Source organism: Aeromonas mytilicola subsp. aquatica, from assembly GCF_044336385.1.
In the GTDB taxonomy this organism is placed as follows: domain Bacteria; phylum Pseudomonadota; class Gammaproteobacteria; order Enterobacterales; family Aeromonadaceae; genus Aeromonas; species Aeromonas rivipollensis.
Genome location: NZ_CP172298.1, coordinates 3,817,501 through 3,874,543 on the forward strand (window position 1 = coordinate 3,817,501; position 57,043 = coordinate 3,874,543).

General features: G+C 63.2%; 49 protein-coding genes (2 of these 49 running past the window's edge). 24 read left to right on the top strand and 25 right to left on the bottom strand.

Translation table 11 applies throughout. The features are described from left to right. On the bottom strand, positions 1-171 hold the 5' portion of the coding sequence (locus ACFWHB_RS17380) for a Pathogenicity locus (RefSeq protein WP_106884869.1). Its footprint begins 111 nt before the window's first position; the window shows 171 of its 282 coding nt (coding positions 1-171); it begins with the start codon at positions 169-171; its stop codon lies off the left edge, out of view. Positions 172-242: 71 nt separating this feature from the next. Then, positions 243-884 carry a ribonuclease T2 family protein gene (locus tag ACFWHB_RS17385; RefSeq protein ID WP_395948935.1) on the bottom strand — a complete coding sequence of 214 codons (642 nt, stop codon included), beginning with the start codon at positions 882-884 and terminating at the stop codon, positions 243-245. A gap of 233 nt (positions 885-1,117) precedes the next feature. Between ACFWHB_RS17385 and ACFWHB_RS17390 the strand changes: the two genes are divergently transcribed. After that, a complete protein-coding gene (locus tag ACFWHB_RS17390; RefSeq protein ID WP_005330618.1) occupies positions 1,118-1,678 on the top strand; it encodes a gamma carbonic anhydrase family protein in 561 nt (186 codons plus the stop codon). Positions 1,679-1,744: 66 nt separating this feature from the next. On the opposite strand, the gene ACFWHB_RS17395 is transcribed toward ACFWHB_RS17390, so the two are convergent. From ACFWHB_RS17395 to ACFWHB_RS17405, 3 genes are all read right to left on the bottom strand, one after another. Further along, positions 1,745-4,819 carry a cytochrome c peroxidase gene (locus ACFWHB_RS17395; RefSeq protein ID WP_395948936.1) on the bottom strand — a complete coding sequence of 1,025 codons (3,075 nt, stop codon included), beginning with the start codon at positions 4,817-4,819 and terminating at the stop codon, positions 1,745-1,747. A gap of 223 nt (positions 4,820-5,042) precedes the next feature. Then, positions 5,043-6,938: a PhoX family protein gene (locus ACFWHB_RS17400; protein ID WP_395948937.1), complete on the bottom strand. Its 1,896-nt coding sequence runs from the start codon at positions 6,936-6,938 to the stop codon at positions 5,043-5,045. Between the two features lie 199 nt (positions 6,939-7,137). Continuing rightward, on the bottom strand, positions 7,138-8,043 hold the full coding sequence (locus tag ACFWHB_RS17405; RefSeq protein WP_262113744.1) for an SAM hydrolase/SAM-dependent halogenase family protein: 906 nt from the start codon (positions 8,041-8,043) through the stop codon (positions 7,138-7,140). A gap of 172 nt (positions 8,044-8,215) precedes the next feature. Between ACFWHB_RS17405 and ACFWHB_RS17410 the strand changes: the two genes are divergently transcribed. Then, a complete protein-coding gene (locus ACFWHB_RS17410; RefSeq protein ID WP_395948938.1) occupies positions 8,216-8,725 on the top strand; it encodes a hypothetical protein in 510 nt (169 codons plus the stop codon). Positions 8,726-8,734: 9 nt separating this feature from the next. Here the strand turns inward: ACFWHB_RS17410 and ACFWHB_RS17415 are convergent, their stop codons facing one another. Further along, entirely contained in the window at positions 8,735-9,970 is a 1,236-nt protein-coding gene (locus ACFWHB_RS17415; RefSeq protein WP_395948939.1) for an MFS transporter, read from the bottom strand. A gap of 232 nt (positions 9,971-10,202) precedes the next feature. Between ACFWHB_RS17415 and ACFWHB_RS17420 the strand changes: the two genes are divergently transcribed. The 7 genes from ACFWHB_RS17420 (at position 10,203) to ACFWHB_RS17450 (ending at position 17,493) form a co-directional block, all read left to right on the top strand. After that, positions 10,203-11,120, top strand: coding sequence for a LysR family transcriptional regulator (locus ACFWHB_RS17420; RefSeq protein ID WP_395948940.1), 918 nt, complete (start codon positions 10,203-10,205; stop codon positions 11,118-11,120). Between the two features lie 137 nt (positions 11,121-11,257). After that, positions 11,258-11,881, top strand: coding sequence for a CsgG/HfaB family protein (locus ACFWHB_RS17425; RefSeq protein WP_395948941.1), 624 nt, complete (start codon positions 11,258-11,260; stop codon positions 11,879-11,881). Between the two features lie 11 nt (positions 11,882-11,892). After that, positions 11,893-12,252: a DUF4810 domain-containing protein gene (locus ACFWHB_RS17430; protein ID WP_395948942.1), complete on the top strand. Its 360-nt coding sequence runs from the start codon at positions 11,893-11,895 to the stop codon at positions 12,250-12,252. Continuing rightward, on the top strand, positions 12,249-12,902 hold the full coding sequence (locus tag ACFWHB_RS17435; RefSeq protein ID WP_204356827.1) for a DUF799 domain-containing protein: 654 nt from the start codon (positions 12,249-12,251) through the stop codon (positions 12,900-12,902). Before ACFWHB_RS17430 ends, ACFWHB_RS17435 begins: the two co-directional genes overlap by 4 nt. 264 nt (positions 12,903-13,166) lie before the next feature. Continuing rightward, a complete protein-coding gene (locus ACFWHB_RS17440) occupies positions 13,167-14,600 on the top strand; it encodes a GGDEF domain-containing protein (RefSeq protein WP_395948943.1) in 1,434 nt (477 codons plus the stop codon). 101 nt (positions 14,601-14,701) lie between these two features. After that, positions 14,702-15,946, top strand: coding sequence for a DEAD/DEAH box helicase (locus tag ACFWHB_RS17445; RefSeq protein WP_395948944.1), 1,245 nt, complete (start codon positions 14,702-14,704; stop codon positions 15,944-15,946). Between the two features lie 209 nt (positions 15,947-16,155). Further along, on the top strand, positions 16,156-17,493 hold the full coding sequence (locus ACFWHB_RS17450; RefSeq protein WP_395948945.1) for a ferredoxin reductase family protein: 1,338 nt from the start codon (positions 16,156-16,158) through the stop codon (positions 17,491-17,493). A gap of 79 nt (positions 17,494-17,572) precedes the next feature. Here the strand turns inward: ACFWHB_RS17450 and ACFWHB_RS17455 are convergent, their stop codons facing one another. Next, positions 17,573-19,030: a DUF2235 domain-containing protein gene (locus ACFWHB_RS17455; RefSeq protein WP_395948946.1), complete on the bottom strand. Its 1,458-nt coding sequence runs from the start codon at positions 19,028-19,030 to the stop codon at positions 17,573-17,575. Between the two features lie 244 nt (positions 19,031-19,274). Between ACFWHB_RS17455 and ACFWHB_RS17460 the strand changes: the two genes are divergently transcribed. The 4 genes from ACFWHB_RS17460 (at position 19,275) to ACFWHB_RS17475 (ending at position 23,361) form a co-directional block, all read left to right on the top strand. Next, the gene (locus tag ACFWHB_RS17460) at positions 19,275-19,784 is read left to right on the top strand and encodes a hypothetical protein (protein WP_395948947.1); all 510 of its coding nucleotides are present in this window, start codon (positions 19,275-19,277) and stop codon (positions 19,782-19,784) included. A gap of 237 nt (positions 19,785-20,021) precedes the next feature. Then, positions 20,022-20,417 carry a hypothetical protein gene (locus tag ACFWHB_RS17465; RefSeq protein ID WP_395948948.1) on the top strand — a complete coding sequence of 132 codons (396 nt, stop codon included), beginning with the start codon at positions 20,022-20,024 and terminating at the stop codon, positions 20,415-20,417. A gap of 349 nt (positions 20,418-20,766) precedes the next feature. Next, a complete protein-coding gene (locus tag ACFWHB_RS17470) occupies positions 20,767-21,222 on the top strand; it encodes a GNAT family N-acetyltransferase (protein WP_395948949.1) in 456 nt (151 codons plus the stop codon). Between the two features lie 840 nt (positions 21,223-22,062). After that, positions 22,063-23,361, top strand: a complete 1,299-nt coding sequence (locus tag ACFWHB_RS17475; RefSeq protein WP_394294789.1) for a patatin-like phospholipase family protein — start codon at positions 22,063-22,065, stop codon at positions 23,359-23,361. 135 nt (positions 23,362-23,496) lie between these two features. Here ACFWHB_RS17475 and ACFWHB_RS17480 read toward each other — a convergent pair whose 3' ends face one another. Both ACFWHB_RS17480 and aguA read right to left on the bottom strand, forming a co-directional pair. Then, positions 23,497-25,200: an amidase gene (locus tag ACFWHB_RS17480; protein ID WP_395948950.1), complete on the bottom strand. Its 1,704-nt coding sequence runs from the start codon at positions 25,198-25,200 to the stop codon at positions 23,497-23,499. 270 nt (positions 25,201-25,470) lie between these two features. After that, positions 25,471-26,568 carry an agmatine deiminase gene (gene aguA / locus ACFWHB_RS17485; protein ID WP_395948951.1) on the bottom strand — a complete coding sequence of 366 codons (1,098 nt, stop codon included), beginning with the start codon at positions 26,566-26,568 and terminating at the stop codon, positions 25,471-25,473. A gap of 146 nt (positions 26,569-26,714) precedes the next feature. Between aguA and ACFWHB_RS17490 the strand changes: the two genes are divergently transcribed. Then, positions 26,715-27,626 carry a LysR family transcriptional regulator gene (locus ACFWHB_RS17490; RefSeq protein WP_395948952.1) on the top strand — a complete coding sequence of 304 codons (912 nt, stop codon included), beginning with the start codon at positions 26,715-26,717 and terminating at the stop codon, positions 27,624-27,626. A 271-nt stretch (positions 27,627-27,897) separates the two neighbouring features. Here ACFWHB_RS17490 and ACFWHB_RS17495 read toward each other — a convergent pair whose 3' ends face one another. Then, a complete protein-coding gene (locus ACFWHB_RS17495; protein ID WP_395948953.1) occupies positions 27,898-29,310 on the bottom strand; it encodes a DUF2252 domain-containing protein in 1,413 nt (470 codons plus the stop codon). Between the two features lie 99 nt (positions 29,311-29,409). After that, on the bottom strand, positions 29,410-29,982 hold the full coding sequence (locus tag ACFWHB_RS17500; RefSeq protein ID WP_163137761.1) for a TetR/AcrR family transcriptional regulator: 573 nt from the start codon (positions 29,980-29,982) through the stop codon (positions 29,410-29,412). Positions 29,983-30,151: 169 nt separating this feature from the next. Here ACFWHB_RS17500 and ACFWHB_RS17505 point away from each other — a divergent pair, with 169 nt between their 5' ends. The 3 genes from ACFWHB_RS17505 to ung all read left to right on the top strand — a co-directional run bounded on the left by ACFWHB_RS17505 (position 30,152) and on the right by ung (position 33,127). Next, on the top strand, positions 30,152-31,189 hold the full coding sequence (locus tag ACFWHB_RS17505) for an alkene reductase (RefSeq protein ID WP_290030416.1): 1,038 nt from the start codon (positions 30,152-30,154) through the stop codon (positions 31,187-31,189). 276 nt (positions 31,190-31,465) lie between these two features. Beyond that, entirely contained in the window at positions 31,466-32,374 is a 909-nt protein-coding gene (locus ACFWHB_RS17510; protein WP_395948954.1) for a GNAT family N-acetyltransferase, read from the top strand. An 84-nt stretch (positions 32,375-32,458) separates the two neighbouring features. Beyond that, positions 32,459-33,127: a uracil-DNA glycosylase gene (gene ung / locus ACFWHB_RS17515; protein WP_395948955.1), complete on the top strand. Its 669-nt coding sequence runs from the start codon at positions 32,459-32,461 to the stop codon at positions 33,125-33,127. A gap of 71 nt (positions 33,128-33,198) precedes the next feature. Here the strand turns inward: ung and prfC are convergent, their stop codons facing one another. Both prfC and ACFWHB_RS17525 read right to left on the bottom strand, forming a co-directional pair. Beyond that, positions 33,199-34,788, bottom strand: a complete 1,590-nt coding sequence (gene prfC / locus ACFWHB_RS17520; protein ID WP_106887777.1) for a peptide chain release factor 3 — start codon at positions 34,786-34,788, stop codon at positions 33,199-33,201. A 250-nt stretch (positions 34,789-35,038) separates the two neighbouring features. Next, the gene (locus ACFWHB_RS17525) at positions 35,039-36,913 is read right to left on the bottom strand and encodes a diguanylate cyclase (RefSeq protein WP_393937309.1); all 1,875 of its coding nucleotides are present in this window, start codon (positions 36,911-36,913) and stop codon (positions 35,039-35,041) included. A 188-nt stretch (positions 36,914-37,101) separates the two neighbouring features. On the opposite strand from ACFWHB_RS17525, the gene ACFWHB_RS17530 reads away from it, so the two are divergent. After that, positions 37,102-38,106 (top strand): sensor domain-containing diguanylate cyclase, encoded by a 1,005-nt coding sequence (locus ACFWHB_RS17530; RefSeq protein ID WP_163157719.1) that lies wholly within the window; start codon positions 37,102-37,104, stop codon positions 38,104-38,106. A 13-nt stretch (positions 38,107-38,119) separates the two neighbouring features. On the opposite strand, the gene viaA is transcribed toward ACFWHB_RS17530, so the two are convergent. Together viaA and ACFWHB_RS17540 are read right to left on the bottom strand one after the other, a co-directional pair. Then, positions 38,120-39,574 carry an ATPase RavA stimulator ViaA gene (gene viaA, locus ACFWHB_RS17535; protein ID WP_234677796.1) on the bottom strand — a complete coding sequence of 485 codons (1,455 nt, stop codon included), beginning with the start codon at positions 39,572-39,574 and terminating at the stop codon, positions 38,120-38,122. Between the two features lie 88 nt (positions 39,575-39,662). Next, entirely contained in the window at positions 39,663-41,270 is a 1,608-nt protein-coding gene (locus tag ACFWHB_RS17540; RefSeq protein ID WP_111913110.1) for an ATPase RavA domain-containing protein, read from the bottom strand. A gap of 227 nt (positions 41,271-41,497) precedes the next feature. On the opposite strand from ACFWHB_RS17540, the gene ACFWHB_RS17545 reads away from it, so the two are divergent. Next, the gene (locus tag ACFWHB_RS17545) at positions 41,498-41,932 is read left to right on the top strand and encodes a hypothetical protein (RefSeq protein WP_395948956.1); all 435 of its coding nucleotides are present in this window, start codon (positions 41,498-41,500) and stop codon (positions 41,930-41,932) included. Between the two features lie 98 nt (positions 41,933-42,030). Continuing rightward, positions 42,031-42,480, top strand: a complete 450-nt coding sequence (rimI, locus tag ACFWHB_RS17550) for a ribosomal protein S18-alanine N-acetyltransferase (protein ID WP_395950218.1) — start codon at positions 42,031-42,033, stop codon at positions 42,478-42,480. 92 nt (positions 42,481-42,572) lie between these two features. Here rimI and ACFWHB_RS17555 read toward each other — a convergent pair whose 3' ends face one another. Continuing rightward, positions 42,573-43,115, bottom strand: a complete 543-nt coding sequence (locus ACFWHB_RS17555) for a hypothetical protein (protein ID WP_395948957.1) — start codon at positions 43,113-43,115, stop codon at positions 42,573-42,575. A 180-nt stretch (positions 43,116-43,295) separates the two neighbouring features. Here ACFWHB_RS17555 and ACFWHB_RS17560 point away from each other — a divergent pair, with 180 nt between their 5' ends. Then, a complete protein-coding gene (locus tag ACFWHB_RS17560) occupies positions 43,296-45,086 on the top strand; it encodes an AMP-dependent synthetase/ligase (RefSeq protein ID WP_395948958.1) in 1,791 nt (596 codons plus the stop codon). 75 nt (positions 45,087-45,161) lie between these two features. Here the strand turns inward: ACFWHB_RS17560 and ACFWHB_RS17565 are convergent, their stop codons facing one another. The 4 genes from ACFWHB_RS17565 to ACFWHB_RS17580 all read right to left on the bottom strand — a co-directional run bounded on the left by ACFWHB_RS17565 (position 45,162) and on the right by ACFWHB_RS17580 (position 48,696). After that, positions 45,162-46,376, bottom strand: coding sequence for an aldose 1-epimerase family protein (locus ACFWHB_RS17565; RefSeq protein ID WP_163149183.1), 1,215 nt, complete (start codon positions 46,374-46,376; stop codon positions 45,162-45,164). A gap of 250 nt (positions 46,377-46,626) precedes the next feature. Then, complete coding sequence (locus ACFWHB_RS17570) at positions 46,627-47,319, bottom strand: aspartate/glutamate racemase family protein (protein WP_163149184.1); 693 nt, start codon at positions 47,317-47,319, stop codon at positions 46,627-46,629. A gap of 87 nt (positions 47,320-47,406) precedes the next feature. Beyond that, on the bottom strand, positions 47,407-47,997 hold the full coding sequence (locus tag ACFWHB_RS17575; RefSeq protein ID WP_139743762.1) for a LysE family translocator: 591 nt from the start codon (positions 47,995-47,997) through the stop codon (positions 47,407-47,409). A gap of 102 nt (positions 47,998-48,099) precedes the next feature. Continuing rightward, positions 48,100-48,696, bottom strand: coding sequence for a LysE family translocator (locus tag ACFWHB_RS17580; RefSeq protein WP_163149185.1), 597 nt, complete (start codon positions 48,694-48,696; stop codon positions 48,100-48,102). Positions 48,697-48,812: 116 nt separating this feature from the next. Between ACFWHB_RS17580 and ACFWHB_RS17585 the strand changes: the two genes are divergently transcribed. Both ACFWHB_RS17585 and ACFWHB_RS17590 read left to right on the top strand, forming a co-directional pair. Further along, complete coding sequence (locus ACFWHB_RS17585) at positions 48,813-50,186, top strand: aminotransferase-like domain-containing protein (RefSeq protein WP_163149186.1); 1,374 nt, start codon at positions 48,813-48,815, stop codon at positions 50,184-50,186. Between the two features lie 29 nt (positions 50,187-50,215). Continuing rightward, the gene (locus tag ACFWHB_RS17590) at positions 50,216-50,680 is read left to right on the top strand and encodes a hypothetical protein (protein ID WP_395948959.1); all 465 of its coding nucleotides are present in this window, start codon (positions 50,216-50,218) and stop codon (positions 50,678-50,680) included. Positions 50,681-50,778: 98 nt separating this feature from the next. On the opposite strand, the gene ACFWHB_RS17595 is transcribed toward ACFWHB_RS17590, so the two are convergent. The 3 genes from ACFWHB_RS17595 to ACFWHB_RS17605 form a co-directional block, all read right to left on the bottom strand. Further along, positions 50,779-52,092 (bottom strand): sodium-dependent transporter, encoded by a 1,314-nt coding sequence (locus ACFWHB_RS17595; protein WP_395948960.1) that lies wholly within the window; start codon positions 52,090-52,092, stop codon positions 50,779-50,781. A 420-nt stretch (positions 52,093-52,512) separates the two neighbouring features. After that, complete coding sequence (locus tag ACFWHB_RS17600; RefSeq protein ID WP_395948961.1) at positions 52,513-53,826, bottom strand: sodium-dependent transporter; 1,314 nt, start codon at positions 53,824-53,826, stop codon at positions 52,513-52,515. A gap of 212 nt (positions 53,827-54,038) precedes the next feature. Further along, a complete protein-coding gene (locus ACFWHB_RS17605) occupies positions 54,039-54,878 on the bottom strand; it encodes an isopenicillin N synthase family dioxygenase (protein WP_234569206.1) in 840 nt (279 codons plus the stop codon). 198 nt (positions 54,879-55,076) lie between these two features. Between ACFWHB_RS17605 and ACFWHB_RS17610 the strand changes: the two genes are divergently transcribed. Next, entirely contained in the window at positions 55,077-55,640 is a 564-nt protein-coding gene (locus ACFWHB_RS17610) for a DUF2799 domain-containing protein (protein WP_106884903.1), read from the top strand. 37 nt (positions 55,641-55,677) lie between these two features. Here ACFWHB_RS17610 and ACFWHB_RS17615 read toward each other — a convergent pair whose 3' ends face one another. Together ACFWHB_RS17615 and ACFWHB_RS17620 are read right to left on the bottom strand one after the other, a co-directional pair. Beyond that, entirely contained in the window at positions 55,678-56,499 is an 822-nt protein-coding gene (locus ACFWHB_RS17615; RefSeq protein WP_395948962.1) for a Cof-type HAD-IIB family hydrolase, read from the bottom strand. 167 nt (positions 56,500-56,666) lie between these two features. Further along, positions 56,667-57,043, bottom strand: the 3' portion of a protein-coding gene (locus tag ACFWHB_RS17620) for an MFS transporter (protein WP_111913092.1). It continues 862 nt past the right edge of the window; only the last 377 of its 1,239 coding nucleotides appear in the window; its start codon lies beyond the right edge, outside the window; the stop codon is at positions 56,667-56,669.

Sequence of the window (57,043 nt, forward strand, 5' to 3'; positions counted from 1 at the left end):
GCCCAGCATGCTGGCCACCAGCCGGACTATGTGGCCAGTATCCGCCTCGGCCAGCTCACTCAGGGTGTGGTACCCCAGCTGTTCGAGCCGCCCGATGACGGTGGGACCCACCCCTTTCACCCCGAGCAGCAAGCTGCGTTCCCGTGCCGAAAACTGTTTCACGTCGCTCATTGCGGAGCTCCTTTCCGATGGCTGTAGTTGCAGATCAGGCCCGCAAGGGGCCTGATGAAGATAAAGAGGGGTCAACGCACGCTGCGCAGCAGGAAATCCGGCTGGCCGCAGGAACGACGCTCCCGCTTTTGCATCTCGTCCGAGCAGGGGACGGCATCAGTCCCTTCCTTGTTTATGCAGATGTAGATCTCCCGCAGGAAACGCCCTCCGTCGGCGCAGGCCACAGTGATGTTGTCAGGAGCCAGCCAGTCGTTGGCACCGGCCAGATCCGCCTTGAGCTGGAAGGTACGCTTGCGCAGCGGCTCGACCAGGGATTGGTAGGCCGCCGGGATCCGCACCTTCTGGCGCAGATCCCTGGCCAGTTGATGGAATGCCTGCTGACTCAGGCCGGAGCAGGTGCCGTGCTTCTCCCACTCATGGCCATAGAGAAAACGGCTGGGATAGAGCCCGGCAAAATTCTGCTCCATGGCGGGATCCAGTCGCTCGCGGGTACAGTTGCCGGGGTAGCCGCGCTGGTATTGGGGCCAGAGCCCGTGCAGCACGAAGCCCAACTGCCGGCTGCACTGCTCTCGATCGGCCGGTTTGATGGCGCAGTGCTCAGGTGACCAGGAGAGCGCCAGGGCGTAGTAGTCAAACTCACCGGGCCGTCCCTTGGCCTGCACGGCCTGGGCACACAGCAAGAAAGCCGCGAGGAGCAGCATCATCTTCTTCATGTCATCGTCTCCGTCATCCCAATCAGGCCCGCTTCAGGCGAGGAACAGGGCCTGTCGTCAGGCCCCATGCTCCCATACAAGGGAGTCAAAGAACAACCATGTGAAATACCCTTACCAAGAGTGGGTCAGACCAGTAAAGGGTTCCCCCTCCCGGATCAGAGGCGTAAGCTGACTCTCCGGCGAGCCTTTGCGTCCCGCCATTTTCCCCGATTTCATCAGCAACAGGACATGACATGATCCGCAAGAATCCCTCCGGTCACCTTCCCGTCATCCACGAGTCCGCCTACATCGACAAGACCGCCATCATCTGCGGCAAGGTGATCATCAAGGAGAATGTGTTTGTCGGCCCCTACGCCGTGATCCGTGCCGACGAGGTGGATGAGAGCGGCGACATGGAGCCCATCGTCATCGGAGCCAACTCCAACATTCAAGACGGCGTGGTGATCCACTCCAAGTCCGGCGCCGCCGTCACCATAGGCGAATACAGCTCCATCGCCCACCGCAGCATAGTGCACGGCCCCTGCGAAGTGGGTAACCGGGTCTTCATCGGCTTCAACAGCGTGCTGTTCAACTGCCACATAGGCGAAGGCTCAGTGGTGCGTCACAACTCGGTGATCGACGGCTGCGATCTGCCCCCCGGCTTCTATGTGCCCTCCACCACCCGCATCAACCAGCAGAGCGATCTGGCCCAGATCCCCCGCGTCACCGTCGATGCCACCGAGTTCTCCGAAGACGTGGCCCACACCAACATCGACCTGGTCAAGGGCTACAAGGCACTCTCCAACGAGTTCTGAGTCCTGGTATGACAATCAACAACGGGCGCCGCGGCGCCCGTTGTTCGTCATCCTGACATGCCGGGGTTAGCGGGCCCGCACGCAGACGGCCCCGTGAGCCTCCTCTGGCAGATCGCTCATCACCTCGCCGTAACCCAGATCGAGCAAGGGTGCCTCCCCCTCGTCATTGGGTGCGTCACTGCTCCAGACCCGGCTGTAGAGCGGCCAGCCATGCTCCGTCAGCAGCGTCATCTCTTCGCTGGCCTGATGATAAGTGGCAAACAGGCTCGCCAGCTCATCGGCTCCCGGCAGACGCCAGTCATCGTGACCGCGGGCCACCAGTTGCTGGCAGTACTCTCGCGCCCGCCCCTGGCTCATCACCACATAGTCGATGGCAAAGGGGTTGTAGTCCCCATCCTCATCCCTGGCGCTGCCATCGTAGTCGATGCCGATCCGGTCGGCCTCGGCACGGGTCAGCGGGCAGAGGAAGGAGAGCGCCCCCGCCGCCAGTTCGGGTTGATGGCAACCCAGGCCAAAATCGGGCTGGGCATCCACCACCTGCACCGCCCCCCTGAGGGTGCGACTCCCCGCGCTTAGCTGCACGCCGGCAGACCCCACGGCCAGGGCTGTGATGACGCCACTATCATCGACCCTCAGCAGTTCGGGTTGATCGCTGCGCCATTGCACGGCCTCGTACACCGGAGTCTCGCTGCCGTCACTCAGCCGCAGGCCAGGTTGCAGGGAGAGGCTCTGCCCCACCTCCAGCCGGGGCTGGGCGGGCGTCACCACCAGCTCGACCGGGATGGCGCCGACGGCCTTATCATCATCCACCTGGCTCAGTCCCAGCTCGGCCACTGTGGCCGGGGTGCGCCTTGGCTCAGCGGAGGCACTGCGCAGGAATTCGCCGATGGCCTCCAGCTCGTCGTTGGAGAGCCCCAGGGCATGAAGGCGATCCGAGGCCTTGGGGAAGAAGGGATCGTGCACGTCCGCCCCGGTCGGGAAGCCGACCCCGCTGCTCCACTTGGTGACGCCGAAGTTGTACATGGCCACCACCCCCTGCACAGAGCCACCGAGCCGCTGGGCCAGGATGGGGAAGACCCCGTTGTGCATATAGGGGCCAGTGAAGGCCACGTCTCTCAGGCTGGGGGTCTTGAACAGCCCCATGTCAGCCTTCAGCCTGGTCTGCAGGAAGCGGCCCCTGTCCTCGAGGTTGCGGCCGTAATAGGTCAGCCCCAGGCTCTCGAACTTGTGCTGGCTCAGCAGGGGGCCCGAGTGGCAGTTCATGCAGCGCCCCTCGGTGCGAAACAGGTGCATGCCCCACAGCGCCTTGTCGCTCATAGCCTGCTCATCCCCCTTGACGAAGCGCTCCAGCGGACTCTCGCTGCTGATGATGGTGCGCTCGAAGGTGGCGATGGCCTTGGCGACCCGATCCAGGGTGATGGTCTCGTCGCCGAAGGCGGCGGCAAAGGCGGCCGGGTAGTCGCTGCTGGCCCGCAGCCGCGCCAGCAGCTCATCGTGATCGAGGGCCATCTCCACCGGGTTGCTGATGGGATGGAGCGACTGCTCCTCCAGGGTGGCGACCCGTCCGTCCCAGAACTGGCTGCTGCTGTAACCGGCATTGAGGATGGTCGGTGCATTGCGGGTCCCCTTCTGCCCCATATGGCCGACCGAGACGCTCAGACCATCGCTCCAGCCTTTTTGCGGATCGTGACAGCTGGCGCAGCTGATGTCGCGGGCCTGGGATAGCTGCTTGTCGAAGAAGAGTTGCTGGCCCAGCACCACCTTGGCCCGTCGGTAGGGGTTGTCGGCCGGGAAGGGCATGGCGGGCAGGGGGCCCAGCTCCTGCCACTCCACCCCTTCGTCCACCATGGCCGCCGGCCACTGACCCGGGTCGCCAGCATATTGGGCCCGCAGGGAGGTAAGATCCGGCATATCGCTTCTGCGATCCACCGAGGGGCGTAGCGGATAGGGGGATAGCGCGAACCAGAGCAGACTGGCCTCCCCCTCATCGCGCCACACCTTGGTCTGCGGCTGGTAGAGCCGCGCCAGCCCGGTGCCATCTTGCAACCAGATCCACTCGGGCAAGGGGGTGGGGAAGGTGTTGGGATAGCGCCACATCAGCTTGTCGCTGCCAAGCAGGCGCTCGAATTCGGCCAGGGTCGGCAGACGCCATGACTGCTGGCCGCAGCTGCTCGGCGGCACCAGCGCCGTTCTCGTGACGCGGGCCGAGGCGGCAAAGCCCTCCCCCGGCAGCCAGAATTGGCTGCCCTTGACCCCGGTGGCGGCACGGGCATCGTGCAGACAGTGCCAGGCCCCCCGGGTCAGCAGGCGGCCTTGCTCATCCAGTCGCAGCAGCTCGGCGGTCTCCGGCTCCTCCGGCATCACGGGACTGGCCGGATAGAGCTGCAACCGGGCGGCCTGGATGGCCTCCCCGTTGCTGCGGCTATACCAGTTGCGGGCGGCGCTGTCGTCCCGCAGGGCCAGCAGCATCTGCCAACTGTCGGGATAGTTGAGCTCGGCCCCCAGCCGCTGGGCTCGCAGCAGGGCCGCATACTCCTGCATCTCGGCCTGCTGTTGCAGGCGGATCTCGCCGGTCAGCCCCCACTCAGCCATCTCCAGCACGGCGTCCCCGTTGCGATCCGCCAGCAGGAAGAGCGCCGTCTCCTCCTCGTCGAGCCGCAGGGAGGGGGCGGCGGCGCGCCGGGCCAGGGACTCACCGGCCGCGAGATCCGCCACCCGGGCCGTGCTGGCCCTCAGTATGTATCCCTCCTGCTCCCCGACAAGCTCAAGGGGCGCCGCCAGCAGCAGGCCCGCAGGCAGCGTCAGGGTCGGGTTGCCCTGACCGCTCAGGATTGCACTCGTCTCCATGCCGGTGGCGCGCTGGCGCAGGCTCAGGGTAGCCCCGGATGCCAGCCGCTCGCCGATATCAATGGTCAGGGTCAGCTCGGCCCGGGTATGGGTCTGCTCCGGGGGCGTCACCGGCGGGGTGACAGGCGGCGGGATGACAGGCGGCGGGATGACGGGCGGTGTCACCGGAGGCGTGACCACGGGAGGGGTGACAACAGGAGGCGTGACCGGCACGTCGGGATCCTGGCCCTCGCTGCGGTTGTCATGGCAGGCACTCAGGACCAGCAGGCTGGCCAGCAGGAATATGGGTTTCATCGTGTTGATTGGAGTGGTCGGACAAGCCGGCGATTATCGAGTCAAATGCCAATCATTATCAATCGCTTCTTGGCGATATTTTTTTAGTCTGGCGCCAGGCAGGGTGATGGTCACCAGCAAGCCCCCCTGCTGGGTCACCGCCCTTGCAGCCCGTTGCGCCCGTCAACGACAGAGCCGCCCGCAGGCGGCTCTTTTCATCACAGGCAGGGCGAGTTGGCGGCCATCAGGCCCCTATGATGCCACCATCGTCCCGGGTGATGCGCAGCACGGCGGAGCGGGGAATGCTGGTGCCGCCGTCCGGGAAGTGGGAAGGTGCCAGCTCTTCACCCGGGTGCTGCACCCCGACGAACAGGGTGCGCCAGTCCGGGCTGAAGGTGAGCCCCGTGATCTCGCAAGCAATGGGGCCGGTCAGGAAGCGGCGCACCTCGCCGCTCGCCGGATCGGCGCACAGCATCTGGTTGTTGCCCATGCCGGCAAACTGCTTCTCGTTGGAGTAGTCGCCGTCGGTCTGGATCCAGAGCCGCCCCGCCTCGTCGAAGCCGATGCCGTCCGGGCTGTTGAACATGTTGTCCGGATGGATGTTGGCACTGCCCGCCATCAGCCCCTCTTTATGAACGCCGGGGTTGCCCGCCAGCAGGAAGAGATCCCACTCGAAGCTGTCACTGCCGTGATCGCCAGCGGTCGGGCGCCAGCGGATGATCTGGCCATAGGGGTTCTCGGCCCTGGGGTTGGCGCCATCCAGAGGTTGGTTCTCCTTGAGGCCGCGGTTCTTGTTGTTGGTCAGGGTGCAGTAAGCCTCGGCCCTGTGGGGATGCACGGCCACCCATTCCGGCCTGTCCATGGTGGTGGCGCCGAGCCGGGTCGCGGCCTCCCGGGCGAAGATGAGCACCTCCCCCTGATCGGCGAAGCCGTTCTCCCGGGTCAAACCGTTCTGGCCGTGCACCAGGGGTAGCCACTGGCCTGTGCCCTTGAGCTCCCCCTCCCTGGCGTCGAAGCGGGCCACATAGAGGGTGCCCTCATCCAGCAGATCCCGGTTGGCAGGGTCATTGCCCGGCGCCACCTTGTTCTTCGAGACGAAGCGATAGATGTGCTCCCCCCGCTCGTCATCGCCGAGGTAGACCACGGCGCGGCCATCCTGGTTGACGGTAAAGGCCGCGTTCTCATGCTTGAAGCGGCCAAGGGCGGTGCGCTTCTTCGGGGTGGAGGCGGGATCGCGCGGGTCTATCTCCACCACCCAGCCGAAGCGGTTCGGCTCCTGGGGGTGTTTGGCGAGATCGAAGCGCTCGTCGAACCTGTGCCAGCCAAAGCCCGCATCCTCGGCGGCCAGGCCGTAGCGGGTGGCACGCTGGTCCAGCACCGGCTTGCCCGCGCTGCCGAAGTAGCCGTTGAAGTTCTCCTCGCAGGTGAGGTAGGTGCCCCAGGGAGTCTGGCCGTTGGAACAGTTGTTGAAAGTGCCGAGGGCGGTGCGCCCCTCGGGATCGGCCTGGGTCTTGAGCAGGGCATGACCCGCCGCCGGGCCGCTCAGTGTCATGGGGGTGGTGGCCGTGATGCGGCGATTGAGGGCCCCCTTGGGGTTCGCCTGCCACTTGCCATCGGTGCGCGTCAGCTCCACCAGAGAAACCCCGTGGGCCGCCTGGGCCTTGGCGACGGCGCCGGCATCGAGCGCCTTGCCGCCATCCGCAAACAGGTATTCGTAGTTGGTGTATTCGTTGTTGACGGCGAGCAGGGCGCGATCCGGGCCCAGGGGGAAGAAGCTCATGCCGTCGTTGTTGTCGCCAAACTGGCGCGCCTGGGCCTTGGCGTCATTGCTCTGGGCGAAGGCGGGGGCATCGGCGAACAGGGCATCCCCCCAGGCGATCAGCACCTCGGCCTTGTAGCCGGGCGGCACCACTATGGCGTCGGCCACAGAGGCGGGCACGGCCTGGAAGCCCAGCAAAGGCTGGGTCGCGGCGGCCACGGCGCGGGCCACCGGGCTCGCGGCGAAGAAGGCCACCATGCTGGCGGCGCCGACTCCCTTCAAGAAGCCCCGGCGGCTGAGGCCAGCCTCGATCAGGCGGTTGAACTCAGGCTCCTGCTCCCTGGGATGGTTGGCACTGTCTCTCTCGTCAAAACGGCTCATCGGCTTTTCCTTGTTCTCTCTGCTGGCATCATGGCTCACGAATTTGCTCCGGCCACAGCATGGCGAGCATGTATTAAGCAATGATGACAATTGACACCCATTAGCGGCACACGCAGTCAGGAGGCCGGGCAGGCAGAGGGCTCAATGCAAGAGGGAGGCATTGCGCCTCCCTCTTGCCATCGATGTTGCCGCTAGCCTGTCAGCACTTCTTCAGGCTGACGTGCCAGTTGGCACCGGATTGCACCTGGTGCTTGGCGGCGAAGCTGTCCATGTTCAGCGCCACCGAGACCTGCAGCAGGCTGTTGAGGTAGATAAGCGGCTGCCCTTCCGGCACATCGCCGAAGCTGCTGACGTAGGGGGCCTTGCCCTCGTATTTGAGCGCATCCCCCTCGCTTATCCTGAAGCAGGCCTGGTCCCCCTTGTTGATCCCCGCCTTGGTCAGCAGGGCATCGTCGATATTGGTCCAGACGTTGCCGTACTGCACATCCAGGATGGGGATGGTGCCCTTCAGGGTGCCATCTTGCTCGGCCACCGCCGGCTGGTAGGGAATGGTCACCACCTCGGCGGGCAGCAGGGGCCCCACCTGCTCAAAACCGATGGCGCCGGAGGCGAGCCGCGCCCCCGTGTAGGCGTAGACGTCGCGACCGTGGAAGGTGTAGGACTTCTCGGAGCCCTTGAGCCGGTTGCGCTTCTCGTCTATCTGGCGCACCGCCTCTATGCCGAAGTGCTCGGCCACCAGGGTCAGGGTGCCGTTGTCAGGGGAGACTATGTAGTGGCCGCTCTTGGTCTTGAGCACCACAGACTTGCGATCCGTGCCGACACCCGGATCCACCACGCTCACGAAGACGGTGCCCTTGGGCCAGTAGTTGAGGGTCTGATAGAGGCGGTAGGACGCCTCCCAGATGTTGTAGGCCGGGATCTCGTGGGTCAGATCCTGCAGCGGCAGTGTCCTGTCCACCCCGAAGGCGACCCCCTTCATGGCGGAGACGGCGCCATCCTTGAGGCCGAAGTCGGTCTGGAACACCAGAGCCTCGCTTGCGAAGGCGCCAGCCCCCACCAGGGAGAGGGCGAGGACCAGGGCGCGGGGAAGGGTACGAATATCCATATCAGAACTCCTTGTGAGGATGCGACAGAGAAACAGAAATCTAGACGTCCAGAATGCCATTTCATATCTCCTTTGCAACCCCTGATGCCCGAATGGGGGGAAAAGAGTCGCCAATCCGGCCCGTGGGGGTGTATCCATGGTGCTGGCCAGGCAGAGTCACGGAGGCAGTGAGATGACGAAGACGGGAAGCAGCACACTTTTGCTGAGTCTGGGTGACAGGGAGAGCCGGGTAAGGCTCACCGGAGAGGATGGCGTCAGCCGGGAGTTCGTCCTGGCCCTGGGCCTGGATGCCATGACCCCGGGCTCCTTTCGCCGGGATCCACCGACGCCCCTCGAGCTGGAGCAGGCCATCCTGGTAGCGGAGGAACTGCTGACGCCCCTCGAGCTGGAGCAAGCCATCATGGTGGTGGAAGATGTGCTGATGCCCCTCGCGGCACATGTCCCGCCTCACCCTCTGGTAGAGCTGCACAGCCCAGTGCCCCTGGCAGAGGGACTCGGCAGCCATGAGTTGAGCCGGGAGAGCATAGAGAGGCTGTTCGGCCAGCTGGTCGCCATGGTGGAAGGGGATCCCCTGGCATCGGCCCAGTTGCCCAGAGATCGCCGTTTCGCCGCCGCCCTGCTGATCCTGCGGGAGTGGATGCACCATCTGGATGCCGGGAGCGTCGCTCTGGTCGACCAATGACGACGCCAGTCAGGAGGCGGGCTCGAAGCGCCTGCGCGAGAGAGCCCAGGCCAGCCCCAGGCTGATCAGCGTGCTGCCGACGGCGAGCAGATCCAGCGCCGCCAGCAAGCCGGCACCATCGCTCACCCAGCCCAGCAACACGGGCACCCAGTTCGCCACATAGGCGATCACATAGAAGAGGGAGACCAGTCGCGCATGGCTGGCGGGGGGCGCGATGCGATTGATCAGGGTCGCGCTGCCCACAAACACGGCCCCCTGGGCGTAACCGGCCACCAGCAGCCCGAGCCCCGCCAGCCAGCCCGGCAAACCGTGCACGGCACCGGCAAACAGCAGCACGCAGAGCGCCAGGGCCAGACAACCGCTTTGCAGGGTGTGGCGGGCATCGAGGCGACGCGCCCACAACTGGCAGAGCCCGGAGAACACCAGATAGGCCGCGATGAGATAGCCAAACAGCCCCAGATCCCTCATCCCCAGCAACTGGCTCACCACCTTGGGGCCTATTGCCAGCAGGCTGGCCGCCACCGCCCAGGCGGTGAAGAGCGCCAGGGCGCAGAGCAAGAACCCGGTCCCCGTGGCCCTGAGCCCCTCCCCCAGGGAGCCCCCGCCCTGCCCGCTCGCGGCGGGTGCCGCCATCCTGGCGCCCCTGGGCCAGCTCAGCACCAGCCCCGCGATGGCGCAGCCCGCCATCCCCAGGATCAGCACAAATGGCACCCGGGTCGGGTAGAAGTCCAGTTGCAGCGCCAGGCCGCTGAACACTGGCCCCAGCGCCAGCCCGGCGGTGAAGGAGAGGGTGGCGCTCAGGGCCGCCCGCTTGCCGCCGTCCTTGGGGCCAAAGCGCAGCAGCGCCACATTGGCGGCGCCGGTCAGGGCCCCAGTGCCTATCCCGGCCAGGACCCGCGCCAGCAGCAGCGACCAGAAGCTGTCGGCCAGGGAGAAGAGCAGGGCGCCCCCCGCGACCGCCAGCAGGGCGGGCAGTATCAGGGTGCGCAGATCCGCCACCCGTCCCGCCAGGTTGCCCACCCCGAACAGGGCGATCAGCACGCCCCCCGCATAGCCGCCATAGATGAGGCTGAGGCCGAGATCGCTCAGGGCCAGCGCCGCCTGGTAATGGGGATAGAGCGGGGTGGGCACGCTGCTGTTGAGCAGGGCCGACATCAGGGCCAGGGACAAAAACCAGAGCAGGCGGGGGCGAACATCGACCTCGCTGCCGTGAGCAGCAGTTGGGGCGCAGGGGGATGACATCAAGACTCCAATCACAGACAGGGGAACCGCTATCGGGAGCGACATCATAGCGATCCCGCTCGGCTCGGGCTGCGGCAGTTCTGCATCATGGCGATTCAAACTTGCATCACAGGGGCGCTTGCCCCGTACCGCCTTGAGTGCTCAGGTGCGGACGGGCGGCCTCTTGTGCTGCCGCCCCCGCTGACATCTAATACCCCGGCGCCAATCGGGCGTCCTGCTTGAGCGAGGAGCAAGCATGATCAACTGGGATGACGCCCGCTTCTTTCTGGCCCTGGCACGGCGGGGCAGCCTGCGCCGGGCCGGCCTCGAACTCGGGGTCGATCAGGCCACCGTTGGGCGGCGGGTCGGCCTCTTCGAGCAGCAGCTGGGGGCCAAGCTGTTTATCCGCACCCCCAGGCACTATCGGCTCAGCCCCCTTGGGGAGACGCTCCTGCCCCAGGCAGAGGCCATGGCACAGGCGGCCCTGGCCATGGATCGCGCGGCCAGCCAGGGGGAGCTGGAAGGAGAGATCTGCATCGCCACCACGGATACCCTGGCCCAGGGCTTCGTGCTGCCCGCCTTCAGCCTGCTGCGCCAGCGCCACCCCGGCATCCGCCTCAAGCTGCTGACCGCGGTCAGCGTGAGCGACATCCCCAATCAGGAGGCGGATCTGGCCATTCGCAGCCTGCGCCCCGAGCAGGGGGATCTGGTGGTCAAACGGCTCGCCACCATCAAGATGGGGCTCTACGCCTCCCCCGACTACCTGGCCCGCCGTGGCACGCCCCGCTCGGGCCAGGCGCTGCAACAGCACGACCTGCTGCTCTTTCCCAGGGAGCTGGTGGCCCGCCACTGGCTGAGCCTGTGCGGCGAACCTCTCCATGAGCCCAATGTGGTGTTGCAGAGCAATGCCCAGCTGGTGCTGATGGGGGCCGCCCGCCAGGGCCTCGGCATAGCGCTGCTCTCCACCTTCCTCGCCGAGGAGGACCCAGGCCTGGTGCGCCTGCTGCCTGACCAGCACGACCCCATCGACATCTGGATGGTGCTGCACCCGGATGTGCAGAAGACGGGACGGATGCGTGCCCTGGTGGCAGCACTGGAGGAGGTGTTCCAGCGCCATCAGGAGACCCAGCCCCCTGCCCTCCCCGCCACGCCGGCCCAAACGCACACTGATTGAGCGGTTATGCCCCCCATACGGGGCACTTTCTTCGCAGCGAACCATGCTAGAGTCCGCCGTTGTTTTTTCCTTAAATAACGGGACGTTACATGAAGAAGTTTGTTGTTTCATCTGGTGTCATTTTGATGGCGGGCTTGTTGACAGCTTGTGCAAGCGAGTCATCGCGCTCCCTGGAAGTGCCCAAGGTCGCCTCTTATCAGAGCCACTATCAGGGCACTCGCAGCCCCATCGCCGTCGGCAAGTTTGATAACCGCTCCAGCTACATGCGTGGCATCTTCTCCGACGGCGTTGACCGACTGGGCAGCCAGGCGAAAACCGTGCTGATCACCCATCTGCAGCAGACAGGCCGCTTCAGCGTGCTGGATCGCGACAACATGGAAGAGATCAAGGCGGAAGCCGGGATCAAGCAACAGGCCCAGCAGCTCAAGGGCGCCGACTATGTGGTCACAGGTGACGTCACCGAGTTTGGTCGCAAGGAGGTCGGTGATCATCAGCTGTTTGGCATACTGGGTCGCGGCAAGTCCCAGATCGCCTATGCCAAGGTCAACCTCAACATCGTCAAGGTCACCACCTCTGAAGTGGTCTTCTCGTCCCAGGGCGCCGGGGAGTACGAGCTCTCCAACCGCGAGATCGTCGGCTTCGGCGGCACCGCCAGCTACGACTCCACCCTGAACGGCAAGGTGCTGGATCTCGCCATTCGGGAAGCCGTCAACAACCTGGTGAACGGCATCGAGACCGGCGCCTGGCGCCCGGCCCAATGAGGAGAGACGAGATGACCATGTCCAAGCTTTCCCTGCTGCTGGCCAGCGGCCTGCTGCTGAGTGCCTGTGCCCAGGCACCAAAGACGCTCTACAACTGGGATCAGTACCAGGGGGTGGTTTACCAGCACATGCAGGGTGAGGACACCGGGGTCGAGGCCCAGATCGATGCGCTGGAGAAAAACCAGCAAGAGGCCAGCGCCAAGGGCCAGGCGGTTCCGCCCGGCTTCCACGCTCACCTGGGCATGCTCTATGCCCAGCTAGGCAAGGATACGCAGACCCGCGAGCAGTTCGAGACCGAGAAACGCCTCTTCCCCGAATCGGCACCCTTCATGAACTTCCTGATGTCCAACCAGAAGGGGGCGACCCAATGACACTGCGCACTTTCCTTGCCCTGATGCTGGGCACCCTGCTGCTGAGCGGCTGCGCAAAGGGCCCCGGCTACGACTACGGCAACTTCAAGGAGAGCAGACCGACCTCCATCCTGGTGTTGCCACCGGTGAATCACTCGCCTGATATCAAGGCGGGGGCCAGCCTGCAGTCCCAGATCACCTACCCGCTCGCCGAGTCCGGCTATTACGTGCTGCCGGTGGCGGTCACCAACGAGACCTTCCGGCAGAACGGGGTGACCGAGCCGACGGACATTCATGCCCTGCCCATCAAGAAGCTCCACGAGATCTACGGTGCCGATACCGCGCTGTACCTCGACATCAAGGACTACGGCACCAGCTATCTGGTCATCTCCAGCGAGACTGTGGTCACCGCCAGCGCCCGCCTGGTGGATCTGCGCACCGGCAAGCTGCTGTGGGAAGGCAGTGCCAGCGCCAGCAGTGCCGAACAGCAGAGCAATTCGGGAGGCGGCCTCATCGGCATGCTGGTGGTGGCTGTCGTCAACCAGATTGCCAATACCATCACCGACAAGGGCCATGAAATCGCCGGGATCACCAGCGTAAGGCTGCTCAGCGCCGACATGCCCAACGGCATTCTCCATGGCCCCTACTCACCGAAGTCCCAGACAAGGTAAGGCGCCGCGCCGCAATACGACAGAGGGCGTCATGCCCTCTTATTCCGCTACCACCACCAGTTTGCCCTTCCCTTGCCATTGCATGTGACGTGATCGTCTATCTTGTTGATATTGGCGGTTCATTTTTCGTGCACTGGTTGCTCGGCCCCCCAATTTCGTCTGGTGATGCCGGGCAAAATCAGTTACAAAAAGCCCACTGTCACCACCTGGGAGCGTCACGGCATGGCTGGATCACTGTTGCGCACCCTGCCCCGCAGGTGGCTGATGCGATTCTCACTCCTTTGCCTTGCGCTGGCGGGGCTGGGGCTGGTGTTCAACTACACCTACCTCAGCATCAGGCACGACATGCAGCTCATCACCGCCAAACAGCCGAACCTGTTCGAGCTGTTTTATCAGCGGGCCCGCATACTGGCACCGGAGAAACTGGCCAGCTTCATCGACAACAGCAGCATCAAGACCCCCATCTTCAGCGAGAACGGGGATGCGACTGCCTATGCCTATGGCTATGATCTCGCCACCCTGGCTCGCTTGGCTGTCATTCCCATACTGCCGCCCGCCAACCAGATGCTCAGCACCTACCAATACCTGCTCTCCTACCCCGAGGTCCTCAACCTCTACGCCTTCTATAACGATCGGCGCATGCTTGGCATGGTGGGTGACAAGCGGATGCTTCCGGGCGAGCTGCAGCCGGTCAACACCAACCTCAATGACATAGAGCCCTGGACCCACTATTTCGGCTGCGCCGCCTTCGCCGCCACCCATGTTCCCTGCAGCACGGATGAGGCTCAGGTATCCGACATCTACACCGATACCTTCACCGGGTTGAAGACCATCACCCTCTACTTCCCCTTCGTCTTTTACGATCCGGCGCTAGCGGACTACCGCTATGGCCTGACGGGCATAGACATCGCCATCGACGAGGCATTCAAGGATGTGTTGCGCCCCTTCGAGAGTCTCAACCCGACCCGGACTGTCCTCTCCTTCGAGGAGGTGGAGCCCTGCCGCCCCTGGCATATCTGCCTGAATACCCGCTTCATGCGGACCAAGGCCGGCAACGACCTCTTTCTCAAGTGGTCATACAGCTACGGCGATGTCGTCCGTGCCGTGCTCTATGGCCCGGCCTTCAAGCTCTATCTGATCGTCCTGCTGCTGCTCATGCTGACGGGCCGTGGCATCTACGGCCGCCTGCGCACCCTGGCACTGACAGATCACCTGACCCGGCTGCCGCGACGGGACATCCTGGAACAAGCCCTGCTGAAGGAATACGACTTCCTGATGCTGCTGGACATAGACAACTTCAAGTCCATCAACGACACCCATGGCCACGGGGTGGGAGATCTGGCCCTCGTCGCCTTCGCCCGTCATCTGACGACCAACATGCGCAAGGGGGACAAGGCCATCCGCTGGGGGGGCGAGGAGTTTATCATCCTCTACAAGGGGCTCAATGACAGGGCCAGCATGCGCCAGGCCGTGACCCGCCTGCTGGCATCACAGCTTCAGATCCCGGAGCTGCCCGCCCCCATCACCTTCTCGGCGGGCGTCATCCGCATCCGCGATTACCTGACCGTCGCCGAGGCCACCGATCTCGCCGATGCGCTGCTCTACCACGTCAAGCAGCATGGCAAGCACAACATCGCCTATTACCAGGGGCAGGAGATCAGGCTGATCCGAGACCCGGGCACCAACCCGGTCACCTGATCGGCTCGACTTCTGCCGCGCCCCCTCTATCTGCTACCATCCCGGCCACGATCATTGTTCCCGTCACGGCCCTGGCCGCGATAACCCCACACTGGTGTCCTATGTCCATTGCCTCCTTTGCCGAACTGGCCCTCTCCCCCCGCCTGCAGCAGACCTTGCGCGAGCTGGGTTATGCCGCGCCTACCCCCATTCAGGCCAGCGCCATCCCCCTCATTCTGGCGGGGCGGGATCTGATGGCGGGGGCCCAGACTGGCACCGGCAAGACCGCCGCCTTCGTGCTGCCCTTGCTGGAGCAGCTGATGCAGCAGCCGCAAACCAGCTCCTCCCGCCCCATTCGCGCCCTGGTGCTGGTGCCGACCCGCGAGCTGGCGGTGCAGGTCTTTGAGAGCGTGGCGCGCTACGGGCAGGGCACTAGCCTCACCAGCGCCCTGGTCTATGGCGGGGTCAGCATCGCCGCCCAGGTGGAGGCGCTTCAAGCCGGGGTGGATATCCTGATTGCCACCCCGGGCCGATTGCTCGACCATCTGCGCCAGGGGGCGCTGAGCCTTGGGAGCCTCCGCCATCTGGTGTTCGACGAGGCGGACCGCATGCTCGACATGGGCTTTATGGACGAGATCAAGGCTCTGCTCAGACAGATACCGACGGATCGCCAGACCCTGCTGTTTTCGGCCACCTGCGACGACAACCTGTTTGCCTTGAGCCGCGTGCTCTTGCGCGACCCCGAGCTTATCGAAGTGGCACCGCGCAACACCACGGTGGCCGAGGTGGAGCAGCGGGTCTATGCGGTGGATGGGGAACGCAAGCTGGCGCTGGTGGAGCACCTGATCAAGGTGAAGGGTTGGGCTCCTGTGCTCATCTTCAGCCGCACCCGCCAGGGGGCCGACAAGCTGGCCCAGCAGCTCGGCAAGGCGGGCATCAATGCGCTCGCCTTCCATGGGGATCTGTCGCAGAGCGCGCGGGAGAAAGTGCTGCTGGAGTTTCGCGCGGGCACCTTGCAGGCCCTGGTCGCCACCGACGTGGCGGCCCGCGGGCTGGATATCAGCGATCTCAACTACGTGATCAATCTGGAGTTTCCCCATCAGCCTGAGGATTACGTCCACCGCATAGGGCGCACCGGCCGCGCCGGTAACAAGGGGCTCGCCATCACCTTGTTCAGCCCGGAAGATGCGCCCCTGCTGGAGAAGGTGGAAGCCGTGCTCGACACCCGATTGCCCCAGCAGTGGTTCCCGGGTTTTGAGCCCGATCTCACCCGCTTCGACCCCGAGCCGCGCCGCAGCGGCAAGGGCGCCCAGAAGCAGAAGGCCAGAAAGCAGGCGCTCGCGGGTGGCAAGGGTCGCAAAGGCTGACCCCTGAGACACTTTCGGAGCCAGCCGGGTGCTCCCCGCCTGACACAGTGACCTGGCTCGGGCTTCCCTGCGCCCCCTTGCTCTCTCCCCCTTGATTAGGCCGCCCCAGAGCGGCCCCTTTGCCACAATCTGCTACAAAAGAGGTAGTAAAGGGGCACACTCTGGCCACAAACCGGGTGTGCAATAGGGACATGGACAAGGAGAACCCCATGAAAACCGCATCCCTCCGCTGGACCCTGCCCCTGACCCTCACCCTGATCTGGCTGCTTGGCTTGACCCAGTGGCCCACGGGCCTATGGCCCTGGCGCCATGAACTGCTGATCCTGACCGGCTTGCTTGGCCTCGGCGCCATGACCCTCTCCCTGCTGCTGGCTCTGCGCCTGCCGAGGCTAGAAGTCTGGTGCGGCGGGCTGGATCGCATGTTGCACCTGCATCGCAGCAGCGCCCTCTGGGCCAGCAGCACCCTGGTTGCCCACTGGCTGCTGGTGGAAGCGCCCAAGTGGGCCGTCGCCGCCGACTGGCTGACTCGCCCGGCGCGCCGCGGTGCTGGTGCTGGTGCTGGTGCTGGTGCTGGTGCTGGTGCTGGTGCTGGTGCTGGTGCTGGTGCTGGTGCTGGTGCTGGCAACGATGCCCTGTGGCACAGCCTCGGCAATACCCTGGGTGAATGGAGTTTCTATCTGTTGATCGCCCTGGTGGTGGTCAGCCTGCTTGCCGTGGTGCGCTACGAGCGCTTCAAGGTGGTCCACCGGCTGGCCCCCGTCATCTACCTGATGGGCTGGCTGCACGCACTCTGCCTGCTGCCGCGCATCGGCGTCATGACACCGGTCGGCCTGACCTTGCTCATCGGCGGCGGGTTGGGGGCCATGGGGGCGCTCTACTCCCTGTTTGGGCGGGTGGGCCAGAATGCGCGCCACCAGGGAACCGTGATCACTCTCACCCCTCTGGATGAACGTACCCTGGAGATCAGGATTGCCCTTGCCACCGCCCTTCGCCACTACAATCCGGGCCAGTTCGCCTTCTTCGACTTCGCCGGGCGCGGCGAGCCCCACCCCTATACCCTGGTGGACGTCTCGGCGGATGGCCTCACCCTGACCCTGGCCGTACGTGCCCTCGGGGATCACACCCGCTGGCTGCACCAGCACCTCAAGGTGGGGGATGGGGTCACGGTGACAGGCCCCTATGGTGCCTTCGCCCTGCCCGACTCTGCCCCCGCCCTCTGGATGGGCGCCGGCATCGGCATCACCCCCTTCGTCGCCTGGCTGGAGGCCCTGGTGCGCCGTGGTGAGCAACGCCCCGGCACCACCTTGCTGCAATGCGCCCCCACGGCCGAGGCCGCCCCCTATCACGCCCATCTGGCCGAGCTGTGTCGCCGGGCCGAGATCGATTACCGGCTGCATCTGGAGTCCGAGCTCGGTCGGCTGGATCTGGCCGCACTCGGGGCGCGGCAACGGGCCCCCGTCTGGTTCTGCGGCCCCGAGCCCATGGCGCAGACTCTGGATGCCCACCTGACATCGCCACTGCATCGGGAGCTGTTCCGCTTTCGTTAACCTTCGACACACCTCACCGCTTCACCCGAGACATCAAAAGGGCTTCCCGAGGGAAGCCCTTATCGTCACCCAGCCGGTATCAGTCGCGGCTTACCGTGAGCGTCACAAAGCCACGGTTGTTCTCGTAATATCCCCAGGCATCGTTGGCAAAACAGTAGAGATAGCCGCTCTTGGTCGGCGTGATGCTGGCCTCTTTGCCGATCACAAAGGTGCTGGGCCGCGCCGGGGTGCCATCGTTGTCCGGGTTACCCGCATCCGCCACCACCCCTATCAAGGCAAACCATTCCGCATCTTCCAGCCGCTTGGTAGCAGAAACATTGGCCTGACTGTTGCGAGTCACTATGCCGTAGAAGCGCTCGATCTTGCCAAGCGCATCACCCAACAGGTGTGCAAGCGCCTTGTCGCGCACCCCCTCTGGGCCCGCCGGCACGTGGGAGTCCTGCCACTCACCATGAGCGCTGAAGTGGTAATGGCGGCCTGCCTCCAGATAGATACCTGTCCAATACCATGGATGGCGGGCATAGACATCCAGGGTGATCGACCCCTCCGTTGACCACTCCTTGGTTGGCAGATAGGGAAGCTGATTGATGGGAGATAGCTTGCGCCGATCATCCACTGACTTGTGGATCTCGGCGGATTGAAGATTCGGCAAGCTGCGCGGGGATGTGAGCAAGAGCTTCATCAGGCCGATATGAGATTCATGTAGCAGGCCGGCAGGATCGGGAACAATCTGTGAACCAGCAGACTCCCTGAACACCAATCCACACTGGCCAACCTCCTCCATCATCCAGGCCAGAGTGATATCGGAAAGCCCGTGTTCCTTGTAGCCGCCCCCCACGTCGCTATGAACCCCGGCAAACCAGATCTGCTGCATGTCTCGCCCTGGGGCCGGATCCCAGAGGGTCGGCGTGAAGCTGCCTCGTTTCTCGTCGATGGCGACGGCATGGCGCGCCGTCTTGATATGCTTGCCAAGCTGGACGTCGTGAAAACGGTAGTTGTCGGGACGGTCGAGCAAGTTCAGCAATCCCTTGTCATCGGGAATACCGAGAGCGCCGACAGTATCCCATACCCCAATGAAGCGGATAGCCTGAGAGTCCGGATAAAAGGCGAGATCCGCCAAGAGCTGCTTCTTGCGATACCCCTGATCGTAAATCCGCTCCACCACCTCGCCCATCCCTTCGTCAGAGGCGAATCGGACTATGCCGCATCGCCCAATCATGCCCCCGAGGCTACGGGCCGTGAACGCACCACGACTAAAACCAAACAAGAAAAGTTCATCTCCTTCTTGGTAGTGAGTCGCCAACCATTGATAACAGTCACGAATATCTTCACTGAGCCCAAGCCCGATCGTGCCTCCCATCACCTTGTCGACCAGACCACCACTGCCAACCCCGCTCTGGTAACGTGTGAGCTGGGTTTCGTCACAGCGCAGGGCATTGAAGATTTTGAATACATTGGTAGGCGCCAGCACACCGCCATCTTTGTTGTCTTCGCTGTTCCAGGTTCCATCGCAGCAAACAATCAATTTTCTAGCCATCACGCACTCCTTACGCGGGGATATCACGGTTACCACCTCGGTACCGTATGACGCTTTATGCTAGTCCATCCCTTGACGATCCCACCGCTGACAAACCACGTTTTCTCTTCTATGAGCACAAACCAGTAATACCTCCTTCTATGAAGAGATAAAGGCCGGGCACTGCTGCACCGGCCTTTTCGGGTCATTTTCGCCATGGGCTGACTATCCTCAACAGGGTCTTGTGCCCAACGTGGAGCTACCCATGGATCGCTACTACAAACACCTGGCCATCAGCGGCCTCATCTCCTTCGGAGGCCTTGCTCTGATACTGCTGCTGCAAACCATCCCCCTCATTTCCAACATCATGACCGCCATCTTCTTTGCCGGATCGGTGGGGGCCGTCATCAACAACTATTACCGCCTCGCCAGGCTGCACGACAGCGGTGCCATCGCCCACATCAGCCAACCCCGGGTGATCGTGACGCAGTTTTATGTCTCACTGCTCTTTTCCGGCATTCTCGGCTTTATCGCCTACGGGCTCTTTGCCAGCAGCCTGCTGCAGGGGGACCTGTTTCCCAAGTTCAAACACATGGAGCACCCCTATGTCTCCTTGCAGACCCTGCTGACCCTGGCCTCTCCTGCGACCAATCTGGATGCCGCCAAAGCCGTCATCTGGGCCTTTATCGCCGGTTTTTCCGAGCGATTCGTCCCCAATGCCATCGACGCCCTCACCAAGGCAGTCCCCCCTTCCGGGCAAGATGCCCCCGGATAAAGGCACGGGCGAGCAGGAGCATTGCCACCCTGGGTACAGACCGGGCTGCCCAGCATCCGGATGAAACACGCTGGCGCCGCCTGTTGTTCTCGTATCGCCATAACAGACATGCTCCTCGCTCCCTTGGTGTCAACGCAGCACCAAGGCATCATGACCCCGCCCCTCATTCAGATATTGATGCAGCTTGAATGAATCAATATCATCTCGCGGCCCTCTGGTCATGGATTCGGATGTTGTATGTCCTTTGAGAAAAAACACGGTGATTTCATCTTCAATGTGCAGGATCACCTGGTCACCTGTGAGCTGATCGGCCCTTTCAATGAAGAGGGTATGCTGGCGTGGGTTGCGGAGATAAAGCGCGTGGTGGAGAGCCTCGACGGGAAGCGCTTCTGCGCCCTGGTGGACCATCGCCAGCACCAGGGGGTGGTGCAGTCCGCGCTGCACCATCTGCAGGATATATATTCGTGGCTTGCCCAGAAGAACCTGGTGGCCATCGCCTCCCTCTATTCGGCCCAGGTGATCCATCACATCGCCCTCTCCTGCATGTCCCCCATCCATCCCGGCCACATTCAGGGGTTCAACAGCCATCAGGAGGCCATCGCCTGGCTTGATGCGCAGTATGATTCGGACTAATCAGCGAAAGCCATTCACCCCTCCCGCTCGTTGTGATGCACGGGGGAAGGGCTGGGATGAGGGAAGGTAAATGCCGGGGTTTCACAGGCTCAGCGCCAACCGGCCAGCGCAATAGGCTGATGCCGAGCCTGTGAAGCCCAACATACGAGAACGATATAGAAGGCAAACCCCACGCTATCTTGGGTCGATGAACGCAGCGGCATCGCCTGTCTACCACCTAGCGTTTGAGCCACAAAAAAGCGGAATCCTCTCGGCAACCCCTGGCCCCGCTCGCCCGAATACCCTTCGCTATTCAAACCTGCGGCCCTAAACTTCATGCCTTGGCAAGACGCTATGTGCCTGGAGAGATATGACACCCCCACATGAAATGGCACTGATCCGTTGCGAACAAGACTCGCCCTATTTGGCGCGGCTGGAGCAGCTGTTCCAATCGGCGTGGCCAGACTTTCTGTTTCGCGATACTTACACCAAAAATGCGCGCTTGCCGCCTGTGCTGGTTGCAGTCATGAATGAGGTGGTGATGGGAGGGTTAGCTTACTCTCGCTTCAAGGAGCCCCATCGCAGCGGTGAAGTCATCTGGATCAATGCCGTGTTTGTCAGTGCAGAATACCGGGGTAAAGGCCTTGCCAGCCGACTCATCAATGCCGGTGTGTCACAGGTATTGGCATCGTCACAAGACTATCTCTATGCCTATACGAATGTCCCGGCACTGTATCAATCCTTGGGGTGGTCAGAGGTGGCTATTGAATGCGCGCCAGATCACAAGGTCATGGGCATTTCACTCAAGCCCCGGCTATCCGAATAAAAAGCGTCGAGGAAAACAGCCAGGATCCGCTGGGGAATAGGTGCAACTCCCTGTGTTTATCTGCCCCAAAACGACGACGCCATCTTGGGTGAGCTGCACTTCCGCCGCCCGCACGCTACCGCCCCAGAAGCTCGCCACCAGTATCAAGGCTCCTGCCAACCCGTATTTGATCCACGATTTCATCGTCTTGCTCCCCTCTCTTTGGCCCCTTGTCACCCCAGTGGCAAGCAGTCCTTTAGTCAGTGGGCAGAAGATAGGGGGGATTTGTGAGGGAAAAATGAGGCTGTGTGAAGAGAAGGTGAAGTCTGGGGGAAATATGGGGAAGCCATCATCACCAGCCCCGCAAGACGCGATATAGCAGGCCAGCCCCAAACCACGTAGGGACGATTAGCGCAGCCTAATCGTCCGTATACAGCTGCGCACTGAGTCATGGCAAGACAGGCAGGATACCCTGGAGTCAGCGACTTCTCGGCGACCTCCTTTTCGCTATTCGAACCTGCGGGCCTGCAGAGATGGGGACTCCGGGATATTCCAAACTCCCATGTTTTTCGGACAAGCAAGCTCCCCCAAAGGGGAGACACATGATGCTGATATGCCACATGCTATTGATACCTGCTGGCATCTCGATATAACTCTGCATCTAGATTTTGGCTTTTTACCATCCTTTATTAAGGATATACAGCAGAGACTACTGACAACACCATTTATAGCGACATTAAATATAAATTCACAACTGCACTTGGCAGACTAAAAACTCCTTTCATAATATTTATTCGAACTGCAAAAAGATGGTCGTTCGGTCACATTGCAACATGATCTTTTTATGCGCGGAGATAAATCATGAACATCAAAGAAGTAATGAATTCCGTTAAAGGGAAAATAAGACTCGACGCACTTGACCAAAAAATATATAGCGATGCCATTGATGAAGATGGCAATCAATATGTTGATATTGTAATGGAGGGTGGCGGCGTATTAGGTGTCGCATTGATCGGATATCTTTATACCCTAGAAGAGGCCGGAATCAGATTTGGTAGCATAGGGGGGACTTCTGCTGGCTCAATAGCGGCAATGCTTTTAGCTGCCTGCGGGTCACCATCAGAACGCAAATCAGAAAAAATAATCGATTTGATTGCCGACATGCCAATATCGAGTTTTGTGGATGGCAAGCAGGATGGGGATAACGATCCTCGAGAGTTCATTGACCAAATAATGCATTACTTCAAAAGCAAGGATGCTAACGTATTTTATACTGCATTCAAAGCATATCAAATAAAAGACAATATTGAAATAATGATGGGTCTGAATAGAGGAAATAAATTCCAGGCATGGATGGAATCAAAACTGAATAATTTCGGTGTTAGGAACACATCTGAACTCTATAATAAGATGCACACACCTCCTCCTGGCTACCAAAGGCGTATTGAAAATAACAGGCATTATGAAGACCAAATCATAGCAGGAGAGGTGAGTGTAACCAACAACCAGTTTGCTGTAATCACTGCAGATGTCAGCTCAGAAATGCGAGTAGACTTCCCAAGAATGGCTGAATTATATTGGGATGATAACAAAAATATAAATCCAGCCATATTTGTAAGGTGCTCAATGTCTATTCCATTATTCTTCAAGCCTTATAAAATATCTGGCCATGGCTTGGGGGGAATCAGACTTAGTAAGTGGAACTTAAATTCAGAGACTAGGAGCGTAGCTAGTAGAAAAAACTTCCCTCCCGATTACTTCTACTTTGTCGATGGTGGGGTGATATCCAACTTCCCAATTGACATATTCCATAAGAATGGCTTCGTGCCAACAAAACCAACGTTTGGCGTGAAACTTCAACTTGATGATAGACTGACCAACATAAAGACCCTCCCTGATTATTTAGCCGCCATATTTGATACCGCCCGACATGCATTAGAACATGAATTCATAAAAAACAATAAAGATTATACGAATCTGGTCTCACATATAGATACAGGGGATGTCGGCTGGTTGGATTTTGATATGGGCGATGAAGATAAAACAAAACTGTTTACATATGGCACTGAGGCCGCATTGTCGTTTCTCAGGAATTTCAAGTGGGATGATTATAAGGACATCAGAAAGGGGTTATTAAAATCATCCTTGGCTACACCCTGACTTATCGCTGTATTTAAAATAAAATCGCGTCACACACCAGAGGGTATCTACAAATACAGCACATTGATAAAAACCCACCTGCATGGCAGGTGGGTTTTTCTTTGTTATTACCAGGCTAATCAGTGAAGACTGCAATCACCCCAACGGCGGCGTGCGCGGCGGTACCCTGCGCTTGCTGCCGGTAGACTCGAAGGCCGAGGCGACGCGCAGCAGGTTATTGTCGTCATAGGCGCGACCGGCGAAGGTCAGCCCCACCGGCATGCCGATATCGGCCATCACCCCCATGGGGACTGTGACGGTCGGCACGCCGAGATGGCGGATGGCGAGGTTACCGTTGGCAACCCAGATGCCGTTGCTCCAGGCGATGTCGGCAGAGGCCGGATTCACATCCGCATCGGCGGGACCGACGTCGGCCACGGTCGGGAAGAGCACGGCGTCGAGCTTGAGCCCGTCCATCCAGTCCTCCAAGTCCAGCTTGCGGGTCTGCTCCAGACCGCGCAGGCCGTCCGGCACTGTGGGGATCTCGTCCCAGGATTTGATGCCGCGCTTGGCCATATTGACGTACTCGTCCATGCCGGCCGCCAGATCGCCCTCGCGGTTCGGCAGTGTGCCCGGATCGTGGGGGAAGATCTTGGGGCCATCGACATCGGCGAGCTTATTGAGCTTGGGATCGCCGTTGGCACGCAGGAAGTCGTCAAAGGCCCAGCCGGAGAGCTCCCACAGCTCGTCGTTGAGAAACTCCGGGCTCACTATGCCGCGGTTGAACACGGTCGGCGCGCCCGGTCTGTCCCCTTCGCAGTTGGAGACCAGGGGGAAGTCTACTTCGATGACTTCGGCGCCAGCGGCTTCCAGCGCCTTGCGTGCCTGTTCCCAGAGGGCAATCACGGAGTCGCGGGTATGGATGCGCTGACCGGTCGGGCCGCCGATGCCGGGGTGCTCGCTGGTGCCGGCCAGTTCATCCTTGTTGATAAACATGCGCGGCACGCCGAGGCGCTTGCCCTTGAGGGCATCGGGCTTGGCGGCGAGATCCAGATAGGAAGCCGGGCGCACTTCCGAGGCCTTGGGGATTTGCACCCAGGGCTGCAGGCGCCAGAGATCCCCACGGGTGTCGGCATCGTCGGCGACCACCACATCCAGCACTTCCAAAAGGTCTGCCATGGTGCGGGCATAGGGCACCACCACGTCCATGGTCGGGGTCAGGGGCCAGTTGCCGCGCACCGAGATGACGCCACGGGATGGGGTATAGGCACAGAGGCCGTTGTTGGAAGCCGGGCCACGGCCGCTCGACCAGGTCTCTTCGGCGAGACCAAAGGCGGCGAAGCTGGCGGCGGTGGCGGTGCCGGCACCGTTGGAGGAGCCGGAGGCAAAGGGCGCGGTGAGATACTCCGCGTTATAAGGGCTCTCGGCACGGCCATAGACGCCGCGCTGCATGCCGCCATTGGCCATCGGCGGCATATTGGTCTTGCCAAGGCAGATGGCACCGGCGGCGCGCAGCCGCTCAACGGTAAAGGCATCGCGCTGGGCCACCAGATCCTTGAAGGCCGGGCTGCCGGAGGCGGCGGTCAGCCCCTTGACCAGATAGCTGTCTTTGGCGGTGTAGGGGATGCCATCGAGCGGACCCAGGGTCTCGCCACGGGCACGGCGGGCATCGGAGGCTTGCGCTTCTTTCAGCGCATCGGGATTGGCGACCACCACGGCGTTGAGTTTGGTGGCAGTCTCGGGGCCGTTGTAGGCCTCGATACGGGCCAGATAGGCCTTGACCAGTTCGACCGCTGTGGTGCGGCCTGCTTCGAGCGCGGCACGCAGCTCGGCAATGGAAACCTCTGTCACTTCGATCATTTGGGATCTCCTGTAAAAGGGTGACTGTTTGTCATGATGATCGCCGCATCTGCGCCTGCGACCATCACACTATCAAGCGATAAAACCCCACGGCGTGGGGTTTTGAATACCAACTGGAACCGGTTTACGACCCGTCGCGAGAGGTCGGAAGCTCAGTGAAGAGCAGCACAGGAACCGGAGCGTATAAACATACGTGAGCCCTCGGTTTCACATAAGCGAGCTGCACATGAGCCTTGATCACGGCCTCGCAGCAGGATCGTCATCCGGTTCTTACTGGCCGGAGGGGATCTGCTGAGTAATGCAGTGAATATTGCCACCCCCCAGCAGGATTTCCCGGGCCGGCACGCCGACCACTTTATGCTCGGGGAAGATCTCTTCCAGAATGCGCTGGGCTTCGCCATCGGTGGCAGCATCCAGCAGCGGATAGACGATGCTGCCGTTGGTGATGAGGAAGTTCACATAGGAACCGGCCAGACGACCTTCGGCCTCGCGCGGCACACCGCTGCCGCTCTCGACACCGGCGGACTCTTCCTCGGTGCAGTAGAGCGGGCCCGGCTGGGGCAGCTTCCACACTTTCAGCTTGCGACCCTTGGCGTCAACGGCCGCTTCCAGCACCTTGAGGGCAGCCAGGGAGCGCTCGTATTGCGGATCTGTCTGGTCGTCGGTCCAGTGCAGGGCCACTTCACCCGGGCGCACGAAGCAGCAGATGTTGTCGATGTGGCCGTCGGTCTCGTCCATGTAGACGCCTTCATCCAGCCAGATAAAGCTCTTCACCCCCAGATAGTCGCGTAAGTAAGCTTCGATCTGATCCTTGCTCAGGTGCGGGTTGCGGTTCTCGTTGAGCAGGCACTCGGCTGTGGTCATGCAGGTGCCTTCGCCGTCCACATGGATGGAGCCCCCTTCCAGAATGAGCGGCGCGTCGTAGCGATCCATGCCGTGCTGCTCCAGCATCCGGGCTGCCACTTCCTCATCCTGATTCCAGGGGTAGTAGAGACAGCCCTTGTGGCCGCCCCAGGCGTTGAAACCCCAATCCACCCCACGGCACTCGCCGGCAGCGTTGGTGACCACGGTCGGGCCTGTATCGCGGGCCCAGCAGTCATCGCTGTTCATCTCCACCAGGGTGACGTGGGCGGGCATGATGGCGCGGGCCTGCTCCATGAACTGGGCGGGGACCCCCATAAAGACAGGGGTGGCCTGACCTATGGCATCCGCCACCTTGGCGAAGGTGGCCTGCGCGAAGCGACCGGCCTCCCGCCAGTTGTCCGGGCGGAACGGCCAGATCATCCAGACGGCCTGCTGGTGCGCCCACTCGGCGGGCATGGTGAAGCCGTCGGCGGCCGGAATGGAGTTGATGGTCTTGATGCTCATCGCAAGGCTCCTTGCATGGATTGAGGCCCCCACATTGACCTGGGAACCCTGAAAAAATAAGAGTGGGTCGCAGTGTAAGAAGTTGCGTGCCCATCCATCAAATGAATAGGATGGATTGTCCCATAAACACGGCGAATAATCCCCCCATGAAACTGCACCAGCTCGACCTCAATCTGCTGCTCGCCCTTGACGCCCTGATGACGCAAGGCAGCGTGACCCGCGCCGCCGAGTCGCTCTTTATCAGCCAGCCCGCCATGAGCCACGCCCTCAATCGCCTGCGGGCCTTCTTTGACGATCCGCTGCTGGTGCGTACGCCCCAGGGGATGCTGCCGACCCCCCGGGCCCAGCGGCTGCATCTGGGGGTGCAGCAGGTGCTGCGGCTGCTGGAGCAGCAGCTCTCCGAGGAGGATCTGTTCGAGCCGCGCCAGTCGAAACGCCGCTTCGTGCTCTGCACCACGGACTACGTGGAGTGCGTGCTGATCCCGCCCCTCATCCAGCGCCTCAGGAAGCTGGCCCCCGGGGTCACCATAGAGATCCGCATACTGCGCGACACCCTGCCGGAGGCGGAGCTGGCGAGCGGCGAAATCGATCTGGTGCTGGGGTTTGACGAGTACATGCAGGTGCCGGGGTATCTCGGCAAGGAGACCTGGCTCACCGAGCCCCTGGCCGGACTGGTGCGCGCCACCCTGGAGCTGGAGGAGGAGCGCATCACCCTAGCGCAGCTGATTGACATGCCCCACGTATTCCACTCGCCGCTGGGCACCTCGGAGGCGAGCCTGGACAGCTACCTGAAGAGCCTGGGCCATAGCCGCACCATCTCGGTCAACAGCCAGAGCTATATGTCCGCCGCCGCCATCGTCAGCCAGAGCGACCACCTCTTGGTGCTGCCGAGCATGGTGGCCGAGCTGCTCGCCAACCACTGGCCGCTGAAAAGCCTGCCCCTGCCGGCGGACGTGCCGGATTACCATCTCAACTGCGTCTGGCACCCGGTGCATGCGCAACAACCGGCCTTGATCTGGTTGAAGGCGTTGATGAAGGAGCTGGTGAGTCCTCAATAAAAGGGACATACAAACTGCGTCTGGCACACTCAATCACCATGCCCAACAGCCCGCCCTGATATGGCTGAAGGACCTGATGAAGGAGCTGGTGAGCCCTGACTAATCCCCCTCATCCCCAGCCCTTCTCCCGCGAGGGGAGAAGGGAGCAGAGACCTGGTCTGTGGAAAAATCTTGGCAACCAACAGGTGGACTCCCTTGCTAGCCTCGTCTCGACCCGCTACTCGATCGGTTCCCTCTCCCTCCGGGAAAGGGCCAGGGTGAGGGGAAGCGTTCACCTCGCCTCTGAGGCGACCGGCAGCTCCCCGCGGGCGATGGCGGCCAGCAGCAGGGCGTGATCTTCCCGGGTGCGCTGGCCATAGGCCACGGCGAAGTCGGCGATGGCCTCATCCATCACCTCCGACTTGCCGAGGTAGCCGGCGATCTGGGCCGCATCCCCGGACTTGGCATGGGCCAGCGCCAGTGCCCAGCCGCACAGCTGGCAATACTCGACGAAGTGGCGGGGCTTGACCATGCCAGGAGTGATGTCGATGCCCCCCTTCATGTCCCGCAGTTGGCGCACGTAGAAGTGACGGCCCCTGAGATCGCACCAGCCGAGGAAGATATCCGGCGATCCCTGGATCATCCGCTGGCCCCGCACCACCCGCCGCCCCTGGTTGCCGCTGTCGTCTTCCGAGGTGAAATAGGGGGCCAGCACCGAGGGTTGCGCCTCCTTGACCTGCAAGAAGAGGGGATCGTCATCGTCGGCGCCGGTCAGCAGGATCACCCAGCAGCGGGTGCCCACGCTGCCCACCCCCACCACCTTGCGCGCCACGTCCACGACCCTGTAGCGGCGCAGCAGTATGCGCCTGTCCTCCGGCAGGGAGGCGAGATAGGCCTCCAGCAACTCGCCGAGCACCTCATAGACGGCCTCCCCGTCCTCGGTATGAGTCTCGCGGATGACGAAGGGGTGGAGCTCGCGGATCCTGTGCTGATCGTCCACCAGATCCGTCATCTTGCCGAGCACCTGCAGGTGGTTGCGGCCCCGGGCCTTGGCGAAGGTGGCCTTGACCCTTCTGTGGGCATCGACGGAGAAGGCATCGAGCACCGAGGCCTGTTCGATGTGATCGTACCAGACCCTCATAAAGCCCATCTTGCCGTATTCCCGCAGCTTGGTGCGGTAGCCGGTTGCTATCATCTTGGCCGCCTCCCGCTGGCGGGCGGCATCGGCCCCCAGGTACTCGGCCGCCACCAGGGCACTGGCGGCCAGGCGCTTGAGATCCCACTCCCAGGGGCCGAGGTGGGTCTCATCGAAGTCGTTGATGGCTAGCACCAGGTTGCGCTCGGCGCTCGCATAGAGGCCGATGTTGGCGACATGCATGTCACCACAGGCCTGGACCATGAGGCCGGAGTGGGGGGTGGCGACGAGATCTCCCGCCATGATGGCGGCCGCACCGCGCAGGAAGGCGAAGGGGGACTCCTGCATCCTGGCATGGCGCACCGGCACCAGCTGCTTCAAGCGAGTGGTGGCCTGGGCCTTGAGCACGGCGATGGGATCCCTGTCATAGGGCGCGGGCGGCAGCCAGGAGTGAGCTTCGCGAGGAAACTGTTCCCGCAGGGCCTTGCCGGCGGCGAACCGCTGCGCGATGGAGAGCCGTGGCGTGGTGAAGTGCGCCAGTATCGCCCGAGACGTTGCCTTTCTGGTCATTCCCTTTCCTCCTGCCGATATCCTCACCATCAAGATGGAAGAGGGGGCAGGCAGGGGCAAGCAACGGGGACAAATATAGGGCCGGGGGCCTGACCGGATTCAGCGCCTGGGGGTCAGGGCCGCCATCAGCTGGTCGACGACCGCACCCAGCAGGGCGCGGTCTGGGTGGCACTGGGCGAAGGTCACCAGCCCCTGGATGTTGACCTGCAAGAAGGCGGTCAGGGTGGGGATGTCGCCCCCGGGGGCCAGCTCCCCCCGCTCGCTGGCCTGATGCAGCAGCTGCGCCAGGTCGCTTTCCAGCTCGCCATAGATGACCTTGAAGCGCAGGTGCAGCTCTTCGTCCTGCTCCGCCAGCTCCATCAGGGTACGGGTTAGCAGGCAGGAGCCCTGCAGGGCATCGTCCACCAGCTGGGTGAAGAAGGCCTTCAGCCCGGCCAGCGGGCTCGGCTGATCAAAGCAGCGACGGCGCTGGGCGCCCTTCTCCTGCACATAGTGATCGACCGTCGCCAGCAGTAGGCCCCGCTTGTTGCCAAAGGCGGCATAAAGACTGCCCGGGTGCAGCCCGGTCGCCGCCACCAGATCCTGCATGGTGGTCTTGGCATAGCCTCTGGCACGAAACGCCTCCATGGCGCTTCGCAGGACAAGGTCCCGATCAAATTCGGCACTGCGCATGGGATCTCCGCTGGCAAGGACCCGGCGTACCGGGGAACAGGGCGGCAAGTTTACCCCAGCAGGCAGGCAAGACCAATCCATGTTGAATGCTTGTTCAAAAAAGACTTGCGTACAAACCAAAAAACGTCTTGAATGCCCATTCAAGAATCACCCCCTGAGGACGCTCTGCATGGATACCCTGTTTCAACCTTACCGCCTCAACGGCACCCTCACCCTCGCGAATCGCTTCATGATGGCCCCCCTCACCCGCTGCATGGCGGGCCCGGGACTGGTGCCGACCGCGCAGATGGCCGCCTACTATGGCCGCCGCGCCGACATAGGCCTCATCATCTCCGAGGCCACCATCATTCGCCCGGACGGCCAGGGCTATCCCAACACCCCGGGCATCTACAGCCCTGAGCAGATCGCAGGCTGGAAACAGGTCACCGAGGCCGTGCACGCCAAGGGGGGCAAGATCTTCGCCCAGCTGTGGCACGTGGGTCGCCTCTCCCACCCCTTCTTCCACCATGCCGAGGTGCTGGCACCGTCTGCGGTCGCCCATGAAGGCACTGTGCCGCGCATGCGTGAACTGGTGTATCAGGTGCCCCGCGCCCTGACGGTGGCCGAGATTGGCCAGCTGGTCGAGGATTACGCCCAGGCCGCCGCCAACGCCATAGAGGCGGGCTTTGATGGTGTGGAGATCCACGGTGCCAACGGCTACCTCATCGACCAGTTCCTGCACCACTCGAGCAACCTGCGCACCGACCAGTACGGCCAGACCCCGGAGAACATGAGCCGCTTCGCCCTGGAGGTGGTGGACGCCATCAACGCCCGCATCGGCAGCGAGCGGGTGGGCCTGCGCCTCTCCCCCGGTGCCTATGTCCATCTGGCGGGCAGCCCGGCAGATCGCGCCGTGTTCGATCATCTGCTGGCCGAGCTGAACAAGCGTGACCTGGCCTATCTGCACCTCGGCATCTTCGATGACAGCCTCACCTTCGACTACCTGGATGGCCGCGCCTCCGACTACCTGCGCGCCCACTACGACGGCCACCTGGTGGGGGTCGGCAACTACAGTGCCGAGACCGCCGCCGAGGCGATCAAGGCGGATCGCTTCGACCTCGTCGCCATCGGTCGCCCCCTCATCGCCAACCCGGATTATCTGAGCAAGCTCAAGGCCGCCGAGCCCCTGGTGCCCTACTCGGAGGCCATGCTGGCGGAATTGGTATAAACCGCGCCGCGCCCTGAGACCACTCTGTGGCCGGCACCATGCTGTCGAAGCTGGTGCAAGCCGCCAGATCCGAGCCATACACAGGCCGGGCCGCCGTTGCCCGGCCAGCTTGTTCCTGACCAAGGATGGGATCCGCGCCCTGGCGCGGGTTTCCAATGTTTGGGCCCCTCTCCCGGGCCCTTTTTTGTGCCCGCCTTCTGCCCCCTGAAAATGGTTGCCATCAACAACCAGTTGGCTATATTGGTTGCAGGTAACAACCAGAAGGACACTCACAAGATGGATCCCCGCCCCCTGCGCGCCCTGTCACGGGAACTGGTACGCGAACTCGGCATGCTCTCCCAGCAGTGCGGCTCCCTGGCCCTCAGCCCCCTGGAGGCACACCTGCTCATCGAGCTGGAGAGCGGCCCCGCCACCAATCAGCAACTGGCCGAGCGGCTGCGCATCGACAAGTCCAATGCCAGCCGCCCCCTGGCCCGCCTCGCAGAGCGGGAGCTGATCGCCTGGCAGCCGCACCCCTCGGACGGGCGCAGCAAGCAGGCGACCCTCACCGGGCTGGGATGCGCCCAGCTCAATGAACTGCATCGGCAGATGGATGAGGCCATGGCCGAGACCCTGGCCCAGCTCGCCCCCGAGGAGCGCGAGCGGCTCTGGGAGGGCATGCGCCTCTATCGCAGCGCCCTCTCCCGCGCCCGCCGCCAGCAGGGCTATCGCATCAGGCCCATAGCACCTGAGGACAATGCCGCCATCGCCGCCGTGATCCGGGCCGTCTCCGCCGAATACGGCCTCACCGCCGACAAGGGCTACGGGGTGGCGGATCCCAATCTCGACTTCCTCCATGAGACTTATCAGGGCGAGCAGAGCCGGTATTGGGTCATAGAGGGGCCGGACGGCGCCATTCTCGGCGGCGGCGGCATAGCCCCCCTGGCGGGGGAGACAGGGACCTGCGAGCTGCAGAAGATGTACTTCCTGCCCGCCCTGCGCGGCCTGGGGCTGGGGCGGCGGCTGGTGCTTCAGGCCCTGGCGGAGGCACGCACCCTCGGATACCTGCGCTGCTATCTGGAAACCACAGCCGATCTGCGGGAAGCCACCAGCCTCTACGAGTCGCTGGGCTTCGAGCACCTGCCTGGCCCGCTGGGTTGCACCGGCCACGACGCCTGCGAGATCTGCATGGTGAGATTACTGTGATCTATTCCTAAACACAGCGGGATTCAAATTGATCCAACCCATACGAATTTTTATACTGCCGGCTTAACCGAAAAGGAATAACAAATGGAAACATGGAGTGAAGCGCTGGGGCCTGAAAAAAATAAGTCCTATTTTAGAGAGCTCAGAGAATGGGTTAAATTAGAAAGACGATCAGGTAAAACTATCTACCCACAAGAATCAGATGTCTTCAATTCGTTCGCATTGACCGAACTGAATGCTGTGAAAGTCGTGATTCTAGGGCAAGACCCTTATATCAATCCTAATGAAGCTCATGGTCTTAGTTTCTCCGTTCCTCACGGAGTAAAGATCCCGCCCTCACTGGCCAATATATATCAAGAACTGGCCGATGATATTCCCGGATTTCAACAACCTACTCACGGTAATCTGGAAAGCTGGGCTCAGCAAGGCGTATTGTTGCTTAATACCGCACTGACTGTTGAAGCTGGAATATCAGACTCCCATAAAGGCTATGGATGGGAGATTTTTACCGATAAGGCAATTTCTGCTGTCAACGAGCATTGTAGGGGGGTGGTTTTTCTTCTGTGGGGCGCCAAAGCCAAGCAAAAAAAATATTTTATCGATGACACTCGCCACCACATTTTAACCGCTCCACATCCAAGTCCGTATTCTGCCAGTAATGGCTTTTTTGGCTGTAAACATTTCTCACAAACCAATACGTTTCTTATTTCTCAGGGTAAAAGATCTATCGATTGGACCTCGGTCTGTCATTAATTCCTCCAATAAAAAGACCCCGCCAAAGCGGGGTCTTTTTATTGTCACTCTTCAAGTCCTGCGAGCGGGTATCAGTGCTCGCGGGTCTGGCGGAACTGAACGTCCGGGTGACGCTCCTGGGCCAGGCGCAGGTTGACCATGGTCGGGGCTATGTAGGTGAGGTTGTCACCGCCATCCAGGGCCAGGTTGACCTCGTTCTTGCGCTTGAACTCCTCGAACTTCTTGACGTCAGTCCCTTCCACCCAGCGGGCGGTGGAGACGTTGACCGCCTCGTAGATGGCCTCGACGTTGTACTCGCTCTTCAGACGCGAGACCACCACATCGAACTGCAGCACACCGACGGCACCGACGATGAGATCGTTGCTGATAAGCGGACGGAACACCTGCACGGCGCCCTCTTCGGAGAGCTGCACCAGCCCCTTGAGCAGCTGCTTCTGCTTGAGGGGGTCGCGCAGGCGGATGCGTCGGAACAGTTCAGGCGCGAAGTTCGGGATACCGGTGAACTTGAGATCTTCACCCTGGGTGAAGGTGTCACCGATCTGTATGGTGCCGTGGTTGTGCAGCCCTATGATGTCACCGGCGCAGGCTTCGACGGCCTGCTCCCGGTCACCGGCCATGAAGGTGACGGCGTCGGAGATGTTCACGTCCTTGCCGATGCGCACGTGGCGCATCTTCATGCCCTTGCTGTAAGTCCCTGACACTATGCGCATAAAGGCGATACGGTCGCGGTGCTTGGGATCCATATTCGCCTGGATCTTGAACACGAAGCCGGAGAACTTCTCCTCGGTCGCCACCACTTCGCGGCTCTCTGCCTTGCGCGGCATGGGGGACGGCGCCCAGTCGGTCAGGCCGTCCAGCATGTGGTCGACGCCAAAGTTGCCAAGGGCGGTACCGAAGAACACAGGGGTCATCTCGCCGGCGATGAAGGCCTCGTGATCGAACTCGGGAGAGGCGCCCTGCACCAGCTCCAGTTCGCCGCGCAGCTGGGCAGCCAGATCTTCACCTATGGCGGCGTCCAGTTCCGGGTTGTTCAGACCCTTGACCACCCGCTTCTCCTGGATGGTGTGGCCCTGACCGGTCTGGTACAGGTAAGTCTCGTCCTTGTAGAGGTGGTAGACCCCCTTGAAGGACTTGCCGCAGCCGATGGGCCAGGTGATGGGGGCGCACATGATCTTCAGCTCGCGCTCCACCTCGTCCATCACTTCCATGGGATCGCGCACTTCGCGGTCCAGCTTGTTCATGAAGGTGAGGATGGGGGTGTCCCGCAGCCGGGTGACCTCCATCAGCTTGCGGGTCCGATCTTCGACACCCTTGGCGGCATCGATGACCATCAGGCAGCAGTCGACCGCAGTCAGGGTACGGTAGGTATCTTCGGAGAAGTCCTCGTGACCCGGGGTGTCGAGCAGGTTGACCAGACAGTCCGCATAGGGGAACTGCATCACCGAGGTGGTGATGGAGATACCACGCTGCTTCTCCATCTCCATCCAGTCGGATTTGGCGTGCTGGCCCGAGCCACGGCCCTTGACGGTACCGGCGCGCTGTATGGCCTGTCCGAACAGCAGGACTTTTTCGGTGATGGTGGTTTTACCCGCATCCGGGTGCGAGATGATCGCGAAAGTGCGTCTCTTTGAGACTTCACTCAGAAATTCAGCTGACATAATTCGACGTTCTTCTATTGAGCGGCGGCCTTGGCCCCCGTGGGAATAAATGCGGGACAGCACCTTGGGATCAGGGCTCCCATGCAGACAACGACGCCACGCAGCCGGGTCATGGAACCCGCAGGTGGAAAAAGGAGGAGCGCTGCGTTACATGGGCCTTCTCGCCTGAGTCAAAGCAAAATTGCGCGACATTATACCCGCGCGAGTGAAAAATACCCAGCCCGGCATGAGGGGGCAGAAGGCCGGTTCGGGATCAGGCCGCCTTCACCACCCGGTTGCGCCCCGCCAGCTTGGCTGCGTACATGGCCTCGTCGGCCCGGCGTATCAGCTCCCCGAGATTGTCATCCTCAGCCCTGTACTCGGCACAGCCTATGCTGACGTGGATGGGGTGATCCTCAGGCACTCCCTCGATGACGAGGCGGGAGACCGCAATCCTGACCCGCTCCGCCACCTCGGCCGCCTCCTCGAGCTCGGTATCGGGCAGCAGCACCAGAAACTCCTCCCCTCCGTTGCGCCCTACCCTGTCCAGGCTGCGTACCTGCTCCTCGATGCAGTGGGCCACCGCGGTCAGCACCTGATCCCCCACCTGGTGGCCGAGCCGGTCGTTCACCTTCTTGAAGTGATCTATGTCCAGCAGCAGCACGCACAGGGGTTTGCCGCTCTCGCGTGCCTGGCTGAACCATTTGCGCCCCTTGGCCTGGATCTGACGCCGGTTGTGGATGCCCGTCAGCTCGTCCGTCATGGCGAGGTGCTGCATCTTGCGGGTGCGGCTGCGCTGATGGAGCACCAGTACCCCCATGACCAGCAACGACAGGACCACCACCAGATATTGCCAGTAGCGCCGCTCCTGCAACTGCTTGAGCTTTTCTGCCTGCAACTGCTGGCTGGATCTGAGGGTCTGGTTCTCCAGCTCCTTGCGCGCCAGATCGAACTCGAAGCGCATCTGCAGGGCCCGCTGCTCCCGCAGCCGCTGATCCAGTGCATGGCGGGTCTGCACGAAGGCCTTGAGGCTGGCCAGGGCCTCCGCGATCCGCCCCTGATGCTCCAGCACCCGGGCGCGTACCTCGTGCACCCAGGCGAGGAAGCGCAGGTTCTGCTCCCGGGCAAAAATCGGCTCGGCCTCGTCCAGGTGCCGCAGCGCCTCGGCCGGTTTGCCCATGGCATCCAGCGCGGTGGCCATGACGATGTGCCAGTGACCCAGGGTCACGCTGTCCGCCCCCTCCCCCTGATGCAGCAAGGTGGCGGCCTGTTCCAGCTTGGCCATGGCCTGCGCCGTCTTGCCCTGCCTGAGCAATATGGTGGCCAGCTCTATCCTGCTCCAGGCCAGCACACCGTCCTGCCGCTGCGCCTCATAGTAGCGCTCGGCCTCCACCATCAGGGGCAGCGCCTTGTCGTACTCTGCGGTGTCCACATAGAGCAGCCCCTGCTGGGTGTGAATATCCACCAGCCGCTCCTGATCCCCCAGCGTCCGGTAGTCGTGCTCCAGCTCCTGGAAATAGCCCTCGGCCCGCTCGAAGAGTCCCATCCGGCGATAGGCATTGGCGATCCTGGCCAGCACCTCGCGCCCCTTGCTCTCCAGCCCCAGGGTCTCGTAACGGCGATGGGCATCGATAAGCTCCATCAGCCCCTCGGCCAGCTCCCCCTGATAGGAGTACATCTCCCCCCGCAAGTTGAGGATGTCGGCCCGTTGCCGCTCATCCCCCAGCCTGCGCGCCAGGGTCAGGGCCGCGTCGTAGTCCTGCCGCGCCTCGTCCATGTTGCCGAGCAGCTGCTGATGATAACCGCGACAGGCGAGCAGGCCGCTCTCGGTGACCCTGTCCTTGCGGCCCCTCACCTCAGCCAGCGCCTTGTCGGCAAACTGCACGGCGCGCAGGAACTCCTCGTCCCGCTCGCTCGGCTGGGCCCAGCACTGCAGGCGGGCGATGCGCCCCTGCACCTCGGGCGGGTAGTCATCGACATGGGCAACCAGGGCGGCGACACGGTCGCGAAACACCTGCAGGGGCGGGGCATCATCCTCCAGCTGCTGCAGCTCCAGGGAGAGCGCGGGCTCGGTCAGCCGGGGGGACACAGCGAAGGCGGGTGTCATTCCCAGCCATATCAGCAGGCTAATGCCCGTCAGGATCTTCATGCAGATTCAGTCTCCCCGTTCGATGGCCCGGACGCCGTGCCCACCGCCCCAATCATATCCCTCCTTGTCATGGGCGCACAGCCACGGCATGCATTGCCGTGTCAGCGCTCACTCCTGCTATCTCATTCTTTACAGAAGGAAAGTCTGCATCGACTATAAGCGAACTGACACAAGGGAAGGGATGATGAATGACCTACGAGGAGCTGCGGGAGGCTTACGACAGGTTGTTGCTGGAGAACGAGCGCCTCAAACGCATCGCGGATGACGCACGGGAGAAGCTGGATGCCGCCATGGACGGCACAGGCCTGTGCATCTGGCAGAACCATGTTCCCACCGGCAAGCTCATCATCTTCAACCGGCGCTGGGGATCCATGCTCGGCTATCAGCCCAAGGAGCTGTCTGCCCACTTCGACATCTGGCGTGAGCACCTGCACCCGGAAGACAGGGAGCGGGTGCTGCAGGCCTTCTTCGACCACCTGGAGGGCAAGAGCCCCTTCTATCAGGTGATGCACAGGATGATCGGCAAGGATGGCAAGACCACCTGGGTGCTGGACCGCGGCCGGGTGGTGGAGCGCGATGAACAGGGTAACGCCATCCGGGTGATGGGCACCCACATCGACATCACCCACGAGAAGGAGTACGAGCAGCAGCTGGCTCAGCTGGCCCACCGGGATCCCCTCACCGGCCTGCTCAATCGCACCGCCATGCACCGCCAGTTCCCAGGGGAGCACAGGGCCATCTGCTTCATCGATCTCGATGACTTCAAGCAGGTGAACGACAACCTGGGCCACCGCGCCGGGGACGAGCTGCTGGTGGCCCTCAGCCAGCGACTGCGTCACTGCTGCGGCGAGGAGGTCAGGCTGGGTCGGCTCGGGGGGGATGAGTTCGTGCTGCTGCTGCCCTGGCCCAGCGAGGATCCCAGGACCAGCCACCTGGCCCGCCAGTGTGTCGACACCATAGCCACCCCGTTCGAGCTGCCCAATGGGGAGGCGGCCGTGGGCATGAGCATGGGGATAGCGGCCATCCGGCCCCAGGATGATTTCAGCACGGCGCTGGCCCGGGCCGATCAGGCCATGTACAGGGTCAAGCGCAGCGGCAAACGGGGATTCTATATCGCCAGGCCGAGCGGCCAGCCGCTGCTGGATCAGGATCAGGTCAGCGAACGGGGCCTCTACCACAGGCAAGGCAGCTGACGCCGACCTGCCCCTAGCTGCGTTGCCAGCGCCTGAGCAGCCGGCCCCGCAGGCCGCAGTCCAGCAACCAGCTGTTGTCGAACACCCGCAGTATCGCCGACTTGGCATGCCTGGACATGGCGACGGCGTGGAAGCGGGTCTGCTGCGCTCGCCGCCGGTTCATCCGATCGAGCAGGGCATGGGGCAGGCTCTGGGCGATGAAGTCGGAGATCACCAGCACGTCCGCCTTGGCAAAATCCGGTTGATCCAGCTGCACCAGCGCCTGCTCCAGGCAGGGCACCAGATCGGTGCCGCCGTGGAAGCTCATGGAGAGGAAGCGCTCCGCCTTGTCCAGACCCGTGTCTGCGGTGATCTCCAGGGTCGCCACCTCGGTGGAAAATAACATTAGATAGCAGCCCCGCTTCTCGTCCATCGCCAACTTGAGCAGGGCGAGGAAGAGCGCCTTGGCGCACTCCTCCGGATAACCCCCCATGGAGCCCGAAGTATCGACGCAGACGATGAAGGGGCCCCGCGGCTGCACCTCCTGCCCGCCCTGCTCCGGGGAGCGCTGCATCAGCCGCTGGCGCGGCAATGTGCCCCGAGACTGATAGCTCAGCAGGCGCCGCTCCAGATAGCGGCGATAGAACTCCAGCTCCAGCTCCGGCAGGGCCAGCATCACAGCCTCGCTCGGCAAGAGCCGCATCAAATCGCTGGCCGGGTGCACCCCCACCAGATCGTCAGGCACGTCGTCGGTCTGCACCTCTTCCAGCTCGTGCATGGGCACAGGGGGCAGCGTCCGGGTGTCGGTCCGCCGATCTCGCTCGCTACGTCCCAGCAGGGCCGCTATCTCCCCCAGCAGGGGCTCGCGCTGCAGCATGCGGGCATATTGCTGCACCAGCACCAGGCTGCGCTTGTGCCAGCTGCCCTGGGCCAGATCCCAGAGCCCCCCCGCCGAGATCTGGTGCGGATCCAGGGCGTCGGCCAGGGTCCGGTTCGCCAGCAACTGATCCTCTATCTCCTGGCGCTGCTTCTCCCGCTCCGCCTCGGCGATCTGCTGCTGCAACTGCAGCAGGCTGCCCACCAGGCTGGCCCGCCACTTCTCCACGAACAGCTGACGCAGCCCCTCGGTCGGCTGCACCATGATTTGGCGCACCAGGCTGCGGGCATCCCCGGCGAAGGGGCTGTGCTGCTCCAGCGCCTCCAGCAGGGCAGGCAGCCGCCCCACCAGCTCGGGCAGGGGCAGCAATCTGTGGGACTGATAGAGCAGGTACTCTCGTTCGAGGGCCACCGGCACCGGCTTGTGGCGCATCTCCTCGCCGAGCTGCTCGCTCCAGTGCTGGATGCGTTTTTTCAGCAGCTTGCCCTGCAGCGGGGAGCGTTTGAGGAATTCGGAGATCTTGGGGGTGGACGCCAGCAGCAGTGCCATCTCCCCCGCCAGCTCCCCCTCACCTATGAGGAGCCCCAGATCCATCATGCCGATCTCTAGCATGGGCACTCCCTATGCAAGGGACGCACAAAGCCATGCTGCCGGTGCGGCAGGCGGCCAAACACTTGGGCACACATCAATCCAGAGAGCATCAGGCATCCAGCCTGGGCAGGCGATCCCGCCACTGCTGCAGCTCCTCGCCCAGCCGCTCCAGGTCCCGGTTCAGCACGAAGAAGCTGTCCTCCACCTGACGCAGCCAGTGCTCCCCAACAAAAAGATGGGGCTGGTGACGATCGAACAGGCTGCGCTGGCCCTTGAGGCTCTGCTGCACCCGGACAACCTGGCTCGCCAGCTCACCGAGCTCGGCCTGCCAGGGGGCCGTCACCACCTCGGGGATGGGGGTTCGCTCTACCAGCACCAGGGGCACGGGCTGGCGCTGGACATCCAGCACGTGCAGCCGCAACTGCTCGTCGAGCACCAGCTCGTAGTGCCCCTCCTTGGGGTTGCCAAGGGGCCAGCCCACCAGCGCCTCCCCGTTGGGGTGCCAGTGGGAGAGCAGGGTGCGATCGAAGGTGAGGGTCTCGGTCAGCCGCTCGGGATCCCCGCCATCCAGGGGCGCCGGGGTGAGCAGCTGGAAGTGCACCTGCTTGCCGAAGGGTTTGGCGTTGGCCAGCGGCAACTCGGTGCCGCGGGCGCGGCGGCCGAACCACTGCTTGCGCTTGACCGCCTTGCAGGCGAGGCGCTGGGCGACGGCCCCCCTCAACTGCTTGAAGCGCTCGCGCAGGGCCAGCAGCTCGCGGGTCAGCACCAGTTGCTGGTAGCCGTAGAGGCGGGAGAACTCGCCGATCATCTCCAGCAAGGCGGTGCGGGAAGCCTCGTCGTGCCAGAGGCAATCCTTGAACAGCAGCAGATCCAGCGGGGCCACTTCGTCGCGGCCGTTGAAGAAGGCGCTCGCCTTGATGAGCCTGACCGCCTTCTTCCAGCGCCGATCCGACACATAGCAGCCGTGACCCAGCTGACTGTCGAGCTGCTGGCGCAGCTGGTAGATGAGCTCGAAGCAGGCGTCGGGCAGGCGCACCTGCTCGATCTCCTCCTGCCAGGCGTCGTACTCCTCCCCCCGGATCTGCACCGAGGGGGGCAGGTTCTGGTGGGATTGGCCATCGCTCGCCAGCATGGCCTGGAAGTTGGACTTCTCCTGCACCCTGTCCATCCAGATCCGCACCAGCATGCGATCGTAGAGCGCCTCCAGCCCGCTGTCCGGGGCGGGCAATTCGTTGGAGGCGGTCACCAGCAACCGCATGGGAATGGGGTGCTGGCTGTCGCCATTGCGGAACTGCCGCTCGTTGATGGCGGTGAGCAGGGTGTTGAGGATGGCCGGGCCCGCCTTCCAGATCTCGTCGAGGAAGACCACCTCGGCCTCCGGCAGGTAGCCATGAGTCAGCCTCAGGTACTTGCCATCCTCCTTGAGCGCCTGGATGGAGAGGGGGCCGAACACCTCCTCCGGCGTGCTGAAGCGGGTCATCAGGTATTCGAAGTGGCGGGCATCGTGAAAGGCGAGCTTGAGGCGCCGCGCGATCAGGCTCTTGGCGATGCCGGGGGGGCCCAGCAGGAAGACGCTCTCGCCACTCAAGGCCGCCAACAGCCCGAGCCGCAGGGCGTCCTGGCGCTCATAGAGCCCCTCCCCGAGGGCGGCCAGCAGCCGTGGCAGGCGCTCATGGATGGGGGTGGCACGAACAGTATTCTGGGCTAAAGGCGGCATAGGCACAGTTCCGAAGCTGGTATTGTCATCAGTGTCTGCGGGGTCCGGCCTCAGGCCCCGCCTCACTGTCATAGTCTGTTGAATCTGTTCATCCCGCGGTCGGGGTCGGGATCCTGCACGGCCCTGGCGGGACAATCCCGGCACGCAAGGGGGTGCAGCAAAACCTGCGAGAGTGTACTCTGCGCATCAGAATTTACCCCAACGCAGATCAAGAGTGAGCCTTCGCCATGCAAGATCCCCTGCTGGACCCACTGCGTCAGCGCATCCTGGCCCGGATGGGCATCCCCCTCTGGCAACTGAGAGCCCGGGGCCTGCCAGGCAAACCGGCAGAAGCTGCGGCAACCCAGCAGCCGCCGGTAAACATGGTGGCAGAGGATGCGGCGACCCCACGCCAGCCGGTGGCCGTGCCGACCGGCAAGCTGTGGCTGCAGGCCGAGGCGCTGCCCGCGCCCTCCCTGCTAGGGGATATCTGCCAGTGGCTCGGCATAGGCACGGACGAGGTCTCCTTGCTCGGCGAGCTGCCCGAGGGAATAACGCCCCCCCTGCTCTGGCTGACGGCCCCGGATCCGCGCTGGCCCCATGCCCTCGTCTGCCCGCTCAAGCCCAGCGCGGCGCACAAGCGCGCCCTGTGGCAGCAGTGCCGGCAGCGCCAGCTTGGTTGAAGCGGCCAGCCGCCAAATCCCTTGAAGCCACGACCATGGCATGACCATGCCGTCCGTCGCAAGTCCGAATCCCGTCCGGAGTAACCATGTCTGACCTCTTGCCCAGCTTTCGTCCCCTGCTCGAATCCGATTTCGATGCCATCTACCCCATAGAGCAGGCCGCCCACCAGGAGCCCTGGAGCCAGGCCAACCTGCTCTCCTGCTTCGGGCCGCGCTATCTCAATGGCCTGATGCTGGTGGAAGGCCGCCCCGCCGGTTTCTATATCTCGGATCTGGTGGCCGGAGACAGCTCCCTGATGAACATCTGCGTGCACCCCGAGTTTCAGGGCAAGGGGCTGGGCCGGGAGCTGCTCAAGGAGTATCTGGCCCGCAGCAAGGGGAAGGGGGCCGAGGCCTGGTTCCTGGAGGTGCGGGCGGGCAACCGCACCGCCATCAGCCTCTACGAGAGCGAGGGGTTTGCCGAGTATTGCCGCCGCGCCGACTACTATGGCACCGGCCAGGACAGGGAAGACGCCGTGCTGATGTCCCGCCTGTTCGACTTCGGCTGATCCCCCGGCTTGGGCCAGGAGGCCATCCGCAACGGACAAGGGGACTATACCGTCCCCTTGTCGCTCTCTCATCCCGACACCCCGGTCGCCCCTCAGGGCAGGGGGGCATTGTCGATGGCGGTATCCTCCAGGCTGAGGGTGACCCTCAGCACCGCCTCGAAGGCCGCCCCCGAGAGCGGCATGAAGAAGCCGCGCCCGTAGGTGACGCCTGGCATCCAGATCTGCTGGATATCCACCACCACCTTGATGGGCCTAAGCGGCTCCCCCGGTCGCTGCACATAGATGCCGGGCGCTGTCGCCACCTGCGGGAAGCGCCGCAGTATGTGCTCGCTGCCATCCCCCGCATCCGGGTTGAGCCGCACCTTGGCCAGCCCCGCCAGGGCGGACTGCATCTCGGGGGCGCGCCACAGCTCGTTATCGAGCGCCTTGCAGCGTCGGCATTTGGCGCGCTCTATCACATAGAGCACTGGGTATCCTTCCCTCAGCGCCAGCCGCTGCGCCTGCTCATAACCCTCGGCCCCGCTCAGCCAGGGATTGTCCTGCCCCTCGGATCCCCCAAGGACAAACCAGAGTGCACCGGCTCCCGCCAGCAGCAACAACATGCCCGTCAGCAGACTCTTGACTCCGATCCCCATGGCGCACCTCCCTGAATGAATCCGACCCTCGTCCTTATCATGCCTGACTCTCCCTGAGTTGACGACTTTGTGATCCAGGACAAATGGCGCACACTTGTAAGCTGTAATGTTAGAGTTTAAACTCCAGCCCCGATTTTAGTGCCCCTGCGGGCGCACAACTGTTACTTGAGGATGATTTAGATGTCGCAGCTTCATCTGGTTAGAGTGATGCGTGAGCGTATTGCCCGCCTTGGCAACAAGGCCGCCCTGCGCGTCCAGCAGGATGGCCAATGGCGCGCCATCGGCTGGCGTACCCTGGGCCAGGCCATGGACTACTGTGCCCAGGCGCTGATCCGCGCCGGCCACCAGCCCACCGAGATGGTCGGCATCTATGCCCGCAACATGCCGGAATGGACCCAGGCCGATCTCGGCATCCTGGCCGCCCGCGGCGTCAGCGTGCCCATCTACCCCACCAGCACCCTGGACCAGCTGCGCTACATAGTGAAGGATGCCGGCATCAAGCTGCTGTTCGTGGGGGAGCAGCCCCAGTTCGATCAGGCGCTCCTGCTGCTCGAGAGTGGCGAGATCAACCAGATAGTCACCCTGGACGGCACCGTCGATCTGCGTGGCTGCGAGCAGGCGAGCCACTTCCAGACCTTCCTCTCCTCCGGCAACCATCAGCCGAGCGAGCTGGCACTGCGGATGCGTGAACAGCACTACCGCATGGATGATCTGCTGACCCTGATCTACACCTCGGGCACCACGGGTGAACCCAAGGGGGTCATGCTCGACTTCAACAACATCGCTGCCTGCTTCGAGATGCACGACCGCCGCCTGGATCTTGGCGAGCAGGACGTGTCGCTGTGCATGCTGCCGCTGAGCCACGTGTTCGAGCGCGCCTGGAGCTACTACGTGCTCTATTGCGGCGCCGAGAACGTCTATATCCGCGACCCGCAGAAGGTGATGGATGTCATCGGCGAGGTGAAGCCGACCGTGATGTGCGCCGTGCCGCGCCTCTACGAGAAGGCCTACGCCATGATCCAGGCCAAGGTGGCCCAGGCCCCGCGCCTGCGCCGCGCCCTGTTCGGCTGGGCCACCGGGGTCGGCAAGCGGATGGTCGCCACCCGCCAGGCCGGCAAGTCCGCCTCCCCCCTGCTCTACCTGCAGCTGGCCCTGGCCGAGCGCCTGGTGTTTCGCAAGCTGCGTGCCCGCTTCGGCGGCCGTACCCGCTTCCTGCCGGTGGCGGGCGCTCGCCTCGCGGACGACGTCAACCTCTTCTTCCAGGCCATGGGGCTCAACCTCAAGTACGGCTACGGCATGACAGAGACCACGGCCACCGTCTGCTGCTACGAGGACAGCCAGTTCAAGCTCGGCTCTATCGGCACCGTCATGGACGGCATAGAGGTCAAACTCGGCGAGAACAACGAGCTGCTGGTGCGCTCACCCACGGTGATGCGCGGTTACTACAACAAGCCGGAGGCCACGGCCGAAGTGATGACCGAGGATGGCTTCCTGCGCACCGGCGATGCCGGCGAGCTGGACGACGAGGGCAACATCTACTTCACCGAGCGCCTCAAGGAGCTGATGAAGACCTCCAACGGCAAGTACGTGGCGCCGCAGCTGGTGGAGGGGACCCTGGGCAAGGATCGCTTCATCGAGCAGATCGCCATAGTCGCCGACGCCCGCCACTTCGTCTCGGCGCTGATAGTCCCCTGCTTCGAGTCCCTGGAGGAGTACGCCCGCTCCATCAACCTGCAGTACCAGTGCAAGACGGAGCTGCTGCGCCACTCCAAGGTGGTGGAGTTCTTCGAGGCTCGGATCGCGGATCTGCAACAGGAGCTGGCCAAGTTCGAGCAGGTGAAGAAGTTCACCCTGCTGCCGAGCGCCTTCTCCATGGAGCTCGGGGAGATCACCCCCACCATGAAGCTGCGCCGCAAGATCATCGAATCCAAGTACCAGAGCGAGATCGAGGCCATGTATAGCCATGTCTGAGCCCAGCCACGGCTGATCCCTCATATGGCATGAAAAAGCCGCTCATGGAGCGGCTTTTTGCTGTCTGCCTGCCACTCAGGGCAGCTTGATCAGGGGCTGCTCCCGCAGCTCTGTGGGGCGGCCGGCCTGGATCTTCTCCACCTGGGCCAGGGCCTGCTTCACCTCTTCCCCATTGCGCAGCAGGCGATAGGTCAGATCGAAGGTCTTGGTCTCGCCGGGCTGGATCCTGGGCACCAGCCCCAGCGGACGCTGGTACTTGGTGCTGTAGGCATAGCTGGTGCCGGGCTCTATGCCGGTCACATAACCCTGAGCCCGGGTGTCTGTGTTCTTCCACAGGGTCAGCACAGGCAGCTGGTGCGTGTTGTAACCCACAGCCACCCCGACGTTGCCCGCTTTGTTGTTGAGCACCGCCAGGGTATTGCCCTCGGCATCGCTGTAGGGCACCAGGTTGAACACCATCTCGTCGAAGCCCTTGGTCGGCCCCAGGTAGGTTTGCCAGCCCTTGAGCCCCGCCTTGGCGTAGTCGTTGAACGGGGAGATCTGCTTCACCGGGGTGCTGACCCGCGCCCCCTCCTCCAGGATGGGCGCCCCGAAGTTGCCGTGATAGATGATCTGGTACTCGTTCTCGTAGTCGGCGTGGTTGGTCAGCTTGTCCTGCAAGGCAAACTCCGCCTGACCGGGCACCACGCTCAGCTGGGTCCAGGTGACCAGCTCGCTCATCTTGAAGGTGCGCTCGTCCACCCGGCCCCGCACGTGGATGGCGTAGGGCGGCTCCTCATCCACTGTCACGCTGACCACTGAGGCCGGTATGTTCTGCACCCGGCCGTGCAGGCTCTTGAGGCGGCCGTCGTCATCCACCCCGGGGTGGCCTGTCCACTCATAGCCGCAGCGTACCAGCATCTCGTTGAAGCCATCGAGCCAGCCGAGCCCGGCGCGGCTCTCCAGATCGATGAAGGCCGGGTTGACCACCTCCTTGACCGGGGAATCCCAGCCGAGGCGCACATCGGCCCCCTTGACCTCCTTGATCCCCATGCCACGGGTCGGCACCAGGGTGACCTTCATCACCCCGTTGTCGACGATGAGCAGATCCACCCCCTCCTGACGCCCGCCGTGCAGGCGCTTCTTCTCGATGGAGAAGGGTACCGGGCTCTTGATCCCCAGCTTGTCGCTGGTGATCTTCCAGTCCCCCACATCCAGCCCCTGCTGGGAATCGGTCAGCAGGAATTCGGCGGCCTGGCCCGAGCTCGCCCCCAGGGCGAGCAGCACGGCAATGGAGAGTCTCTTCAACATGGCTTTATCCTCGTGTCTCTTGTTCTTGTGAATGGTTTTCGTGAAAGCTGAATCGTTTCAGTGATCGAAAACTAGGCGCCTGACGCACCAGACTCAAGGGACAAAAGAGGGAAATGTGAGCCGTTTGACAATAAAAGCGTCAATCGGCTTGCTGAAGTGAAGGCTGACTCACAGTCAGGGTCGGGGGGATGACGGGCAGGAAGGAAGAGGGAGGCGCCAAAGCACCTCCCCAGGATGCTGTCTCTCTGCCCTACTCCAGCGCCCACGCCACGGCGGCGTCGGCGTGAATGGCGGTGGTGTCATAGAGCGGCACTGCGGCCTGGCACTCCCCCACCAGCAGGGCGATCTCGGTGCAGCCGAGGATCACGGCCTGAGCCCCGGCCCGTGCCAGGTCGGCGATGATGGCCAGGTATTCGGCCCGGGACGACTCGCGAATGTCGCCGAGGCAGAGCTCGTCATAGATGATGCTGTGTACCCGCTCCCGCGCAGCGTCGCCGGGCACCAGCACCTCCAGCCCGAACAGCTCTTGCAGCCGCCCCTTGTAGAAATCCTGCTCCATGGTGAAGCGGGTACCGAGCAAGCCCACCCGGGTCACCCCGTCGGCCTGCAGACGGCGGGCGGTGGCGTCGGCGATATGCAGTAGCGGGATCTCGATGGCGGCGGCGATCTCGGGGGCCACCTTGTGCATGGTGTTGGTGCCTATCATCAGGAAATCGGCGCCACCGGCCTGGAGTGCGCGGGCCTCGGCCGCCAGCAGACGGGCGGTGGCGGGCCAGTCACCGGCATGTTGCAGCCGCTCTATCTCGGCAAAATCGACGCTATTGAGCAACACCCGCGCCGAATGCAGGCCGCCGAGCCGCGTCCGCACGCCCCGGTTGATCGCCTGGTAGTAGCTGACGCTGGACTCCCAGCTCATGCCACCCAGCAGACCGATACATTTCATAACCGCTCCTTTTCACATCGGGTGACGGCCACCCACAGACAAAAAAGGCCCCGAAGGGCCAGCAATAAAACAGATTGCTTTCAGGGCCTAAATCCAGATCATCAGCACGCAGGCCGCCGTGGCGATCCCCATGCCGAGGTTAAAACGACGCCAGCCTCTGGCGGTGCGGATAAGGCGGCGCACCTGGGCACCAAACAGCACCCAGAAGGCCCCGGTATAGAGGCCGGTCACGAAGAATATACCGAGCACCCAGCCGGCGGATGGCCAGTAAGCCTCCCCCGCCAGGGTGAAGCCGCTGATGGCGGAGAGCGCCATCATCCAGGCCTTGGGGTTGAGCAACTGCAACATGGCCCCCTGATGGGCCGGGATGAGCGGCCGACTGCCATCCGCCGGGCCGCTGGCGGTGGCCACCTTCCAGGCCAGCCAGAGCAGGTAGGCCGAGCCCACCAGCTTGAGGCCGTCGTGCAGCAGCGGCACCTTCTCGAACACCACCCCCAGCCCCAGGGCCGTGGCCAGGATCATCAGGTTGATGCCCCCTACCACACCCACCAGCAGGGGGATGGAGCGGCGAAATCCCTGGGCGGCCCCGGCGCTGGTGAGCAGCATGTTGTTGGGGCCAGGGGTGCCACAGGTGATCAGGGCAAAGCCCGCCAGGGGAAACAACCAGTTCAGATCCATCTCAACCTCATTCAGATACGGCAAGCCTCCTAATATGCAGAGCCTCTGCCCTGACGACAAGGTCAGCAATGCATTTTCTTTGCATGAATAATCAGGCGGTCATTAATACCAGAGCATCACCACGCACAGGGCGGTGAGCGCCCCCAGGCTGCCATTGAGACGACGCCAGCCTTTGTCCGAGTTGATCCAACGGCTGAGCTGATGACCGAACAGCACCCAGGCGAAGCAGACCGGCAGCCCCGCCATGGGGAAGACGGACATGATGCCCCACATACTCGCCCAGTAGTCGCTCCCCGGCAGGCTGAACAGACTGATGGCGGAGATCCCCATCATCCAGGCCTTGGGGTTGAGGAACTGAAAGCCCAGGCCTTCCAGCAGGGTCAGCGGGCGGGCGCGCCTCGCCGGATCGCCGGGGGCACCGGCCACGGCGATGCGCCAGGCCAGCCACAGCAGATAAAGACTGCCCAGCACCTGCAGGCTCAGCTTGAGCAGGGGCCAGCGCTCGAACAGCGGATAGAAACCGAGCGCCAGCACCAGTTGCAGCACCGGCTGACCCACCACCACACCTATCAGGTGCGGCAGGGTGCGGCGCACCCCGAAGTTGGCACCGGATGCCGTCAACATCAGATTGTTGGGCCCCGGGGTGCCGCAGGTGAGCAGGGCGAAGCCAAACAGGGTGGCATACCATTCAATGGTCATGGGGTGACTCCTTTCTTGCCACATTGTATCGGTACAATGTGAGCTATCGGGTTGTTAACAGGCTGAATATCACGCTATATTGGGGACAATATTGGATCAATGGATTTATTGTCACCATGACAATCTGGACACCCGACCTCACCCCCTTCGAGGGCCCCCTCTACCTGAAACTGGTCAAGGCCATAGAGCAGGCCATTGCCGATGGCGCCCTGCCTCCCCAGACCCGGCTGCCCACCCACAGGGCGCTGGCGGACCGGCTGGGAGTGACTGTGGGCACCATCACCCGCGCCTACACCGAAGCCGAGCGGCGGGGTCTGCTGGCGGCCAGGGTGGGTCATGGCACCTGGGTCAGGGCCGCGGCGGATCCCGCCAACGAATGGGTGATCCGCAACGAGGACAATCAGCGCATCGAGCTGTGGCAGAACCTGCCGGTGCAGCTGGACAGGGCCGCCATCATCAGGCCCATGCTGACCGAGCTGGCGGACGGGGATCTCAACGGCCTGCTCGGTTATGACAAGGAGGCCGGGCGTGCCCCGCAGCGCCAGCTGTTCGTCGACTGGCTCGCCGAGCAGGGCATCCGGGGGAGCGAGGAGAGGTTGCTGTTCAGCCATGGTGCCCAGCACGGCATCATGCTGGCCCTGCTGGCCACCGGCTGCGTGGGGGAGACTATCTTCTGTGAGGGGCTCAGCTACCCCGGCATGCTGGGCAATGCGCGCCAGCTGAAGAATCAGGTGATGGGGCTGGCGATGGACGAGGAGGGGCTGATCCCCGCCGCCCTGGAAGCCGCCTGTCGCCAGCGGCGGGCCAAGCTGCTCTACCTGACCCCCACCCTGCAGAACCCCACCACGGCCACCATGAGCCTGGCGCGGCGAGAGGAGATAGTCGCCATCGCCCGCCGCCATGATCTGCTGATCGTCGAGGATGACGTCAACGGCCTGCTGCCCGAGGTCTCGCTCCCGCCCCTGGTCAATCTGGCGCCGGAGCGGGTCATCTACCTCGGCAGCCTGGCCAAGATCGCCTGCGGCGGCCTGCGGGTCGGCTTCGTGCTGGCTCCCCCCGCCCTTCGCAACGGCTTCGCCCAGGCGATGCGGCTGTCGAGCTGGATGGTGAGCCCCCTGCTCATCGAGCTGGCCTGCAAGCTGGTGAGCCAGCACCAGATCATGCCGCTCATCGAGCAGCAGAGACGGGTCCTGGCGCGTCGGGGAGAGCTGCTGCGCCACCTGCTGCCGGGGGCTCGCTGGCAGCCGGGCTCCATGCACGCCTGGCTGCCGCTGCCCGAGCCCTGGCGCAGTCAGGAGTTCGCCGAGGCGGCCAACGCCCTTGACGTCGGGGTCGCGAGCGGAGAACACTTTGCCGCCGGCCAGTTTGCCGCCCCGCAAGGGGTGCGCCTGAGCCTGAGCCAGCCCGCCACCGACGCCCGGGTCGCCGAGGGGCTGGAGCGCCTCGCAGGGCTGCTGCGCGCGGCGCCGCCCACCAATCCCCTGCTATAGTCAGTGGCCCTGACCCCGAAGGAGTGACCATGCTGCCCGTCCGCCCCGCCCTGCTGCTCATCACCCTGTTGCTGGGAGGCTGCGCCTCCCCCGCACATCAGCAGCTGGGCCAGGCCCTGAGTGGCCTGGAAGGGGAGTTGCAACGGCTGGAGGAGGAGCTGGCCGCCATGAACGGGCTCCACTACCAGAAGGCCATAGACGCCCCCCTGGCCCTGCGCCGCTACCTGAGCGCCCCCTCCCCCACGGCTGAGGGCCTGGTGCCCGTCCAGAGCCAGCTGCAGGACGGCCCCCTGCTGCGCTACGACTACCGCCTGCCAACCACAATGACCCGGCTGCCCACGGACAACCCCTGCCTGCGCTACGAGTTCGAGCTGCGCCACCTCGGTCGCCTCGGCCAGCTCGAGCTCGCCTGGCAGGGAGAAACGGGGGCCGGAGATCTGCTGATCCAGCAGCGCGACTGCCCCTTCTCCGCCAAAGGGCCCGGCCTGCAGTGATCCCGCCCCAGATGTGATCAGGGGTTGGCCTGTGGCCAACCCCTGTGTTCATCTACGACTCGATCCGCTCGACGCAGGCATCCGGCATGGCAGCGGGATCAGATCAGACCCCGCACCAGGATACCGGCGATCAAGAGCGGCGCCACCAGTCGCCAGCACCAGAGCAGGCACAGACGCAGGGCCGGGGAGAGCCCCTCGGGCAGTATGCTCTCCCCCAGTCGCCAGCCCAGCAGCAGTGTCAGCACCAGACCGAACAGCGGCATCATCAGGTTGGAGGTGAGGTAGTCCAGCAAGTCGAAGAGGGTCTTGCCAAACAGGGTGTAGTCGGCCCAGGGACCGAACGACAGGCTGACCGGAATGCCGGAGGCCATGATCAGCAGGGTCAGCACCCGGCAGGCGCCACGGCGCGACCAGCCCCACTCCTCGCAGGTGAAGCGCACCAGGTGCTCCAGCATGGAGATGGAGGAGGAGAGCGCCGCCACCAGCAGCAGCAGGAAGAAGACCACCCCCAGCCCCTGACCGAACGGCAGGTGGCTGAACACGGCGGGCATTGTCATGAAGGTGAGCCCTGGCCCGGCAGTGGGGTCTATGCCGGTGGACGCCAGCGCCGGGAAGATCATCAGCCCCGCCAGCACAGAGATGAGGCTCGCCAGGGTCACTACCCAGACGCCGGAGCGCAGCACACCCTCGCTATTGGGCAGGTAGGCGCCGTAGGTGGTGTGTACCCCCAGACCGATGGAGAGGGAGAAGAAGGCCAGCCCCAGGGCATCCAGCACGCTCTGGCCGGTCAGCATGGAGAAGTCAGGCAGCAGCAGCTGACGCACCCCGGCCATGGCCCCCGGCATGGAGAGACCCACCCCCACCAGCAGCAGCATCATGACGAAGAGGGCCGGCATCATCCAGCGCAGCGCCCGCTCCACCCCCTTCTGGATGCCCCCCTGCACGAACCACCAGGTCAGCCCGGCGAACACCAGATGGGTCAGCACAGGCCACCAGGGATGGCTGACATAGCCGTTGAACAGGGCGGTCAGCGCCGAACCCTCGCCGAGGTTGAGCTTGCCCATCACCGCCAGCGCCGCATAGCCCACGGTCCAGCCCCCCACCACGCTGTAGAAGCTGTAGATGAAGAAGCCGCAGAGGATCCCCATGTAGCCCATCCAGCGCCAGTTCGGCCCCACCAGCTTGTGGAAGGCGCCGAGCACCCCGCGCTGGCTGCGGCTGCCGAGCAGGGTCTCCCCCACCAGCACAGCCACCCCCAGGGTGAAGCTGAACAGCAGGAACACCAGCAGGAAGGCGCCGCCGCCATTGGTGGCGGTCACATAGGGAAACTTCCAGATGGCGCCGAGGCCGATGGCCGTGCCGGCCGCCGCCAGCACATGACCGAGACGGGAAGACCACTGAACCTGGCTCATACAACCTCCGGGGAAGACAACATCGAATCGATACTCCATGGGTAAGTGCAACCTGGGTCGCAACAAAAAGGCCGCCCGGGGGCGACCTTTGCAATGAACATTCAGACTGAGTGCGCGTGCAGGGTCACCTCTCTTGCGAGCGGAAAAATCGGCCGAACCGGGCGATGAGGGGTGACATGCTATGGGTAACCTGGACGCAAAAAAGGAGCCACAGCCTAAACCACGGCAAGAGAAGTTGACAGCCAATAGTCCATTTTTGCCCGCAATACAGAATATTTACCAACCTATATGCCAAGTGGTGAATCAAAGTTTCGATAAACCTCTATTTCATGGATTTTTCGAGGCAGTCAATGCTGCCGGCGAGGATACCCTGTGTACCCAGGTAACGGGCGGGCCCGAGGCCCGCCCGCGCGGCAAGGGTTACAGCAGACCTCGCACCAGGATGCCACCTATGAGCAGGGGCGCCAGCCAGCGCCAGCAGCCCATCAGCAGGGCGCGCCAGTGCGGTGCCAGCCCCTGGGGCAAGGCCCGCAGGCCCAGCTGCCAGCCCAGCAGCAGGGTGAGCGCCAGCCCGAACAGGGGCATCATCAGGTTGGAAGTAATGAAGTCCAGCAGTTCGAAGATGTTCTTGCCAAACAGGGTCACCTGCGCCCAGGGGCCGAACGACAGGCTGACCGGGATGCCCCCCGCCATCACCAGGGCTGTGATCAGGCTGCAGGCAGCACGGCGCGACCAGCCCAGGCTCTCGCAGACGAAGCACTGCAGGTGCTCCAGCAGGGAGATGGAAGACGAGAGCGCCGCCACCACCAGCAGGGCGAAGAAGACCACCGCCAGCCCCTGGCCGAAGGGCAGTTGCTGGAACACCGCCGGCATTGTCATGAAGGTGAGGCCGGGGCCTGAGGCGGGATCTATGCCGGTCGCCGCCAGCACGGGGAAGATCATCAAGCCCGCCAGCACGGCGATCAGGCTCGCCAGCAGCACCACCCAGAGACTGGAGCGGCCCACCCCTTCGCTGGAGGGCAGGTAGGCGCCATAGGTGGTGTGGATGCCAAGCCCGATGGAGAGGGAGAAGAAGGCCAGCCCCATGGCGTCCAGCACACCTGACATGCCGAGCTTGCTGAAGTCCGGCATCAGGAAGTGGCGTACCCCGGCCATGGCATTGGGCAGGGTGAGACCGAAGGCCACCAGCAGCAAGATCATGATGAAGAGTGCCGGCATCATCCAGCGCAGGGTGCGCTCCACCCCCTTCTGCACCCCGCCCTGCACGAACCACCAGGTGAGGGCGGCAAACAGCAGGTGGGTCAGCACGGGCCAGAGCGGATCCCCCACATAGTCGTTGAAGCGGGCGGTCAGTGCAGCGCCATCCCCCTGTTGCAGGCTACCCGCCAGCGCCATGCCGGTGTAGCCCAGGGTCCAGCCCCCCACCACGCTGTAGAAGCTGAAGATGAGCAGGCTGCACAAGAGCCCCATGGCGCCGACCCAGCGCCAGCGCTTGCCCATCAACTCATCGAAGGCCCCCACCACCCCGCGCCGGGTCAGGCTGCCGAGCAGAGTCTCCCCCATCAGCACCGCCACCCCCAGGGTGAAGCTGAACAGCAGGAACACCAGCAAAAAGGCGCCGCCACCGTTGGCGGCAGTCACATAGGGGAACTTCCAGATGGCGCCGAGACCGACCGCCGAACCTGCGGCGGCCAGGATATAACCGAGCCGGGATGACCATTGGGACTGCTTCATGGGAACTCCAATCGAGGGGCCCGCCAGCGGGGCCCGGAATGGCGCTCAGAGTACGCCCGGGGGCGCGCAATCACTCGGCGAATATCCGTCTTAAAACTGCCTTATTGGCATAAGTTGCCAATAAAATTCGGATAACCAACCAATCGTGCCACAAAATAAAAACCGGAGCGTTTTTGCTCCGGTTCTTGCTGTCATGAGTGTGCGTTTTGGGACTAGATGACCCCCAGTTCCCGCAGCCGCTCCATCAGGTAGCTGTGGGCTGTGTGACGCTCGGAGAGCACCACGTCCGGGCGTGGGTGCAGGAACAGCGGCAAGGAGATGCGGGACTTGCTGACGCTGCCGCCGGTCGGGTTGATGACGCGGTGGGTGGTGGAGGGGTAATAGCCATGGGAGGCCTCCTGCAGCATGTCACCTATGTTGATGATGAGGGTGCCAAAGTCGCAGGGCACGTCCATCCACTCCCCGTCAGAGCCCTTCACCTGCAGGCCCGGCTCGCTCGCGGCGGGCAAAATGGTCAGCAGGTTGATGTCTTCATGGGCCGCGGCGCGGATGGCCCCCGGCGCTTCGGTGCCGTCGAAGGGCGGATAGTGCAGCACCCGCAGCAGGGTCTTCTGGCTCTCTTCGATCATGGAGGAGAGCGGGCAGCTGTAGCGGGCGGCGATGTCCGCCGGGGTGTATTGCTCCACCCAGGAGAGCAGCTCGGCGGCGAGATCGTTGGCGAGGCGGTAGTACTCCATCGCCTGCGCCCTCAGCTCTTCCGGCATCTGGCCCCAGGGGTAGAGGTGGAAGTACTCCTTGATGTCCTTCTGGGTGTTGCCCTTGGCCACCTCGGACACCGAGGGCGGGAAATAGCCGTCCTGGGTCTCGCGGTTGAACAGGAAATCCTGCTTCTGCTCGCTCATGAAGAAGCGATACCAGTTGTCATAGATGGACTGCACCAGCTCCTTCGGGATGGGGTGGTGGGTCAGCACCCCGAAGCCGGTGGTGCGCAGGGATTCGGTGAAGCGCTCGGCCGCGTCGGGGGAGCGATAATCGACGGTCAGGACTTTCATTGTTTTTGTTACGTGCCAGTTAAAAGTAGGCGCAGTTTACCCTGCCTCCCCCGGCAAGAAAAGGTCGCCGGAAGCCCGTTCACAACGGCTTGAAAATAGTGATAAAAACATCATGATACGGCGCCCTCGCCCGGTGCTTGTCCCGGGCGGGCTTCCTCTTCTAGAATGCCCCACCATCCTTGCTGTCGGAGCCCCTTCATGTCCCCCAAGATCCTGCTGTTGACCCTCCCCCTGCTGCTCGCCGGGTGCAGTTCCCTGTCGGAGGAGGAGTGCCGCGCCATGAGCTGGTACAACCAGGGTTATCAGGACGGGGAGCAGGGCAAGACCCGGACGGCCACCCGTGACTACAAGCAGACCTGCGGGGAGTACGGCCTCAGGGTGGATGAAGACGAGTGGCAGCGCGGCTACGCCAAGGGGCTCGAGCTCTATTGCATCCCCGAGCTCGCCTACAGCAAGGGGCGGGAGGGGAACGAATACCTGGGGGTCTGCCCCAACGACACCAGCTTCCTCACCCAGTTCGAGCGCGGCCGCAAGGAGTTCCTGCTGGAGCAGCGCCTCGGCGAGCTGCAACAGGAGCTGGAGCGCACCGAGCGGACCATCTATCAGCTGGATCAGCAGATCCGGGGCGAGAGCGACAGCAAACAGCGGGACTACTACCGGGCCCAGCGCGAGCGCGCCATTCGCCACTACGAGGGGGTGCGCCGTGACTACAACCGGATCCGCTTCCCGGATCGGGTGATCCAGTTCTCCTTCGGGAGCTGACAAACAAGGGGCCGCACTGGCCCCTTTCTGTTGCCCCTCAGGAGGGCAGGACCCAGCGCTGCAGCGCCAGCGCTATGCCGTCTTCGTTGTGATCGGCGGTGACCCTGTCCGCATGGGCCTGGATCTGGGGCGCCGCATTGCCCATGGCCACCGCCAGCCCCACCTGCTCGAACATGCTGATGTCGTTGTTGTTGTCCCCAAAGGCCACCACTTTCTCCATCGCTATCCCCTCCCTCGCCGCCCACTGGGCCAGCCGGTTGCCCTTGCTGCACCCGGGCTGCACCAACTCCACCGCATAGGGCGCCGCCCAGTCCTGGGTGAAGGGCAGTTTCTGCACCACCTCCCCCACGAAGCGGTGCAGCAGGCCAGGATCCTGATTGAACAGCTCCAGCTTCCAGATGGGCTTTTGCAGCCAGCCGTCGATATCCTCGGCGGGCAGCAGGGAGACCTTGAGGTGATCCGGCTGGTTCGCCGACCAGCGCCGCATCCGGCCCACATGCTCCTCGCAGCCGAGATAGCCTATGCCCCCGTCCAGGTGGAACAGGGCGCCCATCTGCTGCGCCTGCACCTCGGCCAGCAGGGCGGTGAGCGGCGCCACCGCCAGGGGATCCCCGGCCAGGATCCTGCCTTGCGCCGGATCATAGAGGTAGGCGCCGTTGCTGCAGATGAGGGGGGTGTCGAGGGCCAGCTCGTGATGGAAGGGACGGGCCGTCATGAAGTGGCGGCCCGTCACCAGCAGCACCTTGATGCCGTGGGCACGGGCCTGGGCCAGGGCGGCCCGGGTCGCGGACGAGATCTTGTGATCCCGGGTCAGCAGGGTTCCGTCCATGTCGAGCGCAATGGCTTGATAATGACTCATATCACCTCCAAAGACTGTGCATCGCGGGGCGCATGATGAAGGCCTGTGCTGGCCAGGTTCGCCGGGCGACGGGGTAAAAAGGGGACAAAGAGCCATACCGTCCCAAACTCGGCGCCGGGATGCAAGCCCCGCCTGCCACCCCGGCGCCGATCTGTGATCCAGCCGCCTCAGCCCGGCTCGGCGCAGGCGGCCACAGCACTTCGTCTGTCCGCCCGTCTGCGCAACCCGTAGAAACCGAGGGCGCAGATCACGCCGCAAAGCGCCGCCAGATAGAAGGGCCACTCGGTGCCCGCCAGCAGCGCCAGGCTGCCCAGCACCACCGCCAGGATCTCGCTGCCCACCGCCAGGCCGCGGTAGATCCCCATCGCCTGCCCCTGTTGCTGGGCATGGCTGCGGTTGGAGATGGCCACCGAGGTGGCGAGCTCCCCCAGGCTCATGCCGATGCCGGCCGGGATGAAGGTGAGCGCCAGCCCCCACCACTGGGTCGGCAGAATGAACATCAGCATGCCCGCCGCCATCACCAGATGCCCGACTATGCCAAGGG

Excerpts from the sequence above, each read along its gene's own strand:
- ung (WP_395948955.1), top strand. The coding sequence starts at position 32,459 with ATGGAAACATGGAGTGAAGCGCTGGGGCCTGAAAAAAATAAGTCCTAT.
- ACFWHB_RS17500 (WP_163137761.1), bottom strand. The coding sequence starts at position 29,982 with ATGCGCAGTGCCGAATTTGATCGGGACCTTGTCCTGCGAAGCGCCATG.
- ACFWHB_RS17540 (WP_111913110.1), bottom strand. The coding sequence starts at position 41,270 with ATGCCGCCTTTAGCCCAGAATACTGTTCGTGCCACCCCCATCCATGAG.
- ACFWHB_RS17570 (WP_163149184.1), bottom strand. The coding sequence starts at position 47,319 with ATGAAATGTATCGGTCTGCTGGGTGGCATGAGCTGGGAGTCCAGCGTC.
- ACFWHB_RS17435 (WP_204356827.1), top strand. The coding sequence starts at position 12,249 with ATGACACTGCGCACTTTCCTTGCCCTGATGCTGGGCACCCTGCTGCTG.
- ACFWHB_RS17395 (WP_395948936.1), bottom strand. The coding sequence starts at position 4,819 with ATGAAACCCATATTCCTGCTGGCCAGCCTGCTGGTCCTGAGTGCCTGC.
- ACFWHB_RS17440 (WP_395948943.1), top strand. The coding sequence starts at position 13,167 with ATGCGATTCTCACTCCTTTGCCTTGCGCTGGCGGGGCTGGGGCTGGTG.
- ACFWHB_RS17575 (WP_139743762.1), bottom strand. The coding sequence starts at position 47,997 with ATGGATCTGAACTGGTTGTTTCCCCTGGCGGGCTTTGCCCTGATCACC.
- ACFWHB_RS17560 (WP_395948958.1), top strand. The coding sequence starts at position 43,296 with ATGTCGCAGCTTCATCTGGTTAGAGTGATGCGTGAGCGTATTGCCCGC.
- ACFWHB_RS17600 (WP_395948961.1), bottom strand. The coding sequence starts at position 53,826 with ATGAAGCAGTCCCAATGGTCATCCCGGCTCGGTTATATCCTGGCCGCC.
- ACFWHB_RS17465 (WP_395948948.1), top strand. The coding sequence starts at position 20,022 with ATGTCCTTTGAGAAAAAACACGGTGATTTCATCTTCAATGTGCAGGAT.
- aguA (WP_395948951.1), bottom strand. The coding sequence starts at position 26,568 with ATGAGCATCAAGACCATCAACTCCATTCCGGCCGCCGACGGCTTCACC.
- ACFWHB_RS17565 (WP_163149183.1), bottom strand. The coding sequence starts at position 46,376 with ATGTTGAAGAGACTCTCCATTGCCGTGCTGCTCGCCCTGGGGGCGAGC.
- ACFWHB_RS17605 (WP_234569206.1), bottom strand. The coding sequence starts at position 54,878 with ATGAAAGTCCTGACCGTCGATTATCGCTCCCCCGACGCGGCCGAGCGC.
- ACFWHB_RS17385 (WP_395948935.1), bottom strand. The coding sequence starts at position 884 with ATGAAGAAGATGATGCTGCTCCTCGCGGCTTTCTTGCTGTGTGCCCAG.
- ACFWHB_RS17450 (WP_395948945.1), top strand. The coding sequence starts at position 16,156 with ATGAAAACCGCATCCCTCCGCTGGACCCTGCCCCTGACCCTCACCCTG.
- ACFWHB_RS17410 (WP_395948938.1), top strand. The coding sequence starts at position 8,216 with ATGACGAAGACGGGAAGCAGCACACTTTTGCTGAGTCTGGGTGACAGG.
- ACFWHB_RS17390 (WP_005330618.1), top strand. The coding sequence starts at position 1,118 with ATGATCCGCAAGAATCCCTCCGGTCACCTTCCCGTCATCCACGAGTCC.
- ACFWHB_RS17475 (WP_394294789.1), top strand. The coding sequence starts at position 22,063 with ATGAACATCAAAGAAGTAATGAATTCCGTTAAAGGGAAAATAAGACTC.
- ACFWHB_RS17430 (WP_395948942.1), top strand. The coding sequence starts at position 11,893 with ATGACCATGTCCAAGCTTTCCCTGCTGCTGGCCAGCGGCCTGCTGCTG.
- ACFWHB_RS17530 (WP_163157719.1), top strand. The coding sequence starts at position 37,102 with ATGACCTACGAGGAGCTGCGGGAGGCTTACGACAGGTTGTTGCTGGAG.
- ACFWHB_RS17610 (WP_106884903.1), top strand. The coding sequence starts at position 55,077 with ATGTCCCCCAAGATCCTGCTGTTGACCCTCCCCCTGCTGCTCGCCGGG.
- ACFWHB_RS17505 (WP_290030416.1), top strand. The coding sequence starts at position 30,152 with ATGGATACCCTGTTTCAACCTTACCGCCTCAACGGCACCCTCACCCTC.
- ACFWHB_RS17585 (WP_163149186.1), top strand. The coding sequence starts at position 48,813 with ATGACAATCTGGACACCCGACCTCACCCCCTTCGAGGGCCCCCTCTAC.
- ACFWHB_RS17470 (WP_395948949.1), top strand. The coding sequence starts at position 20,767 with ATGACACCCCCACATGAAATGGCACTGATCCGTTGCGAACAAGACTCG.
- ACFWHB_RS17510 (WP_395948954.1), top strand. The coding sequence starts at position 31,466 with ATGGATCCCCGCCCCCTGCGCGCCCTGTCACGGGAACTGGTACGCGAA.
- ACFWHB_RS17595 (WP_395948960.1), bottom strand. The coding sequence starts at position 52,092 with ATGAGCCAGGTTCAGTGGTCTTCCCGTCTCGGTCATGTGCTGGCGGCG.
- ACFWHB_RS17545 (WP_395948956.1), top strand. The coding sequence starts at position 41,498 with ATGCAAGATCCCCTGCTGGACCCACTGCGTCAGCGCATCCTGGCCCGG.
- ACFWHB_RS17490 (WP_395948952.1), top strand. The coding sequence starts at position 26,715 with ATGAAACTGCACCAGCTCGACCTCAATCTGCTGCTCGCCCTTGACGCC.
- ACFWHB_RS17525 (WP_393937309.1), bottom strand. The coding sequence starts at position 36,913 with ATGAAGATCCTGACGGGCATTAGCCTGCTGATATGGCTGGGAATGACA.
- ACFWHB_RS17590 (WP_395948959.1), top strand. The coding sequence starts at position 50,216 with ATGCTGCCCGTCCGCCCCGCCCTGCTGCTCATCACCCTGTTGCTGGGA.
- viaA (WP_234677796.1), bottom strand. The coding sequence starts at position 39,574 with ATGCTAGAGATCGGCATGATGGATCTGGGGCTCCTCATAGGTGAGGGG.
- ACFWHB_RS17400 (WP_395948937.1), bottom strand. The coding sequence starts at position 6,938 with ATGAGCCGTTTTGACGAGAGAGACAGTGCCAACCATCCCAGGGAGCAG.
- ACFWHB_RS17580 (WP_163149185.1), bottom strand. The coding sequence starts at position 48,696 with ATGACCATTGAATGGTATGCCACCCTGTTTGGCTTCGCCCTGCTCACC.
- ACFWHB_RS17455 (WP_395948946.1), bottom strand. The coding sequence starts at position 19,030 with ATGGCTAGAAAATTGATTGTTTGCTGCGATGGAACCTGGAACAGCGAA.
- ACFWHB_RS17480 (WP_395948950.1), bottom strand. The coding sequence starts at position 25,200 with ATGATCGAAGTGACAGAGGTTTCCATTGCCGAGCTGCGTGCCGCGCTC.
- ACFWHB_RS17445 (WP_395948944.1), top strand. The coding sequence starts at position 14,702 with ATGTCCATTGCCTCCTTTGCCGAACTGGCCCTCTCCCCCCGCCTGCAG.
- ACFWHB_RS17495 (WP_395948953.1), bottom strand. The coding sequence starts at position 29,310 with ATGACCAGAAAGGCAACGTCTCGGGCGATACTGGCGCACTTCACCACG.
- ACFWHB_RS17460 (WP_395948947.1), top strand. The coding sequence starts at position 19,275 with ATGGATCGCTACTACAAACACCTGGCCATCAGCGGCCTCATCTCCTTC.
- ACFWHB_RS17615 (WP_395948962.1), bottom strand. The coding sequence starts at position 56,499 with ATGAGTCATTATCAAGCCATTGCGCTCGACATGGACGGAACCCTGCTG.
- ACFWHB_RS17405 (WP_262113744.1), bottom strand. The coding sequence starts at position 8,043 with ATGGATATTCGTACCCTTCCCCGCGCCCTGGTCCTCGCCCTCTCCCTG.
- ACFWHB_RS17420 (WP_395948940.1), top strand. The coding sequence starts at position 10,203 with ATGATCAACTGGGATGACGCCCGCTTCTTTCTGGCCCTGGCACGGCGG.
- ACFWHB_RS17555 (WP_395948957.1), bottom strand. The coding sequence starts at position 43,115 with ATGGGGATCGGAGTCAAGAGTCTGCTGACGGGCATGTTGTTGCTGCTG.